The following is a 56,290-nucleotide window of genomic DNA, read 5'->3' as shown; positions in this document are numbered from 1 at the left end:
TGCGTGCTTCGGGCAAAGACGAAGTCATCGCCCTGGTTCCGCCGGTTCGTCACACCCTCGAGCAGGCTCTGGAATTCATCCAGGACGACGAGCTGTGCGAAGTCACGCCGAAGTCGATCCGTCTGCGCAAGAAGATCCTGGACGAAGGCGAGCGTACCCGCGCTGCCAAGAAAGCCAAGAACTGAGTTAGCTCAGGCTGAATGAAAACGCCCCCGGTCCAAAGGCCGGGGGCGTTTTTTTTGTCTGGGCTTTTTGTATCAGCTGTACCGGCCTCATCGCCGGCAAGTCGGCTTCCACAGGTCCTTGCGCAACGATTTTGGGGCGGTGAGGCCAATGATCAGCGCGTGGCCGCCTTGGGCTTGTAAGCGCAATACCCCGGCCGCGGCCCTACCTTCGGGTGGTTCCGGCAAGTATCCGGGCGCTTGTCATAAATGGTGCACAGCCGGCTCTTGCGGTCCAAATACATGCAATCATCGTTGCTCATCCGGGTCAGGGTGAAGATCCCCGACTTCTGGTTGAAGCGTTCGATGATGCCTTCCTTCTGCAGGCGTTTGGCCACGTTCTTCGGCGGTTCGTCCTTTTCGAACTCATCCACCACGCCGATGCGGATCAGGTCTTTGATCTTCACTTCCACAGGCAGGGTGCAGCAGGTCGAATGGCAGCCCCCGCACATGTGGCTGGCATAGCGCTGCCAGGTTTCCAGGCGGTCGACTTCGGCTGCGGCAATCAGGGTCGTTTTCATCGTTATAGGTGGCGGATCACGGTCTTGGGGCGCGCGATCATACCGGAGTTGTTCAATTTGTGAACAACCTTTTGCCGGATTGGCCAAGCCGGCATGAAAACTGCGAACCGAGGCTGTCACTCCCTGTCGAAGGGTCTAGTCTCAACACTCTCCCACCGCTTTTGCCAATTTGCCCGAGGATGCCGCATGTCCCAGGAACCCAAAGCACGTGACGCCGAGGTGGCCGACTTTCGCGCCGCTGTACTGGACAAGCTGACCTACGCGGTCGGCAAGGACCCGGAGCACGCCTTTGACCACGACTGGTTCGAGGCCATTGCCCTGGCTGCCCGTGATCACATGGTCGATCACTGGATGGATCACACCCGTCAGGCCTACCGGCGCAGCCAGAAACGAGTCTATTACCTCTCTCTGGAGTTTCTCATCGGGCGCCTGCTCTACGACAGCCTGAGCAACCTTGGCCTGCTGGACATCGCCCGTGATGCGCTGGAGGGGTTGGACGTGGACCTGGAGCGCATCCGCCTGCTGGAACCGGACGCCGCACTGGGCAATGGTGGCCTGGGCCGTCTGGCCGCCTGTTTCATGGAGAGCATGTCGACGCTGGGCATCGCCGCCCACGGCTACGGCATCCGCTATGAGCACGGGCTGTTCCGCCAGGCCATGGTCGACGGATGGCAGCAGGAACAGACCGAAAACTGGCTGGATTTCGGCAACCCTTGGGAGTTCGAGCGCGCCGAGGTGATCTACCCGATCAGTTTCGGCGGCAGCGTCGAAACGGTGCAAGATACCCATGGTCAGCAACGTCAGGTGTGGTGGCCGGGCGAGACGGTACGGGCGGTCGCCTACGACACGCCGGTGGTCGGCTGGCGGGGCTCCAGCGTCAACACCTTGCGCCTGTGGCGTGCGCGGGCACTGGAAGAGCTGCATCTGGAGCGCTTCAATGCCGGTGACCACCTTGGCGCGGTGGCCGAAGTGGCTCGCGCCGAGAGCATCTCGCGGGTGCTGTACCCGGCCGATAGCACAGAAGCGGGGCAGGAACTGCGCCTGCGCCAGGAATACTTCTTCGTCTCGGCGTCGCTGCAGGACCTGCTGCGACGCCACCTGAACATGCACAAGGACTTGCTCAACCTGCCGGATGCTGCGGCCATCCAGCTCAACGACACGCACCCGTCGATTGCCGTGGCCGAATTGATGCGGCTGTTGGTCGACCAGCATGAAATCCCGTGGGAAAAAGCCTGGGAGCTGACCGTCGGCACCCTGGCCTACACCAACCACACGCTGCTGCCAGAAGCGCTGGAGACGTGGCCGGTGGCCCTGATGGAGCGCATGCTGCCGCGGCACATGCAGATCATCTACCTGATCAATGCCTACCATATCGATGCCCTGCGCGCGAAAGGCCAGCATGACTTCGACGTGCTGCGGGCGGTGTCGCTGATCGAGGAAGACAACGGCCGCCGGGTGCGCATGGGCAACCTTGCGTTCCTCGGCTCGCACAGCGTCAACGGGGTATCGGCGCTGCACAGCAAGCTGATGAAAAGCACGGTGTTCTCCGAGTTGCACAAGCTCTACCCCCAGCGCATCAACAACAAGACCAACGGCATTACCTTCCGCCGCTGGCTGTACCAGTCCAACCCGCAGTTGACGGCGATGCTGGTGGATGCCCTGGGGCCAGAGTTGCTTGACGACCCGCAAGGGCGCCTGGCCAACCTGGTGCCGTTCGCCGACAAGGGCGGCTTCCTCAAGCAGTTCGCCGCGCAGCGCCTGCACAGCAAGCGCGCGTTGGCCAGCATCATCCAGGAGCGGGTGGGCGTTACGGTCAACCCTGAGGCGCTGTTCGATGTGCAGGTCAAGCGCATCCACGAGTACAAGCGCCAGCTGCTCAATCTGCTGCACACCGTGGCGCTGTATCAGGCCATCCGTAACGACCCGGGCACCAACTGGGTGCCGCGGGTGAAGATCTTTGCCGGCAAGGCCGCAGCCAGCTACCACCAGGCCAAGCTGATCATCAAGCTGGCCAATGACATCGCCCGGGTGGTCAACAACGACCCTACCGTGCGCGGCCTGCTAAAGGTGGTGTTCCTGCCCAACTACAACGTCAGCCTGGCCGAGAGCATCATCCCGGCGGCGGACCTGTCGGAGCAGATTTCCACGGCCGGCTACGAGGCGTCGGGCACCAGCAACATGAAGTTCGGGCTCAATGGTGCACTCACCATTGGTACCCTCGATGGCGCCAACGTCGAGATGTGCGAACAGGTGGGTGCCGACAACATGTTCATTTTCGGCCTGACCGCGCAGCAGGTGGAGGCGCGCAAGCGTGACGGTGATTTTGGTGCCGTGGCCGCGATAGCCGCCTCCCACCGCTTGAACGATGTGCTGCAGGCGATCCGCAGTGGCGTGTTCTCCCCCGATGATCCGTCGCGCTATGCCGGGCTGATCGACGGGCTGGTAGCTTACGACCGCTTCCTGGTCTGTGCCGACTTCGATGCTTACTGGGATGCCCAGCGGCGGGTGGAGGAGTTGTGGCATACGCCGCAGGCGTGGTGGCGGATGGCGGTGCTCAACACCGCGCGAATGGGGTGGTTCTCTTCGGACCGGACCATTCGCGAGTATGCGACCGAGATCTGGAAGGTGCTGGATTGAGGCTTGGGGCCGCACAGCGGCCCCACCTGACCATCGGCCTGGTGAGCGCTGAACTACCGACCTGTTGTGCCGTCTGACTGCCCAGGCGTGTCTCTTTACTCGCTAGCATTGAACTCTCCCTGTAAACTGCGGGGGTTTTTCTCCCCCATCCTTTCGGAGCCATACATGTCCCGCGTTACCTTGAGTCGCTATCTGATTGAGCAGACCCGCAGCAACAATACCCCTGCCGATCTGCGCTTCCTGATCGAAGTGGTGGCGCGTGCGTGCAAGGAAATCAGCCATCACGTGTCCAAGGGCGCCCTTGGCGGCGTGCTGGGCAGCATGGGCACTGAAAACGTGCAGGGCGAAGTGCAGAAGAAGCTCGACGTGATTTCCAACGATATCCTGCTCGAGGCCAACGAGTGGGGCGGCCACCTGGCCGGCATGGCGTCCGAGGAAATGGACAACGCCTACCAGATCCCGGGCCGATACCCCAAAGGTGCCTACCTGCTGGTCTTCGACCCGCTGGACGGCTCGTCGAACATCGACGTCAACGTTTCGGTCGGCACCATCTTCTCGGTACTGCGTTGCCCTAACGAATACCTGAGCCAGAACGAAACCCTGAACGAAAACGCCTTCCTGCAGCCAGGTACCGAGCAGGTCGCCGCCGGTTATGCCATCTATGGCCCGCAGACCATGCTGATCCTGACCCTGGGCAACGGCGTCAAGGGCTTCACCCTGGACCGTGAGCTGGGCAGCTTCGTCCTGACCCACGAAAACATCCAGGTCCCGGCAACCACCGCCGAGTTCGCCATCAACATGTCCAACCAGCGCCACTGGGAAGCCCCGGTCCAGCGCTACGTGGGCGAGCTGCTGGCCGGTGAGACCGGGCCGCTGAAAAAGAACTACAACATGCGCTGGATCGCCTCGATGGTGGCCGACGTGCACCGTATCCTGACCCGTGGCGGTCTGTTCATGTACCCGCGCGACGCCCGCGAGCCGAGCAAGCCGGGCAAGCTGCGCCTGATGTACGAAGCCAACCCGATGTCGTTCATCATCGAGCAGGCCGGCGGCGCTTCCACCAACGGTTACGAACGCATCCTCGACATCAAGCCAGAGAGCCTGCACCAGCGTGTATCGGTGATTCTCGGCTCGAAGGAAGAGGTCGAGCGCGTCACCGCCTATCACAAGGAGTAAATCATGCTCGCACCTTGGCAGCCGTTGCTGGAGTGGTGGTTCGGTTGGGGCACCAGTCCCCAGGCCGTGGCTGACGAGAAGAGCACGCTGTGGTTCGGCAAGCATCACGACGCCGAAGCCCAGGCGCTGTTTGGCGAGCTCGTCGAGCATGCCCTGGCGGGCGGGCTCGAGGAGTGGCAGCAAAGCCCTCAGGGCTGGCTCGGCCTGTTGATACTGCTGGACCAGCTGCCGCGCATGATCTACCGCGACACGCCGCGCGCTTTCGAGGGCGACCGGCGTGCCCAGGTGGTGGCCATGCAGGGGCTGCAGAAAGGCTGGGATTACCAGCTGCTGCCGATCCAGCGGGTATTCGTGCTGCTGGTGTTGGAGCATGCCGAGGTGCTGGACTGGCAGAACCTGTGCGTTGAGCGGTACCAGGTGCTGCTGGATGAGCAGCCCGAGGCCAACCGTCGGTTGTTCGAAGGGTTCCTCGACTATGCCGAGCAGCACCAGCGGGTGATTGCCCGGTTCGGGCGCTTCCCGCATCGCAATCTGTTGCTGGAGCGGCCGAGCACCAGTGAAGAGATGGACTTTTTGCTGGAGCCTGGCTCCAGGTTTTGAGTGATGAATGGGGCCGCAAAGCGGCCCCGTTCGTTTCAGATCCTGAAACTCCCTACCAGGTGCTTCAACCGTTCGACCTGGTGTTCAAGGTCGGTGCAGGCACGCAAGGTGCTCTGCAGGTTCTGCACTCCTTCCTGGTTCAGCGTATTGATCTCGGTGATGTCGACATTGATCGACTCGACCACCGCCGTCTGCTCCTCGGTAGCGGTAGCCACTGACTGGTTCATGCCATCGATTTCGCCAATACGCTGGGTCACGCTGCCCAGGCGCTCACCGGCCTGGTTGGCAATCCCGACGCTCTGGTCGCTGTGCTCACGGCTCTGGTTCATGGTGCTGACGGCCATCTGGGCACCGGCCTGCAATTCCTCGATCAGGCGCTGGACCTGCTGCGCCGACTCCTGAGTGCGGTGCGCCAGGTTGCGGACTTCGTCGGCGACCACGGCAAAACCGCGCCCGGCTTCACCGGCACGAGCCGCCTCGATCGCGGCATTCAGGGCCAGCAGGTTGGTCTGCTGGGAAATGCCGCTGATCACATCGAGAATCTGGCCGATGTTGGCGGTGTGGGCATTGAGCGTTTCGATGTTGCCGCATGAATCGCTGATGCGCGCCGACAGCTGGTTCATCACATCGATGGTGCGCCCGACCACCTGCTGGCCATCTTCGGCCAGGCCGCGTGCCTCACTGGAGTGTTGCGAAGCCAGCGCTGCGTTCTGGGCGATCTCCTGGGCTGCGGCACCCAGCTGGTTGATGGCCGCGGCCACGCTGTTGGTGCGGCTGGACTGCTGGTCGGCATTGTGGATCGAGGCATTCGAGGCGCTCACCACCTGCGTGGCCACCGCATTGACTTGGCCAGTGGCCGAGGCCACTTCGCGGATCGACTCGTGAATACGCTCGACGAAACGGTTGAACGACTGGCCAAGGCTGCCGAACTCGTCCTGCGCGTGGATGGCCACGCGCCGGGTCAGGTCACCTTCGCCTTCGGCAATGTCATGCATGGCGCGACCCATCAGGTGCAAGGGCTCCATCAATACGCGGATCAGCAGGCTGAGCAGGGCGATGATGACCAGTATCGCGATCAGCGTCGCGACGATGGCCGAGGTACGCAGCTCGCTGAGCATGGCGAATGCCGCGTCCTGGTCGACCACGAGGGCCACGTACCAGTCCGCTGAAGGCACGCCGTCGACGTGGGTGAAACTGATGAACTGCTTGCGCCCATCCAGCTCGACTTCCTTGAGGCCGCTGCTGATGTGCGGCGTGTTGCCTGGGTAGACATCTGCCAAGGTCTTGAGCGCCAGATCGGCCTTGGGGTGGATCAGGATCTTGCCTTCGCCGTTGACGATGAAGGCGTGGCCGTGGCCATCGAAGTCGAGCGTGTTGATCAGATTGCTGATGGTTTGCAGGTCGGTGTCCACGCCGCTGACGCCAATCAGCCGGCCCCCTTGTTGCACCGGAGTGGCCAGGGTGATGACCAGCTTGCCGGCAGAAGCCGAAATGTACGGTTCGGTCACGATGGTCTGGCTGGCTGCGCTGGCTGCCTTGTACCAGCCGCGTGCACGAGGATCATAGTCGGCGGCGCGGTTGCCGACCGGCACCGACTGCATGCTGCCGTCCTGGCCGCCGAAATAGGTGAGCTGGAAATTGCTGGCGTATACCGGCAGTGCCAGGCTGCGGTCGAGGCTGGCCTTGCCCGGCCCATCGACGGCAATCTGCTGGGCAAGCGAGGCCAGCAACTGCTTGCGGCTGTCGAGCCAGGTGCGGATGTTGCCTGCAGTGAGGCGGCCGAGGTCCTGCAGGTTGGTCTGTGTATCGCTGCGCAGGGACTGGCGCTGGCGGTAGTCGTTGAACAGCACGAAACAGGTAAAGGCGACAGCCACCACCAGGGCGGCGGCCAGCAGGATCTTGTGGCTGAACTTGAGATTCTTGGTCATTTTTTTGTGGTCTGCACAAGGCAAGGCGGAGGAGGGCTGCGATCACGCGTCACAGCGTGCCCGCTGTGTCGACTCGGCACGGCAAAACATTAATCGTTTGCGCAGCGCCTGCCGACCAACGGTGTAGAACGAAAAAGGCCTGCCAGGGAACCAGGGACCGTTTTTCCCGTCGAAGGTCCCTGCAGGCCTCTCGCCTGCATCCACCTTTCAGGAGTGTTCCTTCATGTCGTTGCGTTCCCTCGCCCTGTTGTCCCTGTGCGTCATCCTGACTGCGTGCAGCAAGATCAATCAGGAAAACTATTCCAAGCTCAAGGCCGGCATGAACAAGGCCGAGGTCGAGCAACTGCTCGGCACGCCCACCGAGTGCTCCGGCGCACTGGGCATGAGCAGCTGTACCTGGGGGGACGAAAAGAGCTTCATCAGCGTGCAGTATGCGGCTGACAAAGTACTGATGTATTCAGGGCAGGGCCTCAAATGACGCGTCTGCACCTGCTGCTGGGGTTGTGCCTGGTGATGCTGCTGGGTGGCTGCGCCACGTCGGCCAACGACCCGTTGGCACCCAAGACCGCCGGCGATATCGACCTCAAGCGCTACCAGGGCAAATGGTACGAGCTGGCGCGCTTGCCCATGCCTTACCAGAGCGAATGCGCCCAGTCCGAGGCGCATTACAACCTCAAGCCTGATGGTTCGTACGGGGTGCTGAGCCGCTGCCGCACCATGGGTGACGAATGGCTGCGCGCCGAGGGGCATGCCAACATCCAGCAGCCGGGGCATACCGACAGGTTGTGGGTTGAGTTCGACAACTGGTTCACCCGCCTGGTACCGGGCCTGACCAAGGGCGAATACTGGATCCTGTACGTGGACGACCACTACCGCACGGCCATTGTCGGCAGCCCCGACCGCAAGTACCTGTGGATACTGTCGCGTACGCCGACCCTGCCGGCATGGGAGCGCGAGAGCCTGCTGGCCAAGGCCCGTCAGCAGGGCTACGACACCAGCCGCTTGATCTGGCGCATGGCGGACAAGCAGATCGTGCAGATGCATTGAGACCGTAGGGGGCCGCTTTGCGGCCCTTTTGTCGTCAGCCCAATAACTGTCGCAACACCTCGACATACGCCCGAGCGCTTTCCTCTTCTTGCCCGTGGCGCCCCTGGCGCACCACCCACTGCCCGTTGACCATCACATCGCGTACCTGCCGGTCGCTTCCGGCAAACAGCCAGCGGTTGAGAATTGCATCTTCGTCGGCCGTGGCGATATACGGGTCTTGCCCATCCAGCACCAGCCAGTCGGCACGTTTGCCCACGGCCAGCTCACCCACGGGCTGCCCCAATGCCTGAGCCCCACCCATCAGTGCCGCGTCATACAGGGTGCGGCCAACCATCGGCTGATCTTCGCGATAAAGCCGGTTGCGCCGCTGGTCACGAAGGCGCTGGCCATACTCGAGCCAACGCAGCTCTTCGACCACGCTCAGCGATACATGGCTGTCAGAGCCGATACCTATCCGGCCACCCTGGCTCAGGTAGTCCACTGCCGGGAAAATCCCGTCACCCAGGTTGGCTTCGGTGGTCAGGCACAAACCGGCCACCGCGCCACTGCCGGCCATGGCCGCCACTTCGTCAGCCTGCGCGTGGGTGGCATGCACCAGGCACCAGCGCGCATCCACCTGCACATGCTCATACAGCCACTGCAACGGGCGCAGGCCGCTCCAGGCCAGGCAGTCGTCCACTTCCTTCTGTTGCTCGGCGATATGAATATGGATCGGACATTGCTGATTGCCCGCTGCCAATACCTGGGCAATCTGCGCCGGCGTGACCGCCCGCAGCGAGTGGAAGCACAAACCCACCTGCTGCGCGGGTTGTGCGGCGATTGTCGCAGCGAGTTGTGCGTGCAGTTGCAGGTACTGCTCGGTGGAATTGATGAAGCGCCGCTGCCCCTCGTTGGGTGGCTGGCCACCGAAGCCGGCATGGCTGTACAGCACCGGCAGCAGGGTCAGGCCGATACCGCTGCTGGCCGCCGCCGCGCTGATGCGGCGGGACAGCTCGGCTGGGTCGGCATAGGCCTTGCCCGCCTGGTCATGGTGCACGTAGTGGAACTCGGCCACCGAGGTGTAGCCGGCCTTGAGCATCTCGATGTACAGCTGGCGGGCGATGACCTGCAGTTGTTCCGGGGTGATCTTGCCGACCAGGCGATACATCAGTTCGCGCCAGGTCCAGAAACTGTCGTTGGGGTTGCCCGCCACTTCTGCCAGGCCGGCCATTGCGCGTTGAAAGGCATGCGAGTGCAGGTTGGGCATGCCGGGCAGAAGTGGCCCGGCCAGCCGTTCGGCGCCGTCGGCCGAAGCGCCGGAGTCGATATGGGTCATTGTGCCATCGCTGGCGACCTCGATTCGGACATCGCTGGCCCAACCATCGGGCAGCAGGGCGCATTCGGCGAAGTAGGCGGACATCTGTGAAATCCTGTTATGGCTGACTTGTATATACATATACAGTTGTTTGCCTGCCGGGTAAACTGCGGCAAGCTACCGCCCATTCAATCGCACAAGGATCCAACGCCGTGCCGACACCTCCTGTCTCCGCGCTGGTTGCCCAGATGGGCGAGGGCCCGGCGCCGCTGTACGCGCGGGTCAAACAGATGATCATCCAGCAGATCGACAACGGCAGCTGGCCGCCCCATCACCGGGTCCCTTCGGAGAGCGAACTGGTCAGCCAGCTGGGATTCAGCCGCATGACCATCAACCGCGCCCTGCGTGAGCTCACTGCCGAAGGCCTGCTGGTGCGCATGCAGGGGGTAGGGACATTCGTGGCCGAACCCAAGAGCCGCTCGGCGTTGTTCGAAGTCAACAACATCGCCGACGAGATTGCCGCGCGTGGCCACCAGCATAGCTGCCAGGTGATCACCCTTGCTGAAGAAGCGGCCGGTTCCGAGCGCGCTCTGGCTCTGGACATGCGCGAAGGCCAGCGGGTGTTCCATTCGCTTATCGTGCATTACGAAAACGGCATCCCGGTGCAAATCGAGGACCGCTACGTCAACGCGGCGATCGCGCCCGACTACCTCAAGCAGGATTTCACTCGGCAGACGCCTTACGCCTACTTGTCCCAGGTCGCACCGCTGACCGAGGGTGAGCACGTGGTCGAGGCGATCCTGGCCGAGCCCCACGAGTGCCAACTGCTGCAGATCGAGCGGGGCGAGCCTTGCCTGCTGATTCGCCGCCGTACCTGGTCCGGTCGCCAGCCGGTGACGGCCGCGCGGTTGATCCACCCCGGCTCCCGTCATCGCCTGGAAGGACGTTTCAGTAAATGAACCCGTTGCAGTTGTTGCGTGCGCAGGACTACCCGCGGATGCCGTGGAAGAACGGCGGCGGCTTCACCGAGGAAATCACCCGCGACAGTGGCGAGGGCCTGGAGGGGTTCGGCTGGCGCCTGTCGATTGCGGATATCGAAGCGTCTGGTGGTTTCTCGATGTTTGCGGGCTACCAGCGGATCATCACGGTCTTGCAGGGGGATGGCATGCGCCTGCTGGTCGACGGGCAGGCCAGCCGGCCGCTGTTACCGTTCGACGCCTTCGCTTTCGCTGGCGAGAGCCAGGTCAGTTGCAAGCTGCTGGGTGAGAGGATTCGTGATTTCAACCTGATCTACTCGCCGCAGCGCTATCGCGCGCGCTTGCAGTGGTTCGATGGTACCAGCCGGTTGTTCAGTTCGGCGTCGACTGTGCTGCTGTTTTCGGGCAGTAACCAGGTTGAGGTGCAGTTGGCCGGGCATGGTTTGGAGCGGCTGGGCTTGTATGACTGCCTGCGGCTCGAGGGGAACGACACGCTGCTGGAGTTGCAGGTTCAGGGGCGGTTCTGCCTGATCGAGCTGATTCCAACCTGAGCTGGCTGAGGCTGCTGTGCAGCCCTTTCGCGACACAAGGCCGCTCCTGCACAGATCGCGTTTGCCCAGACGGGCGCAGCTCAGCCTTGTGTCGCGAAAGGGCCGCGCAGCGGCCCCGGTTTTCTCCAGGCTGTTCAAAAGCGGTCCCACTATTTTGGTTGTCCATGCTTGTACATACAAGTAAAGGTGTGTTTGTATATCCAACACGACACACCTGCCCGCGGACGACCGCAGAGGACCCTTCCCGTGACCGACAACAATAAATACCGTGACGTTGAAATCCGTGCCCCACGTGGCAACACGCTGACCGCCAAAAGCTGGCTGACCGAAGCGCCACTGCGCATGCTGATGAACAACCTCGACCCGCAGGTCGCGGAAAACCCCAAGGAACTGGTGGTTTACGGTGGTATCGGTCGCGCCGCCCGCAACTGGGCCTGCTACGACAAGATCGTCGAAACCCTGACCCGCCTGGAAGATGACGAAACCTTGCTGGTGCAGTCGGGCAAACCGGTCGGGGTATTCAAAACCCACAGCAACGCTCCACGCGTTCTGATCGCCAACTCCAACCTGGTGCCGCACTGGGCCAACTGGGAACACTTCAACGAACTGGACGCCAAGGGCCTGGCCATGTACGGCCAGATGACCGCCGGCAGCTGGATCTACATCGGCAGCCAAGGCATCGTCCAAGGCACCTATGAAACCTTCGTCGAGGCCGGCCGCCAGCACTACGGTGGCAGCCTCAAAGGCAAGTGGGTACTGACTGCAGGCCTCGGCGGCATGGGCGGCGCCCAGCCCCTGGCCGCGACCTTGGCCGGCGCCTGCTCGCTGAACATCGAATGCCAGCAGAGCCGTATCGATTTCCGCCTCCAAACCCGCTACGTCGACGAGCAGGCCAAAGACCTCGATGACGCCCTGGCGCGCATCGCCAAGTACACCGCCGAAGGCAAGGCCATCTCCATTGCCCTGCATGGCAACGCCGCAGAAGTCCTGCCGGAGCTGGTCAAGCGTGGCGTGCGCCCGGACATGGTCACCGACCAGACCAGCGCCCACGACCCGCTCAACGGCTACCTGCCGGCCGGCTGGACCTGGGAGCAGTACCGTGACCGCGCGCAGACCGAGCCGGCTGCCGTGGTCAAGGCTGCCAAGCAGTCCATGGCCGTGCACGTACAAGCCATGCTCGACTTCCAGAAGCAGGGCATTCCGACCTTCGACTACGGTAACAACATCCGCCAGATGGCCAAGGAAGAGGGCGTAGCCAACGCGTTCGATTTCCCAGGCTTCGTACCGGCATACATCCGCCCGCTGTTCTGCCGCGGTGTGGGGCCGTTCCGCTGGGCTGCGCTGTCCGGCGAAGCCGAGGATATCTACAAGACCGACGCCAAGGTCAAGGAACTGATCCCCGACGACGCCCACTTGCACCGCTGGCTGGACATGGCCCGTGAGCGCATCAGCTTCCAGGGCCTGCCAGCGCGCATCTGCTGGGTTGGCCTGGGCCTTCGCGCCAAGCTGGGCCTGGCCTTCAACGAAATGGTACGCAGCGGCGAGCTGTCGGCGCCGATCGTCATCGGCCGTGACCACCTGGACTCAGGCTCCGTATCGAGCCCCAACCGTGAAACCGAATCGATGCGTGACGGTTCTGACGCCGTCTCCGACTGGCCGCTGCTCAACGCCTTGCTCAACACTGCCAGCGGCGCTACCTGGGTTTCGCTGCACCACGGTGGGGGGGTAGGCATGGGCTTCTCGCAGCACTCGGGCATGGTCATCGTCTGCGATGGTACCGATGAAGCCGCGGCACGCATCGCCCGCGTGCTGACCAACGACCCGGGCACCGGTGTCATGCGCCACGCCGACGCCGGCTACGACATCGCCGTGGACTGCGCCAAGGAACAAGGCCTCGACCTGCCAATGATCACAGGCTGATCGCTGCACTTTGACCGATACTGAACAACAAGAAAGGGCCTGCGGGCCCTGACAGAATGGAGTAGCGAAGTGACCGAACTGACCCTCAAGCCTGGCACCCTGACCCTGGCCCAGCTGCGCGCAATCCACGCCGCACCCGTGCGCCTGCGCCTGGACGCCAGCGCCGATCAGCCGATCAACGACAGCGTCGCCTGCGTCGAACAGATCCTTGCCGAAGACCGCACCGCCTACGGTATCAACACCGGCTTCGGCCTGCTGGCTTCGACCCGTATTGCCAGCCATGACCTGGAAAACCTGCAGCGCTCGCTGGTGCTGTCCCACGCCGCCGGTATCGGCGCGCCGCTGGACGACGACCTGGTGCGGCTGATCATGGTGCTCAAGATAAACAGCCTCAGCCGTGGTTTCTCCGGCATCCGGCGCAAGGTGATCGATGCGCTGATCGCCTTGGTCAACGCCGAAGTCTATCCGCATATACCACTCAAAGGCTCTGTCGGCGCCTCCGGCGACCTGGCACCGCTGGCGCACATGTCGCTGGTGCTGCTCGGCGAAGGCAAGGCACGGTACAAGGGCCAGTGGCTGTCGGCCACTGAAGCCCTGGCCGTCGCTGGCCTGGAGCCACTGACCCTGGCCGCCAAAGAGGGCCTGGCGCTGCTCAATGGCACCCAGGCGTCCTCGGCTTACGCCTTGCGCGGCCTGTTCTACGCCGAAGACCTGTACGCCGCCGCCATCGCCTGCGGTGGTCTGACCGTGGAAGCGGCACTGGGCTCGCGTGCGCCATTCGATGCACGGGTGCATGCCGTGCGTGGCCAGCGGGGCCAGATCGATACCGCCGCCTGTTTCCGCGACCTGCTGGGTGATACCAGCGAGATTTCCCAATCGCACAAGAACTGCGACAAGGTTCAGGACCCGTACTCGCTGCGTTGCCAGCCGCAGGTCATGGGCGCCTGCCTCACCCAGTTGCGCCAGGCCGCCGAAGTGCTCGGCATCGAGGCCAACGCGGTGTCGGACAACCCGCTGGTGTTCGCTGCCGAGGGCGATGTGATCTCGGGTGGCAACTTCCACGCAGAGCCTGTAGCCATGGCCGCTGACAACCTGGCCCTGGCCATCGCCGAAATCGGTTCGCTGAGCGAGCGCCGCATTTCGCTGATGATGGACAAGCACATGTCGCAGCTGCCGCCGTTCCTGGTGGAAAACGGTGGGGTCAACTCCGGCTTCATGATCGCTCAGGTCACGGCTGCGGCCCTGGCCAGCGAGAACAAGGCCCTGTCGCACCCCCACAGCGTCGACAGCCTGCCCACCTCGGCCAACCAGGAAGACCACGTGTCGATGGCCCCGGCTGCGGGCAAGCGCCTGTGGGAAATGGCCGAGAACACCCGCGGCGTGCTGGCCATCGAATGGCTGGGCGCCTGCCAGGGGTTGGACCTGCGCAAGGGGCTCAAGACCTCGGCCAAGCTGGAGCAGGCGCGCCAAGCGCTGCGCAGCGAAGTGCCGCACTACGACCGTGACCGTTTCTTTGCGCCGGATATCGAAAAGGCCGTCGAGCTGTTGGCCAAGGGCAGCCTGACCGGCCTGCTGCCGGCAGGCGTTCTGCCCAGCCTGTGATGCCCTTGGGGCCGCCATGCGGCCCATTCGATCTCACGACCACAAAAACAAGATCAGGACGTGACATGCAACAAGCTCAAGGTCTCAAGCGTGGGCTATCGGCCCGCCACATCCGTTTCATGGCGCTCGGTTCCGAAATCGGTACCGGGCTTTTCTACGGTTCGGCCTCTGCCATCCAGATGGCCGGGCCGGCCGTGCTGCTGGCCTACCTGATTGGCGGCGCCGCCGTGTTCATGGTCATGCGCGCCCTCGGCGAGATGGCCGTGCACAACCCGGTCGCCGGCTCCTTCGGCCATTACGCCACCACCTACCTCGGCCCCATGGCCGGCTTCATCCTCGGTTGGACCTACGCCTTCGAAATGGTCATCGTCGCCATCGCCGATGTCACCGCCTTTGGTATCTACATGGGCTTCTGGTTTCCTGAAGTGGCCCGCTGGATCTGGGTGCTGGGCATCGTCTTCCTGATCGGTGGCCTGAACCTGTGCAACGTCAAGGTGTTCGGCGAGATGGAGTTCTGGCTGTCGCTGCTCAAGGTCGGTGCCATCGTCGCGATGATCCTCGCCGGCTTTGGCATCATGGCCTTCGGCTTCAGCCAGGTTGGCACCGGGCATGCGGTCGGTTTGAGCAACCTGGTCGAGCACGGCGGCTTCATGCCCAATGGCGTCGGCGGCTTGATCGCGTCCTTCGCGGTGGTCATGTTCGCCTTCGGCGGCATCGAAATCATCGGCGTCACTGCCGGTGAGGCCAAGGACCCGCAACGGGTCATCCCCAGGGCCATCAATGCCGTGCCGTTGCGTATCCTGCTGTTCTACGTACTGACCCTGTTCGTGCTGATGTGCCTTTACCCGTGGCCGCAGATCGGCAGCGAAGGTAGCCCCTTCGTGCAGATATTCAGCAACCTGGGCATCGGATCGGCGGCGGCAGTGCTCAACGTCGTGGTGATTTCCGCTGCGGTTTCTGCCATCAACAGTGACATCTTCGGCGCGGGTCGCATGATGTACGGCCTGGCCCAGCAAGGCCATGCGCCACGCGGCTTCAGCCAGCTGTCCAGGCACGGAGTGCCGTGGATGACCGTGGTGGTGATGGGGGCTGCGCTGTTGATTGGCGTGGTGCTCAACTACCTGATCCCCGAGAACGTGTTTCTGCTGATCGCGTCCATCGCCACGTTCGCCACCGTGTGGGTGTGGTTGATGATCCTGGTTACCCAGGTTGCCATGCGCCGCAGCATGAGCCGCGAGGAAGCGGCCCGGCTCAAGTTCCCGGTACCGTTCTGGCCCTACGGCCCGGCCATGGCCATTGCGTTCATGGTGTTCATCTTTGGCGTGCTCGGTTACTTCCCCGATACACAGGCAGCGTTGCTTGTCGGTGTGATCTGGGTGGTGTTCCTGGTTGCGTCCTACCTGTTGTGGTGCAAGCCGCGAGCAGGGCAGGGCGAGGTGGCCCGGGCAGCGGCCGAGCTGCATCGCTAGTTCAGGAGATTGCATATGAGAACCCTCTGGCAGCACTGCCATGTGGCAACCATGGTGGACGGCCGTTACTCGATCATCGAGGACGCAGCGATCGTTACCAGCGGCGGCGTGATCGAATGGCTCGGCCCACGTAGCGAAATGCGGCCGGTCGAGGCGCAACGTACGGTTGACCTGGGCAATGCCTGGGTCACCCCCGGGCTGATCGACTGCCACACCCACGCCGTGTTCGGTGGCAACCGCAGTGGCGAGTTCGAGCAGCGCCTGCAGGGTGTGAGTTATGCCCAAATCGCTGCGCAAGGCGGGGGCATAGCCAGTACCGTGCGGGCCACCCGTGCGGCCAGCGAGGATGAGCTGTTCGCCAGTGCCCGCCAGCGGGTACAGGCGCTGATGCGCGATGGTGTAACCACAATCGAAATCAAGTCCGGCTACGGCCTGGACCTGGCCAACGAGCGCAAGATGCTGCGTGTGGCCAGGCGCCTGGCCGACGAATTGCCGGTTGCTGTGCGCGCTACCTGCCTGGCCGCCCACGCCTTGCCGCCGGAATATGCCGGTCGCGCCGACGACTACATTGCGCATATCTGCGACCAGATGCTGCCTGCACTCGCCGCCGAGGGGTTGGTGGACGCTGTGGACGCGTTTTGCGAGCACCTGGCGTTTTCCCCGGCGCAGGTCGAGCGGGTGTTCATCAAGGCCCGCGAACTGGGCTTGCCGGTCAAGCTGCACGCCGAGCAGCTCTCGTCGCTGCACGGCTCCAGCCTGGCAGCGCGCTACCAGGCGCTGTCGGCCGACCACCTGGAATTCATGACCGAGGAAGACGCCGTGGCCATGGCCGAGGCTGGCACTGTCGCCGTGCTGCTGCCCGGCGCGTTCTACTTCCTGCGCGAAACCCAACTGCCTCCAATGGACGCCTTGCGCCGCCACGGCGTGAGGATTGCCCTTGCCAGCGACCTCAATCCTGGCACATCGCCAGGTCTGTCGCTGCGGCTGATGCTGAACATGGGGTGCACGCTGTTTCGCATGACGCCGGAAGAAGCCCTGGCTGGCGTTACCATCCATGCCGCCACGGCGCTGGGCATGGGCGACACCCATGGTTCGCTGGAAGTCGGCAAGGTGGCGGACTTTGTCGCCTGGCAGATCGAGCGCCCCGCCGACCTGGCCTATTGGCTGGGCGGCGACCTGCCCAAGCGCGTGGTGCGCAAAGGCCATGAAATATCCCACTGAGCGAGGCGAGATGGACAAGGTACTGAGTTTCCACCAGGGCCGTTTGCCCCTGCTGATCAGCATGCCCCATGCGGGGCTCAAGCTGACCCCGGCCGTGCGCGACGGCCTGGTCGACGAGGCGCGCAGCCTGCCGGACACCGACTGGCATATCCCGCGCCTCTACGATTTCGCCCATGAGCTGGGGGCCAGTGTGGTGGCGGCAGAGTATTCGCGCTTCGTCATCGACCTTAACCGGCCGGATGACGACACGCCTTTGTACGCAGGTGCAACCACGGGCCTGTATCCGGCCACACTGTTCGACGGTGCGCCGCTGTTCAAGCAGGGGCAGGCACCCTCTGCCGACGAACGGGCCACTTACCTGGAGCAGATCTGGCGGCCATACCACGCCACCATCGAGCGCGAACTGGCCCGCCTGCGTGAGCAGTTCGGCTACGCCCTTTTATGGGACGCACACTCGATCCGTTCGCTGATCCCGCACCTGTTCGACGGCAAGCTGCCGGACTTCAACCTGGGGACCTTCAACGGTGCCAGTTGTGATCCTGAGCTGGCGCAGTGGCTGTCGGGCGTGTGTGCCGAGGCGCCGGGCTACAGCCATGTACTCAACGGGCGTTTCAAGGGCGGGCACATCACCCGCCACTATGGCGACCCTGCCCGGCAGATTCATGCTGTGCAGCTGGAGTTGGCGCAAAGCACGTACATGAATGAAACCGAGCCCTTCGCCTATCGTGAGGATCTGGCGCAACCGACCCGTCAGGTGCTTCAGCGCCTGCTGGAACAGGCGCTTGCCTGGGGCGCGCTACGCTACGGCAAGTAGCAAGCCCACCGGGCCTGTTTCAATGCAGGGCTCACGCTGTAGCGGCAGAGCATGCTCAAAGCGCAATTCAGGTTTATGATGCCCAACGGCAGACTAAATCCTCACACGGAGTGCGCAATGCAGACCCTCTACCCGCAGATCAAACCCTACGCCCGGCACGATCTGGCCGTGGAAGCGCCGCATGTGCTGTATGTCGATGAAAGCGGCTCGCCTGAAGGTCTGCCGGTGGTGTTCATCCACGGTGGCCCGGGCGCGGGTTGCGATGCCCAGAGCCGTTGCTATTTCGACCCCAACCTGTACCGCATCATCACGTTCGATCAGCGCGGTTGTGGCCGTTCCACCCCGCACGCAAGCCTGGAGAACAACACCACCTGGCACCTGGTCGAGGATCTGGAGCGCATTCGCGAGCACCTGGGCATCGACAAGTGGGTGCTGTTCGGCGGCTCCTGGGGCTCGACCCTGGCCCTGGCTTATGCCCAGACCCACCCCGAGCGGGTTCACGGCCTGATCCTGCGCGGCATCTTCCTGTGCCGCCCGCAAGAGATCGAGTGGTTCTATCAGGAGGGCGCCAGCCGCCTGTTCCCCGATTACTGGCAGGACTACATCGCGCCGATTCCGCCGGATGAGCGTAATGACCTGGTCAAGGCATTCCACAAGCGCCTGACCGGCAACGATCAGATCGCCCAGATGCATGCCGCCAAGGCCTGGTCCACCTGGGAGGGCCGCACTGCCACCCTGCGCCCCAATCCGCTGGTGATCGACCGCTTCTCCGAGCCGCAGCGGGCCTTGTCCATCGCCCGCATCGAATGCCACTACTTCATGAACAACGCGTTCCTTGCACCCGACCAGTTGATCCGCGACATGCCCAAGATCGCCCACCTGCCGGCCGTGATCGTGCATGGCCGCTATGATGTGATCTGCCCGCTGGATAACGCCTGGGCGTTGCACCAGGCATGGCCCAACAGTGAGCTGAAGGTGATCCGCGACGCGGGCCATGCGGCGTCCGAGCCTGGGATCACCGATGCGCTGGTACGGGCAGCCGATCAGATGGCCCGTCGCCTGCTCGATTTGCCGCTGGAAGAAGCATGAAGGGGCTGCTGCAGCGTGTGCGCGGCGCGCGGGTAGAGGTGGCGGGTGAAATTGTCGGCGCCATCGACCAAGGCTTGTTGGTGCTGGTGGCGGTAGAGCCTGAAGATACCCGCGAACAGGCCGATAAGCTGTTGCACAAGTTGCTCAACTACCGCGTTTTCAGCGATGAGCAGGGCAAGATGAACCTATCCCTCAAGGATGTGGGCGGCGGTTTGCTGCTGGTGTCCCAGTTCACCTTGGCTGCGGACACCCGCAGTGGCATGCGTCCGAGCTTTTCGACGGCTGCGCCGCCAGCGCTCGGTGCCGAACTGTTCGACTATCTTTTGCAGCAAGCCCAGGGCCAGCATGCAGATGTGGCAAGCGGCCGATTCGGTGCTGACATGCAGGTGCACCTGGTCAATGATGGCCCTGTGACTTTTCTGTTACAAATATGAAGGAAAAAACGGCCTTGGTTGCGCGAAACAAGGTGTTTTGTACGATAAATAGTTGATCCAGCCTGATGCGTTGTAACGCATCCTGCTGGATAATCGCGCGCTGTTAGGGCCTGCGTTCGCAGGTTCGTTTTACTCTGACTCGAGCATTGTCTGGAACCGTTTGGGGAATCATTACGCCCTCACGGGGTCCGAACAGTGCTCGCCAACCCGGCATTTGTCGCTGGCCGTTGGTTTCATGATCTGTTTTCGGCGAGGGTTGCTCGTGATTGTTAGTCCCCATAAAGCATCTAGAATCCCCGGCAATCGGCTGCGCAAGGCCCTGATGGCCAGTGCCGCACTGGTCGGCCTGATGAGCGCGGGCCAGCTGTGGGCATTCAATCTTGACGATGTTGCAGCCAAGGCAAAGGATCTCGCCGGCCAGAAGTACGAAGCACCGAAAAGCAATCTGCCGGCAGTCTTCCGCGACATGAAGTTCGCCGACTACCAGAAGATTCGCTTCCTGCAGGAAAAGGCCGAGTGGGCCAAGGACAAGACGCCGTTCAAGCTGTCCTTCTACCACCAGGGCATGCACTTCGACACGCCGGTGAAAATCAACGAAGTCACCGCCACCACCGTCGAGGAAATCAAGTACGACCCGAGCCGTTTCGAGTTCGGCGACGTGCCCCACGACCCGGATACCACCAAGAACCTGGGCTACGCCGGTTTCCGCGTGCTTTACCCGATCAACAAGGCCGACAAGCAGGATGAAATCATGACCCTGCTGGGGGCCAGTTATTTCCGTGTGGTCGGCAAAGGGCATGTGTACGGCCTGTCGGCCCGTGGCCTGGCCATCGACACCGCGCTGCCGTCGGGCGAAGAGTTCCCGCGGTTCACCGAATTCTGGGTCGAGAAACCCAAGCCGGCCGACAAGCACCTGGTGATCTACGCCTTGCTGGATTCGCCGCGCTCCACCGGTGCCTACAAGCTGATCCTGCGCCCGGGCAACGATACCGTGGTCGATGTACAGTCCCGCGTGTTCCTGCGTGACCACGTCAGCCGTCTGGGCATCGCGCCGCTGACCAGCATGTACCTGTTCGGCCCTAACCAGCCCTCCAAGGTCATGAACTATCGCCCGGCCCTGCATGACTCCGAAGGCCTGTCGATCCACGCCGGTAACGGCGAGTGGCTGTGGCGCCCGCTGAACAACCCCAAACACCTGTCGGTGAGCAACTTCAGCGTCGAGAACCCGCGCGGTTTCGGCCTGATGCAGCGTCATCGCGAATTCAAGGATTACGAAGACCTCGACGACAACTACCAGAAGCGTCCGAGCGCCTGGATCGAGCCTAAGGGCGACTGGGGCAAAGGCACCGTCGATCTGGTCGAGATCCCGACTGCCGACGAAACCAACGACAATATCGTTGCCTTCTGGAGCCCGGAAACCCTGCCGGAGCCGGGCAAGCCGTTCGAGTACGACTACCGCATGCACTGGACCATCGACGAGTCGCGTTTCCAGGCCCAGGAGCTGGGTTCGGTTACCCAGACCATGCGTTCCACCGGTGACGTCAAGCAGTCCAACCTGATCCGTCAACCAGACGGTAGCGTAGCGTTCCTGGTCGACTTCGCCGGCCCGGCCTTGGCAGCCCTGCCGGAAGACGCCGCGGTACGCAGCCAGATCAGCGTCGGCGACAACGCAGAAGTGGTCGAGAACAATCTGCGCTATAACCCAGAGACCAAGGGCTGGCGCCTGACTTTGCGGTTGAAGATCAAGGAAGCCAAGAAGGCTACCGAGATGCGGGCCGCACTGGTCAGCGATGTTCCGGTCGAAGCAGCCAAGCCTGCCGAAGAAACCAAACACGACAAGACCGCAGCCAAGCATGGCAAGGCTGAAAAAGCCGCCAAGGCCGAGCAACCTGCCAAGGCCGAACAACCTGCCGCCGATGCGGCATCCACCAACGGGACCCCGGCCACCACCGAAAAAGTGCTGACCGAGACCTGGAGCTATCAGTTGCCTGCCGATGAGTAACTCAAGCGCAAGGCCGGAATCGCTTGGCGAGTACCTGGCCCACCTCCCACTGAGCGATGAGCAGCGCGCGGAACTCGCCAGTTGCACCTCGTTCAGTGAGTTGCACCAACGCCTGGCGGGCAATGCGACCGCCACCACCACTGAGGCCGTGCAGGCCTCGGTGGGCCCGCGCCTGACTGTAGGCAGCGCGGCCGAACTGGAAGATGCCCAGATGCTTGGCGTCGACGGCAGCGGCCGGCTTTGCCTGAAGATTGCACCGCCGATCAAGCGTACCCGGGTCGTGCCCGAGCCATGGCGCACCAATGTGCTGATCCGCATGTGGCGGCGCATGACCGGCCGCCCCAACGCGCCGCAGCCGCCAAAGCGCGAGTTGCCGCTGGCGCGCTGGCGCACGGTCGGCTCGATTCGCCGCTATATCCTGCTGACCCTCATGATCGGCCAGACGCTCGTCGCCGGCTGGTACATGAAGGGCATCCTGCCTTACCAGGGCTGGTCGTTCGTCGACCTCGACGAAGTGGTCAACCAGCCGTTGTGGGATACCGTAGTGCAGGTCTGGCCGTACGCGTTGCAAACGTCCATCCTGATCCTCTTCGGCATCCTCTTCTGCTGGGTGTCGGCGGGCTTCTGGACGGCGCTGATGGGCTTCCTCGAGTTGCTCACCGGCCGCGACAAATACCGTATCTCCGGCAGCAGTGCCGGCAGCGAGCCGATCGCTCCTGAAGCACGTACCGCGCTGGTGATGCCTATTTGCAACGAAGACGTGCCGCGCGTGTTCGCAGGGCTGCGGGCGACCTTCGAGTCGGTCGCCGCCAGCGGCAACCTCGACCGTTTCGATTTCTTCGTGCTCAGCGATACCAACGACACTGACATTGCCGTGGCCGAGCAACAGGCCTGGCTGGACGTGTGCCGCGAGACCAAAGGCTTCGGCCGCATCTTCTACCGCCGCCGCCGCCGCCGCGTGAAGCGCAAGAGCGGCAACCTCGACGACTTCTGCCGTCGCTGGGGTGGCGAATACAAGTACATGGTCGTGCTCGACGCCGACAGCGTCATGAGTGGTGAGTGCCTGAGCAGCCTGGTACGCCTGATGGAGGCCAATCCGGACGCTGGCATCATCCAGACCGCGCCCAAAGCCTCGGGTATGGACACGCTGTATGCGCGCATGCAGCAGTTCGCCACCCGCGTCTACGGCCCGCTGTTCACCGCCGGCCTGCACTTCTGGCAACTGGGCGAGTCGCACTACTGGGGCCACAACGCGATCATTCGCATGAAGCCTTTCATCGAGCACTGCGCCCTGGCGCCGTTGCCTGGCAAGGGCGCTTTCGCCGGCGCGATCCTTTCCCACGACTTCGTCGAAGCGGCGCTGATGCGCCGTGCCGGCTGGGGCGTGTGGATTGCCTATGACCTGCCGGGCAGCTATGAAGAGCTGCCGCCGAACCTGCTCGACGAGCTCAAGCGCGACCGCCGCTGGTGCCACGGCAACCTGATGAACTTCCGCCTGTTCCTGGTCAAGGGCATGCACCCGGTGCACCGTGCGGTGTTCCTCACGGGCGTGATGTCTTACCTGTCGGCGCCGCTGTGGTTCTTCTTCCTGGTGCTGTCGACCGCGCTGCTGGCAACCAACACGCTGATGGAGCCGCAATACTTCATCGAGCCGTACCAGCTCTACCCGCTGTGGCCGCAGTGGCACCCGGAGAAGGCCGTCGCGCTGTTCTCCACCACCATCGTGCTGCTGTTCTTGCCCAAGCTGCTCAGTATCATCCTGATCTGGGCCAAGGGCGCGGTCGAGTTCGGCGGGCGGTTCAAGGTCACCTTGTCGATGCTGATGGAGATGCTGTTCTCCATGCTGCTGGCGCCAGTGCGGATGATCTTCCACACCCGCTTCGTGCTGGCCGCATTCCTCGGCTGGGCTGCGACCTGGAACTCGCCGCAGCGTGACGACGACTCCACCCCGTGGAGCGAGGCGGTACGTCGCCACGGCCCGCAAACCCTGTTGGGTATTGCCTGGGCGGCGCTGGTGGCGTGGCTGAACCCGAGCTTCCTGTGGTGGCTGGCGCCGATCGTTGGTTCGCTGGTGCTGTCGATCCCCGTTTCGGTGATCTCCAGCCGCACACGCCTGGGCCTGGCGGCCAAGGACGAGAAGCTGTTCCTGATCCCTGAGGAGTACGCAACGCCCCAGGAGCTGCTCGCCACCGACCAGTACACCCACGAGAACCGCTGGCACGCCCTGCACGACGGCTTTGTCCGCGCTGTGGTCGACCCTCGGCAGAACGCCTTGGCCTGTGCCATGGCCACTGCCCGTCATGGCCAGGCAGCACCGATCGAGGCGATGCGCGCCGAGCGCCTTGCCAAAGCGATCGAGGTCGGGCCCAAAGGGCTGGACCTGGGTACTCGCCTTGCCTTGCTGAGCGACCCGGTAGCCTTGGCGCGCCTGCATGCGCAGGTATGGGCCGAGCACAATGCCGCCTGGATCGACGTGTGGCGTGCATCGATCAACAACGACCCACATTCGCCGTTGTTGCCGTTGCACCCGGCGGACGAGGCACAACCTAGCCTGGTTGGCGCCTGATCTACCCTAGGGGCCGCTATGCGGCCCTTTCGCCGGCTTGCCGGCGACAGGGTTTTCCAATCTTTCTCATCCCCTCGGATTTTGGCCAACAAAGTCCCCCCCGGCTCTAGGTCCCAGGGCCGCCATGCGTTAGCATCCCTCTCCGATAAGCCATGCCGGCCGGTACGGCCGTGCCAACAATAAGATTCGCTACTTTTCTTGCTAGGGGACTTGGTGATGATGAAGAAATACCTTTCGCGGCTGCTGGTCGGCGTCACGGCGCTGGTCGCGGTGGCCTCGGCCCAGGCCGGTGCCATCGACGACGCGGTCAAGCGCGGTACCTTGCGGGTGGGCATGGACCCGACCTACATGCCGTTCCAGATGACCAACAAGCGCGGCGAAATCATCGGCTTCGAAGTCGATATCCTCAAAGCCATGGCCAAATCCATGGGCGTCAAGCTGGAGACCGTCTCCACCGCCTATGACGGCATCATCCCGGCCCTGCTGACCGACAAGTTCGACATGATCGGCAGCGGCATGACCCTGACCCAGGAACGCAACCTGCGCCTGAACTTCAGCGAACCGTTCATCGTGGTTGGCCAGACCCTGCTGATCCGCAAGGATCTGGCTGGCGAGATCAAGTCGTACAAAGACCTGAACAACGAGAAGTACCGCATCACCTCCAAGCTCGGTACCACCGGCGAGATGGTCGCCAAGAAGCTGATCGCCAAGGCCACGTACCATGGCTACGACAATGAGCAGGAAGCGGTGATGGACGTGGTCAACGGCAAGGCTGATGCCTTTGTCTACGATGCGCCGTACAACGTGGTGGCGGTCGACAAGGCCGGTGCCGGCAAGCTGCTGTTCCTCGACGAGCCCTTCACCTACGAGCCGCTGGCATTCGGCTTGAAGAAGGGCGATTACGACAGCATCAACTTCATCAACAACTTCCTGCACCAGATCAAGCATGACGGGACCTACGATCGTATCCACGACAAGTGGTTCAAGAACAAGGACTGGCTGAAGGAAATGGAATAAGAAGTAGCTTCAAGCCGCAAGCTGCAAGCTGCAAGAGGAGGTGGGCCAATACGCGGTCTGCTTTTCCTTACAGCTTGTGGCTTGCGGCTTGCCGCTTTCTGGAGTAACCCCGTGATCAAACACAAGAAAGCCCAATGGCCCTGGCATGCGCTGACGGCGCTGGTCCTGGTGGGCCTGGCGATCAGCCTGTACCTGGCCACCTCGATGATCTCCTACGAGTGGCGCTGGAACCGCGTACCACAATACTTTGCCTACAAGGCCGAGGACGTGCAGCGTGCCAGCGATTACGGCACGGTGCAGGACATCGTCGTCTCAGGCGATAACGCCCGCGTTACGCTCAAGGATGAGAACGGCGGTGAGCAGGTGCTCGATGTGGCCAAGGACAGCCTGCAACTGAGCCGCGGTGACGATGTGGCCGAAGGTGATCAGGTCGGCGTCACCCGTCACTGGGCTGCTGGCCCACTGGCCTGGGGCCTGTGGACCACATTGTGGATCTCGGTAGTGTCCGGGGCGCTGGGCCTGGTGATCGGCCTGTTTGCCGGGTTGTGCCGGTTGTCTAACAACCCGACCCTGCGCGACCTGTCGACCGTCTATGTCGAACTGGTGCGCGGCACGCCGCTGCTGGTGCAGATATTCATCTTCTACTTCTTCATCGGTACCGTGCTCAACTTGTCCCGTGAGTTCGCCGGGGTGGCGGCGCTGGCGCTGTTCACCGGTGCTTACGTGGCCGAGATCGTGCGGGCCGGCGTGCAGTCGATCGCCAAGGGGCAGAATGAGGCGGCCCGCTCGCTCGGCCTTAACGCCAGCCAGTCGATGCGCCACGTGATCCTGCCGCAGGCGTTCAAACGCGTACTGCCTCCGCTGGCCGGGCAGTTCATCAGCCTGGTCAAGGACACCTCGCTGGTCTCGGTGATCGCCATCACCGAACTGACCAAGAGCGGCCGTGAGGCCATCACCACTTCGTTCTCGACATTCGAGATCTGGTTCTGCGTGGCAGGCCTGTACCTGCTGATCAACCTGCCGCTGTCGCATCTGGCCAGCCGGCTCGAGCGGAGGCTTGCGCAAAGTGATTGAAGTCCGTGACCTTTTGAAAGTGTTCGACACCCGAGGCCAGGTAGTGCGTGCGGTGGACAACGTCACCACCCAGGTGGCCAAGGGTGAAGTGGTGGTGGTGCTTGGCCCGTCGGGGTCCGGCAAGTCGACCTTCCTGCGCTGCCTCAACGGCCTGGAGCATTTCGACGAGGGCCATGTGGCCATCAACGGGCTGCGGTTGGAAGACCCGAAAACCGACATCAACGCCTACCGCCGCGAAGTCGGCATGGTGTTCCAGCATTTCAACCTGTTCCCGCACATGACGGTGCTGGAAAACCTGTGCCTGGCGCAGAAGGTCGTGCGCAAGCGTGGCAAGGCAGAGCGTGAGGCCAAGGCGCGGGCGTTGCTGGAAAAGGTGGGTATCTCGGAGAAGGCCAATGAGTACCCCTCGCGGCTTTCCGGTGGTCAGCAGCAACGGGTGGCGATTGCCCGTGCGCTGGCGATGGAACCCAAGGTGATGCTGTTCGACGAGCCGACCTCCGCGCTCGACCCGGAAATGGTCGGTGAAGTGCTGGACGTGATGAAGACACTGGCCCAGGAAGGCATGACCATGGTCTGCGTGACCCATGAAATGGGTTTTGCCCGCGAAGTGGCCGACCGCGTGCTGTTCTTCGATCACGGCAAGTTGCTGGAGGATTCGGCGCCTGCGGCGTTCTTTGCCTCGCCGAAGGATCCGCGGGCGCAAGCGTTCCTGCGCCAAGTGCTCTGAAAGCAGCTGCAAGCTGCAAGCTAAAGCCGGGCGGTGATGGGCGGTCCATAGCGTTCGGCTTTAGCTTGTGGCTTGAAGCTTTCAGAGGCTGAAACGCCCGACCATACCTCGCAGCTGCTGGCCCAGCTGCTCCAGCTCGCCGCTTGAAGCTGCCGTTTGTTCACTGGCCGCACTGGTCTGGTCCGAGGCATCGCGCACGCTGATCACACTGCGGTTTATCTGTTCGGCCACCACACTCTGTTGCTCGCTGGCCGTGGCAATCTGCTGGTTCATGCCTTGGATGCTCGACACCGTATCGGTGATCTGGCTCAAGGCATCCCCGGCCTTGCGGCTCAGCTCGACACTTTGCTCGGTCAGGCGTTTGCTGTTGTCGAGCAGGCTGGTCACCTCGTCGGTGCCGTTGTGCAAGCTTTCGATCAATTGCTCGATCTCCTCCGTGGACTGCTGTGTACGCTGCGCCAAGCCGCGCACTTCGTCAGCCACCACGGCAAAACCACGGCCCGCCTCACCTGCTCGGGCAGCCTCGATGGCAGCGTTGAGCGCCAACAGGTTGGTTTGCTCGGAGACCGACTTGATCACATCGAGAATGCTGCCAATGCGCTGGCTTTCGCCCGCCAGATGCTGCATAGCTGCCAGGCAATCATCCATCTGCCTGGCCAGTTGCTCGATACGGCCGATGGCTTCAGTCACCACCTGATCGCCCTGCTGGGCCTGCTGGTCGGCGTTGGTTGCCGCCAATGAAGCTTGTTCGGCGTTTTGCGCGACTTCCTGGACCGTGGCGCTCATCTGGTTCATGGCAGTGGCGACCTGATCGGTTTCCTCGCGCTGCTGGCTGATGCGCAGCTTGGTGTCCTCGCTGCTGGCTGCCAGTTGTGTGGCGGCCTGAGACAAATGGCCAACGCCTTGATCGATACCGCCGATCAGCTTGCGCAGGCTCAGGGTCATTTCCTGCATGCTGGCCTGCAGCTGGCCCATTTCGTCACGACGACCCACAGGCTCCACCTGGCTCAGGTCACCCCGGGCGATGCGCGCTGCCACCGCCAGGGTCTGGCGTAGCGGCTGGGTGATCTGCAAGGTGATCAGCCAGCCGGCTGCTACGCCCACCAGCAAGGCCAGCACCGCAACGCTGGTCAACAGCGAGCGGGCGGCCAGTGCTTCGCTGTCGCGCTGCTCGACCTTCCTTTTACCCAGCTCCAGGCTCACAGCACGCAGTTCGTTGCCCATCTGCTCCATGTCGTTCTGCAACTGCTCGACACTCAAGGCGGCGCGTCGGTACTGCTCGAGGCTGGCGCGGTATTTCCCCAGTTCCACGCCAGGCTGTTCCATCACTGCTCGCGAAAGGCCCAAGGGGGCAAGTGCCTGGATCAACTGCCCGAGGCTTTTGTCGGCAGCATCCAGCGCCGCCTCGCCAACCTTGGCGAAGTCCTCCAGCGGCGAGAAGGTGTACGCCGGCACCAGGCTCTGCTGGTTGGCGCCGTCCACATGCCGGGTGAGGCTGTCCATCAGGCCCAGCAGGCCGCTTTGTTGGCTGTCGGCGGGCATCTTCAGCAGGGCCTGGGTTTCCAGTTCGTCGATGACGCCGTTGAGCTTCTGCTCTTGCGCCTGCATTGCCTCGCGCAACCCACGCCGGCTTTCAACGGTGCGCTGCAAGGTGGCGAAATTTTCGTGAAGGCGCTGCAGCAATTGCAGCTTCTGGGCCAGCATCTGGCGTGATTCATCGACACTGCTGCGTTGCTGCAGCGCGGTCAGCATGGCGTCGAGTTGTTGCAGGATGCGGGTGATCTGCGCCTTGCTGGCATCATCGGCCAACACCCTGTAGGTGATGCGCTCGGCGCGCAGGTCCTTGACCAGATCATTGATCTGGCCAATTTCGCTGAGCTGCTCCGAGCGCGTAATGGCGTCGTCCAGGGCGCGCCAGCCGCTGGCGGCAGTGGCCACGGTGAGCAGCAGTACCACGGCAAAACCCAGAGCGAGCTTGGCGCCGACGCTGATGTTGCCAATCCTGCGGTTGAGGTAGCCGAACATGGCAAGTCTCCATCCAGTTGAGTAGGGGAGCCATGCCGGCGTTTTGCTGGCATGACACCCCTGCCCATCGGCGGAAGGCTTGTAGGACTTGACCTGAGAATTGGGTAGGAAATTTCAGCAGTGCGTGTAGGAATTCATACTGGCCCCATTGCTGGCTCGCCAGCGATGGGGCCAGTACGGGCTTACAGCCTGAAGCGCCTTACCAGGTTTTGCAGGTGCGTGCCCAGCCGCGCAAGCTCGACACTGGAGCTGGCCGTCTCCTCACTCGCCGCCGAAGTCTGGTCGGAGATATCCCGCACATTGATCACGCTGCGGTTGATCTCCTCGGCAGTCGCACTCTGCTGTTCGGCGGCCGTGGCGATCTGCTGGTTCATCGCCTGGATCGACGACACGGTTCGGGTGATGGTCTCCAGCGAAGTGCCGGCGCGGCGGGTAAGCTCGACGCTGCTGTCGGTGAGCTGGCGGCTGGCGTCCATCACGCTGGCCACTCGCTGGGTTCCGCTTTGCAAACCGGCAATCAGCTCTTCGATCTCTTCGGTGGACTGCTGGGTACGCTGCGCCAGGCTGCGCACTTCGTCGGCGACCACGGCAAAGCCACGGCCGGCCTCACCGGCCCGCGCCGCTTCGATGGCCGCATTGAGGGCCAGCAGGTTGGTTTGCTGGGCCACCGACTTGATCACATCCAGCACGCTGCCGATCTTGTCGCTTTCGGCCTTGAGCTGGTTCATCGCCTCGCTGGAGTTGACCACTTCACCGGCCAGGCGCTCGATTTGCGCCACCGCTTCGCTGACAACCCGATCACCTTCACGCGCCTGCTGGTCCGCCATGAGGGCCGCCTCTGAGGCTTGCTCAGCATTGCGTGCCACTTCATGCACGGTGGCCGCCATTTCGTTCATGGCAGTGGCCACCTGGTCGGTTTCGACCTTTTGGTTGTTGACCCCGGCGCTGGTCTGCTCGGTTACCGCCGAAAGCTCTTCGGCGGCGCTGGCGATCTGCGTGACACCGTCACCGATACCACCGATCAGTTCGCGCAGGCCTTGGGTCATGCGCTGCATGCTGGCCTGCAACTGCCCCAGCTCGTCGCGGCGGGTTGCCAGAAGGTCCTGGCGCAGGTCGCCGTTGGCCACGCGCTCGGCGGCGGCCAGTGTCTGGCGCAGCGGGACGATGATCTGCCGAGTGATGGCCCAGGCCGCGAGCAGGCCCAGTACCAACGCCAGTGCCGTGGCTGAGGCAAGCAAGGTTTTTGCCTTGCGCGAGCCTGCATCGCGGACTTCGGTCTGTGAAACCGTCATCTTCTGGCTGTTATCCATCAGCACGGTGCCTTGATCAGTCATCACCTGCAGGGCCTGATCACTGGCCGATTGCGCGCTACCGAACTGGTTGACCGCATCGCGATAAGCGGCGAGGGCCGACATCGAGTCATCGAGGCTGGCGGCATATTCGGCGGGCAGCTTGGCCGGTAGCGCCTTGAGGTTGGTCATGGCCTGGTCGATGGCGTTGAGCGCAGTCTGCTGGTAGTTCGCTTCGCCACTGTAGGTGTAGCCGCGCACCTGGAAGCGTGCTTGCTGTAGCAGGGCACTGACCTCTACCGTGCTCTGGTAGGGCGTGATATCGCCGGCTTGCAGCAGGCGCTCCTGCACCCTGCTGATAAGCTCGGCTGCCTTGTCGGCACTGTCACCCAGTGCGCTTCGGCTGGCTTCGCGTCGTTGCCCGGCCTGCTTGAGGTCGGCGAAAGCTTGCTGATATTTGCGCACCGCCTCCTGCTGTTGCTGCAGGCGCTGATGATCGACGGGTTGCTCGATCTGGCCGAGCATGAGGCTGATCTGGCGGTCGAGGCCAGCGAGGGCTTTTTCCAGTTCGCCGATCGCCGCTTCGTTGCGATCGCGCTGGTAATGCTGACGCGCGATGCGCAGTTCCTGGGTGCCCTGGCTGATGACCGAGATATTGCCCAGCTTGTCACCACGGTCGATGATGCTGTTCATGCCTTGCCAGCCAGTGAAGGTGATGGCCAAAGTCAGTAACAGTACCAGGCCAAAGCCCAGCCCCAGTTTGCGATTGACGCTCACATTTCCCAGCGTTTCGGTAACCCATCGGAACATGTTCGACTCCCCGGTAAACTTGGCAGCACGGATTATTGTTGTGTTGCCTAGGCATCGGCCTGCGCCGGGGAAACTTGATGGGAAAATCCTGACCCGTTTGTCAGAAAATCCTTGAAAGCAAGGCTGTTACGGCGGTTTCCACACGCAGGATGCGGTCACCCAACTGCACTGGCGCGAGCCCTGCTTTGCCCAGCAGCTCGACTTCGTAGGGGATCCAGCCGCCCTCGGGGCCAATGGCCAGTGTCACCGGGCCTTCGACGGCGCGCGGGCACGCGGGGTAGGGGCCGGGGTGGCCAACCAGGCCCAGGGTGCCGTCGGCGATGGCAGGCAGGCGGTCTTCGACGAACGGTTTGAAGCGTTTTTCGATGACCACCTCGGGCAGCACCGTGTCGCGGGCCTGTTCCAGGCCCAGTATCAGGTTGTCGCGGATGCTCTCGGGGTTGAGGAACGGCGTCTGCCAGAAGCTTTTCTCGACCTTGTAGCTGTTGACCAGGATCAACCGCTGTACACCCAGCGTGGCGACGGTCTGGAATAGCCTGCGCAGCATTTTTGGCCGCGGCACGGCCAGCACCAGGGTCAGCGGCAGCTTGGCCGGCGGCGGCAGGTCGAAGCCGACTTCAAGCTCGGCTTCGTGCTGTGCCAGGCGTACCACGGTGGCAGTGCCCATCAGGCCATTGATGCGGCCCACGCGCAGGCTGTCGCCCACCACCACGCGGTGAATCTCCTGCATATGGGTGAAGCGCCTATCGGCAAGGACGACGCGGTCGGCCGACACGAAGTCGGCCTCTTCAAGAAGCAACAGATTCACGGCTGGGTCGCTGGTGGCTGGTCGTTGGGGTCGTTTGCCGTGTCATCTTCGGCGTGGCTGCGCTTGCGGATCAGGCTGCCACACAGCACGCCGATCTCGAACAGCAGCCACATGGGCACGGCGAGCAAGGTCTGCGAGAAGATGTCGGGCGGGGTCAGGATCATGCCGACCACGAAGCAGCCGATGATCACGTAGGGGCGGATTTTCTTCAGGTATTGCACGTCGACCACGCCGATCCACACCAGCAGCACCACCGCTACCGGGATCTCGAAGGCAACACCGAAGGCGAAGAACAGCGTCATGACGAAGTCCAGATAACTGGAAATGTCGGTCATCATCGACACGCCTTCCGGCGTGGCGCTGGCGAAGAAGCCGAAGATCAGCGGGAACACCAGGAAGTAGGCGAAGGCCATGCCGGCATAGAACAGGAAGATGCTCGACACCAGCAGCGGAATGGCGATGCGCTTTTCGTGGCGATACAGGCCAGGCGCGATAAAACCCCAGATCTGCTGCAGGATGAACGGGATCGCCAGGAACAGCGAAACGATCATGGTCAGCTTGAACGGCGTCAGGAACGGCGAGGCCACGTCGGTGGCGATCATCGTGGCGTTGGCCGGCAGGTGTTCGCGCAGTGGCGCCGAGACCAGGGTGTAGATCTGCTGGGCGAAGGAGAACAGCCCGGCAAAAATCAGGAAGATGGCAGCCACGCAGCGCAGCAGGCGGGTGCGCAGTTCGGTCAGGTGCGAGACCAGCGGCATGGGCTGGTCGTCTTGCGGTTTTTCGCTCATGGGGCTCGCGGCGGTTGAGGCTGTTCGGGCTGCTCAGGTGCAGGCGCCGGCGCTACCGGTGCCGATGTTGGCGTGGCGGCGGGCTGCTCGGTGGCCACAGCGGCGGGTGGCTGGGCAGGCGGCGTCAGCGGGTTGAGGATGCGCTTGGCTTCCTGTTCCATGTGCAGGATGTGCTCGTTGTGCAACTGTCGGCGGATGTCATCGGCACCGATTTCGCGCTCGACTTCCATCTTGATCGAATTGAAGCTGCGCTTGAGCCGGCCGATCCACAGCCCTGCAGTGCGCGCGGCGCCGGGCAGGCGCTCGGGGCCGAGCACCAGCAGCGCGACGAGGCCGACGAGCAGTAACTCGCTGAAACTCATGCCGAACATGGTTCAGTCTTTCCGCTGCGGCTCTTGGACCGGCTGGGCCTGGCCCTCGATGGTGTGGCCCTGTGGCTGTTGTGCGGTGTTCTGCACCGGCGGTACGGGCTGGGCAGGCGGTGGGGTCTGCTCGGCGGGTTTGCTTTCTTCTTCGTTCATGGCTTTGCGGAAGCCCTTGATCGATTCGCCAAGGTCACTGCCGAAGTTCTTCAGCTTCTTGGTGCCGAACACCAGGACGACGACGACCAGCAGGACGATCCAGTGTTTCCAGTCAAAAATACCCATGGTGCTCTCCTAGAATGCTGTTTGGTCAGGCCGAGGGCTCGCGAGCGGCCTTTTCATCGTGCCCGGACAGGCCGAAGCGGCGTTCCAGTTCATCGAGCACGGCTTGTGGGTGCTGGCCCAGTGCACTGAGCATGACCAGGCTATGAAACCACAGGTCGGCGGTTTCATAGATGACATCACTGCAATCCTTGCTGACCTCTGCGTCCTTGGCAGCAATGATGGTCTCGACGGACTCTTCGCCGAGCTTTTCGAGGATCTTGTTCAGGCCCTTGTGGTACAGGCTGGCCACGTAGGAGCTGTCGGGGGCCGCGTGCTTGCGTTCTTCGAGCACTTCGGCCAGGCGGTTGAGGGTGTCGCTCATGTCAGTGTCCTGCGTTGTAGATGGCATGCGGGTCTTTCAACACCGGATCGACGGTTTTCCACTGGCCGTCTTCGAAGACGCGGTAGAAGCAGCTTTCACGGCCGGTATGGCAGGCGATATGGCCCAGTTGCTCGACCATCAGGATGATCACGTCGGCATCACAGTCCAGGCGCATTTCGTGCAGCTTCTGCACATGCCCCGATTCCTCGCCCTTGCGCCACAGCTTGCCACGCGAGCGCGACCAGTAGATGGCGCGTTGCTCGGCGGCAGTGAGGGCCAGCGATTCGCGGTTCATCCAGGCCATCATCAGCACGCGTCCGGTCTTGTGGTCCTGGGCGATCGCCGGTACCAGGCCGTCGCTGTTCCACTTGATCTCGTCCAGCCACTCTTTCATCGTCGACTCCAAAACCGGGCCCGCCCCTGTACCGGGCCCTTTGCGCTAGTGTGCCAGCCAGCAGCGCGGCTGGCTATTGGCGCACGATCAGGTAAAGGCCTGCGGCCAGCATCAGCCAAGCCGGCCAGGCGGCCGGGGCGGCGAGGCTGGCGGCCTCGGCGGCGCCGGCGGCCAGCACCGCACCGCCACCCAGCAGGCCGGCACCGAGCAGGCGCAGTGCCCAGCGGTCGCCCTGGCGGCGCCGCTCCCGCAGTTGCGGGTCGTGCAGGTGCGGCTGGGAAAGACGTTCGAGCAGGTCGCGGGTCATGCCGGCCAGGTGCGGCAGCTGTTCGGCCTGGCTGTACAGGTTGCCGAACATGGCCTTGGGGCTGTAGCGCTCGCGCATCCAGCGTTCCAGGAACGGTTTGGCGGTACTCCACAGGTCAAGGTCGGGGTACAGCTGGCGGCCCAGGCCCTCGATGTTGAGCAGGGTCTTCTGCAGCAGCACCAACTGCGGCTGGACTTCCATGTTGAAGCGCCGGGCAGTCTGGAACAGGCGCATCAGCACTTGGCCGAAGGAAATGTCCTTGAGCGGTTTTTCGAAGATCGGCTCGCACACGGTACGGATGGCCGCTTCGAATTCATTGACCTTGGTGTGCGCCGGTACCCACCCCGAGTCGATGTGCAGCTCGGCGACACGGCGGTAGTCGCGCTTGAAGAAGGCGATCAGGTTGCGTGCCAGGTAGTCCTGGTCTTCGGCGGTGAGGCTGCCGACGATGCCGCAGTCGATGGCGATGTATTGCGGGCTCCACGGCTTGACCGTGCTGACGAAGATATTGCCGGGGTGCATGTCGGCATGGAAGAAACTGTGGCGGAACACCTGGGTGAAAAACACCTCCACACCGCGCTCGGCCAGCAGTTTCATGTCGGTGCGCTGGTCGGCCAGGGTGGCCATGTCGGTCACCGGCACGCCGTAGATGCGCTCCATCACCAGCACCTTGGGGCGGCACAGGTCCCAGTAGACCTGGGGCACGTACATCAGCTCCGAGCCTTCGAAGTTGCGCCGCAGCTGGCTGGCGTTGGCCGCCTCGCGGAGCAGGTCGAGTTCGTCGTAGATGGTTTTTTCGTAGTCGCCGACGATTTCCACCGGGTGCAGGCGGCGGGCATCGGCCGAAGCCCGCTCGGCGCCTTTTGCGATCAGGAACAGCCAGGCAAGGTCCTGGGCGATCACTGGCTTGAGGCCCGGGCGTACTACCTTGACCACCACTTCCTCGCCGGTCTTCAGGCGCGCGGCATGCACCTGGGCCACCGAGGCCGAGGCCAGCGGCTCGACGTCGAAGCGGCTGAACACTTCACCCACCTTGGCGCCAAGCTGGCTTTCGATCAGCGCCACGGCCTGTTTCGGGTCGAACGGCGGTACGCGGTCCTGCAGCAGCATCAGTTCGTCGGCGATGTCGGTGGGCAGCAGGTCGCGGCGGGTGGACAGCAACTGGCCGAATTTGATGAAGATCGGCCCCAGGTCCTGAAGCGCCAGGCGCAGGCGGGCTCCCCGGCTGAGTTCGGAGGGTGTGCGAGGCAACCAGCGCCATGGCATCAGCAGGCGCAGGCTGCGCAGCCACCACGGCAGCGGCAGGTCGAAGAGCAGGTCATCGAGGCGGTAGCGGATCACCACGCGCTGGATGCGAAAGAGACGACGGACGGCGAGCAGCTTCATGCGTTATCGCTGGTATCAAGGGATCGGGAGAGGCGCTGCAGGCGCGCCTCGAGGCGTTCTAAATCGACCTTCAGGGTATCGAGCTCGCTGAAGGCGGCTTCGGCTTCGCGCTTGCCTACCAGGGTGCGCGACTCTTCGGCCAGGTACTCGGACAGGTTCTGGCTGAAGCGTGCCAGGCCTTGGCGGGTCCAGCGTGCACGCAGGCGCACGTGGCCGGCGAGCAGCGAGGTGGCGACCGGGCCGAGCCAGCGTTGCAGTTCGTGTTCCCAGTCCAGCTCCAGGTCTTGCAGCACACCGAACAGGTCGAGCAGCACGGCACTGTCGCCATGCAGCTCGACCTGAGGGCTATGCAGCACGGCCGTCTTGTCCTTGGCCACGGCCAGTTGCAGCAGGCTACCGGCTGGCGCGCGCAGGCTGCAGTCGACCTCGCCTTGCCAGTGGGCGGCAAGCATCAGGCCCTCTTCATCGGGCAGGATGAACACTTGCAGGGCCGGCTGGCGACAATCGATTTCGATGACCTTGCCTTCCAGCGCGCCCAGCCGCGGCAATGCCGTGCTGTCCATGCGCAGGACGCGGTTCAGGCCATGTTCGACGCTGGCGAGCAGCCCTGCCAGCAACATCAGGGCTTGATTCCCCGGTGCACGGCGACGATGCCGCTGGTCATGTTGTGGTAGGTGACCCGGTCGAAACCGGCATCGACCATCATGGCCTTGAGGGTTTCCTGGTCGGGGTGCATGCGGATCGATTCGGCGAGGTAGCGGTAGCTCTCGGAGTCATTGGTGATCAGCTTGCCGGCCAGGGGCATGAAGGCGAACGAGTAGGCGTCGTAGGCCTTGGACATCAGCTTGTTGGTCGGCTTGGAGAACTCCAGGATCAACAGGCGTCCGCCCGGCTTGAGCACGCGCAGCATCGAGCGGATGGCTTCGTCCTTGTGGGTGACGTTGCGCAGGCCGAAGGCGATGGTCACACAGTCGAAGTGGTTGTCCGGGAATGGCAGTTTCTCGGCGTCGGCCTGGACGAATTCGATGTTGCCGGCAACACCACGATCGAGCAGGCGGTCGCGGCCGACCTTGAGCATCGAGTCGTTGATGTCGGCGAGCACCACTTGGCCGGTAGGGCCGACCAGGCGCGAGAACTTGGCTGCCAGATCACCCGTGCCGCCGGCGATGTCCAGCACCCGATTGCCGCTACGCACACCCGACAGCTCGATGGTGAAGCGCTTCCACAGGCGGTGCATGCCGCCGGAAAGCACGTCGTTCATCAGGTCGTACTTGGCAGCCACCGAGTGGAACACTTCGGCGACTTTCTTCGCCTTCTGGCTCTCGGGCACATCCTGGTAACCGAAATGGGTGGTGGGTTCGGCGTGTTCGCCTTTGCGCTGGTCGTTCATATCGCTTCACCGGAAAAAATTATCGCCATTCTAGGGCGAACGGGCGCATTTGTCTTGGCGGGGTGTACCGTGCGGCAGGGGCGGGCATAATGCCGATTATGTCTTCATATCCAGGAACACCCGCATGACCCAGATCAGCGTCGAACGCAAACACTCCCTCGGTCGCGAGGCCGCCCGTGCCAAAGCCCAAGCGCTGGTGGACAAACTGAGCCAGGAATACGACCTCAAGGCCACCTGGAACGGTGACCGTGTGGACGTCGCCCGCAGCGGCGCCAACGGCAGCGTACATATTGGCGAGGACAGCATCCGTGTCGAATTGAAGCTGGGCATGATGCTGTCGATGATGAGCGGCACCATCAAGAGTGAGATCGAGCGGGCGCTGGACAAGGCTCTGGTCTGAAAGCTGCAGCTGCTCTTAGGGTGAAGATTCTAATTTCACTCATTACCTTATGCTCAAGCCCAGCCTCCATGGGCGGTTTCTCCCTCCACTCATGAGCATGAGGTATAGAGCATGGCCAAAGTGAATGTGAAGAAAAAGGATGACGCCCAAAGCACGCTGGGCGAGGTGCGCGGCTACGCGCGCAAGATCTGGCTGGCAGGCATCGGCGCTTACGCCCGTGTTGGCCAGGAGGGTTCGGACTACTTTCAGGAACTGGTAAAAGCCGGTGAAGGGGTCGAGAAACGTGGCAAGAAGCGCATCGACAAAGAACTCGATGCCGCCAACACCCAGATCGACGAAGCGAGCGAAGAAGTCAGCCGCGTACGTGGCAAGGTCGAAGTTCAACTCGACAAGATCGAGAAGGCTTTCGACGCGCGGGTCGGTCGCGCCTTGAATCGCCTCGGCATTCCGTCTAAACATGACGTTGAGGCGTTGTCCATCAAGCTTGAACAGCTGCATGAGCTGCTCGAGCGCGTCGCGCACAAACCATAAGGAGAGCAGGATGGCTGGCAAGAAGAATTCCGACAAAGACGGCAGCTCCTGGGTCGGCGGGGTCGAGAAGTACTCCCGCAAGATCTGGCTGGCAGGGCTGGGTATCTATTCGAAGATCGACCAGGACGGCCCGAAGCTGTTCGACTCGCTGGTGAAAGATGGCGAGAAGGCCGAAAAGCAGGCGAAGAAAACCGCCGAGGATGTCGCCGATAACGCCAAGGCCTCGACCACTTCGCGTGTGTCCGGCGTGAAAGATCGCGCACTGGGCAAGTGGAGCGAGCTCGAAGAAGCCTTCGACAAACGCCTGAACAGCGCCATTTCGCGCCTCGGTGTGCCAAGCCGGAACGAGATCAAGGCCCTGCACCAGCAGGTCGATAGCCTGACCAAGCAGATCGAGAAGCTGACCGGCGCCTCGGTCACACCGGTCTCCTCGCGCGCTGCTGCAGCCAAACCGGCAGCCAGCAAGACTGCGGCCAAACCGCTGGCCAAGGCAGCAGCGAAGCCTGCGGCGAAAACCGTGGCGGCAAAACCTGCGGCCAAGACTGCTGCGGCCAAGCCAGCAGCGAAGCCTGCAGCCAAGCCGGTTGCCGCCAAGCCTGCAGCCAAACCCGCTGCAGCGAAGAAGCCTGGCGTGAAAAAAGCGCCGGCCAAACCCGCCGCCGCCAAACCGGCAGCCCCAGCGGCCAGCGCCACACCGGCCGCTACCGCAGCGCCGTCGCCAAGCGCGGCACCGGCCAGCAGCACGCCGTCGGCACCGGTGAGCGCTGAAGCCTGACACCGGGTTGCCCTCATCGCCGGCAAGCCGGCCCACAGGTACCCCGCTGGTTTCAATGCCAGCAGGGTAGGTGTGGGGCCGGCTTGCCGGCGATGGGGCCAGCTGAGCACCTTGTAAGCTATCTATCCCTCCAGATACCGCACCGCCAACTGCTCCGCCGCCTCCCGCGCAGGCGCCTGCAGATGCGGCGCCACCAGCATCATCACCTGGTACACCACGATCCCTACATCCCCCTCGCGCCCCAGTACCCGCTGGTAATCCAGCGAAAACATGAGCGTCAGGGTGATCTGCTCCACCAGTTGCCCCAGTGCCTGCGTCTCACTGACCACCTGGCCCTGGCCCTTGAGGCTGGCCAGCAATGCCGCCAGTGTGCGCTTGAACGCATTGATCAGGCTGCGCATGCCCCGCGCCAGCTTGGGCAGGCGACCGGTCAGGTTCGACAGGTCCTGGAACAGGAAGCGGTACTGGGCCATGCGTTCGACAATCAGGTGCAGAAACAGCCAGTAGTCCTCGGCATCCAGGCGCACTTCCAGCGGCGGGTCCAGCAGCGGCACAAGCGCTTCTTCGAAGCGCTCGAACAGGCCGATTATCAAAGGCTCTTTGCCGTGGAAGTGGTAATACAGGTTGCCAGGGCTGATCCCTAGCTCGTTGGCAATTTCAAGGGTCGAAACGTTGGGCTCGCCCTGCTGGTTGAACAGCTGCAGGGCGCATTCGAGAATACGGTCGCGGGTCTTCATCCAGTCGTTGTGCTCATCGGGTCAGGACATAGGTGCCTGGCGCGGGGCCCAGCGGTGGGTAGGTTGCGTTGCCCAGCTCCACCCGCGGCGCCTTGAGCGGACCGGAACGTGGGATTATCCACTCCAGCCACAGGGGCCACCAGCTGCCGTCGTTGCGCTTGGCATCGTGGAACCAGGCCCGCGGGTCGCTCGATAGCCTGGGGTTGTCCAGGTAGTAGGCCTTGGGGTTGCCGGGCGGGTTGATGATGCTCTGGATGTGCCCGCTGTTGGCCAGCACGAACCGTCGCTCGCCGCCCAGCAGCAAGGCCGAACGGTACACGGCATCCCATGGGGTGATGTGGTCATTGCTGCCGGCCACGGTAAAGCTGTCGAGGTTGACCTGCTTGAGGTCGATGGGCGTGCCGCAGACTTCCAGCCCGGCGGGGTGGGTGAGCGGGTTGAGCTTGAAGAAGTCCAGCAGTTCGCCATGCAGGGCAGCGGGCAGTCGCGTGCTGTCGGCGTTCCAGTAGAGAATGTCGAAAGCAGGGGGCGTTTTGCCCAGCAGGTAATTGTTGACCCAGTAGTTCCAGATCAGGTCGTTGGGCCGCATCCAGGCGAAGATCCGCGCCACTTCGCTGCCGTCCAGTACCCCGCGCTGGTAAGAGCGGCGCTTGGCCGCTTCGATGGTCTGCTCGTCGGCGAACAGGCTGGCGGGGCTGTCGAACTTGCTGTCGAGCAAGCTGACCAGGTAGGTGGCGCTGCGCACCCGGCGCAGTTGGTGCTTGGCTTGCAGGTGGCCCTGCAGCGCGGCCATGGTCAGGCCGCCGGCGCAGGCCCCCATCAGGTTGGGGTCGCGGTTGCCGCTGATGCTGCGGCAGGCGTTGAGCGCCTCTTCAAGTGCCTCAACGTAGCTGGACAGGCCCCATTCGCGGTGGCGCGGGTCGGGGTTGCGCCAGCTGACCATGAACACCTGCAATCCGTTCTTGAGCATGTACTGGACGAAGCTGTTGTTCGCCTGCATGTCGAAGATATAGAACTTGTTGATCTGGGGCGGCACCACCAGCAAGGGCCGAGCGTGCTGTTTTTCACTCATTGGCTTGTACTGGATCAGCTCCAGCATCTCGTTGCGAAACACCACAGCGCCCGGCGTGGCGGCCAGGTTGCCGCCCACCTCGAAGGCGCGCTCGTCCACCTGGCGCGGCAGGCCGTCGTTGTGGCGCAGGTCATCGAGCAGGTGGGCCACGCCGCGCACCAGGCTCTGTCCGCCGGTATTGAGCAGTTCCTTGACCGCCAACGGATTGAGCAACGAGTTGCTCGGTGCCAGGGCGTCGTTGATCTGGTTGAACAAGAAATGCGCGCGGGCCCGGTCATCGTCGTCCAGGTGGCTTTCATCGATCCACAGGCGGGTCTGCTTCTGCCAGGCCAGATAGGCCTGCAGGCCACGGCGGTAAAACGGGTTCTGGCTCCATGTAGGATCGCTGAAGCGCGCGTCCCGCGGGCTTGGCGAATAGGGTGTGTCGCCGAGCATCACGCGCCCCAGCTGGCCGCTCAGGGCGAGCAGGTGGCGTGCGGTATGCAACGGGTTGAGCAAGCCATGGCGGCCAACATTGCGCAGCGTGGAAATCAGGTCGCGGCCGCGCAGGCCGACGATCGCGTTCTGTGCGTTCATGCTCATGGCGGGGAGCGTTGTCGTTCCTTTGGCCGGTTTGTCTTTCATGGCAGCACTCCTTCGTCAGGCCACGGTCGGGACAGAACAACAGCAAACAGCACCCTAGCCGCCGGAGGCCGGGCGGGGGTGCATGACCGCGCGCTGACGTTCTTGCTCGAGGAACTTCATGATGATCGGGGCGACGGCTTCGGCCCGGGTGATCAGGAACAAATGACCGTCGTCGATAATATGTAGCTGGGCATTGGGAATTCGCCAGGCCAGCAAGCGCATGTTGATCAGTGGGATCAGCGGATCGTCGTCGCCGGCCAGCACCAAGGTGGGCTGCTGGATCTTGTGCAGCCAGTGGATGCTGGTCCAGCCCAGCCCGGCGAACAACTGCCAGTAGTAGCCCAGCTTGCCGCCGGAGCGCACCTTGGAGGCATGGTGCATGGCAAGGTCAGGGTTGCGGCGAAAGGCGCCGCCATAGATCAGCGGAGCGATGCGGATCACATGTGAGGGCTGGATGTAACGCCGAGGGCTGGCCATGTTCCACAGTACTTTCGGCTTGCCCGGCACCATCACTGCACCGGCGGCGGTAGCGGCCAGCACCAATTTCTTGCAGCGTTCCGGATAGTCATGGGCGAACTGCTGGGCCAGGGCGCCACCCCAGGACACCCCGATCACGTTGACCTGGCCGTAGTCCAGGTAGTCGAGCATGCGTGCGGTCAGCTTGGCCAGGCCGGGGAAGCGATAGGGGTGGCGGGGGGTGGAGGAGCCACCCACGCCTGGCACGTCGAAGGCAATGACTTCGAGGTCCGGGTCCAGCGCTTCGATGAACGGGAACACCAGCTCCAGGTTGGCGCCGATACCATTGAAGATCAGCAGCGGCGTCAGGTGCGGCTTGCCTGGGCGCACGGCAGTGCGGATGGACTGGTCGTCCAGCTCGACGGTCCGGAATATGTAGTGTGACGACATGCGCATGACTCTGTGGTGAATGAAGCACCGTGGCCTGCCGGTGGGCAGCCACGGCGTTACAACTCAACGTTCGTGAACGTAAGTTCCCGGTGCGGCTTCACCTGCGGCATAGGCACGGTTGCCCAGGCGGGCCGGCGCCTTTTTCAGGTCGCCGGCGCGCTCGCTCAGCCATGCCTGCCAATACAGCCACCAGGAGTCGGCATGCTTGTCTGCGTTCTCTTGCCAGGCCAATGCGTCGCCGGGGCGGTCCGCGCCGGTCAGGAAACGCGCCTTGGGGTTGCCCGGCGGGTTGAGGATGCTCTGGATGTGGCCGCTGTTGGACAGGACAAACTCGATCTTGCCGCCAAACAGGTGCGCCGAGCGGTAGCAAGACTGCCACGGGGTAATATGGTCGGCGGTGCCGGCCACACTGAAGATGTCGCACTTGACCTTTTTCAGGTCGATGGCGGTCCCGCACACTTCCAGTGCATCGGCGCGGGTCAACGGGTTGTTCTTGAACATCTCGATCAGGTCGCCGTGGAAGGCCGCCGGCAGGCGCGTGGTGTCGTTGTTCCAGAACAGGATGTCGAATACGGGCGGCTCGTTGCCGAGCAGGTAGTTGTTGACCCAGTAGTTCCAGATCAGGTCGTTGGGGCGCATCCAGGCGAACACTTTGGCCATGTCGCTGCCTTCGAGCACGCCGGCCTGGTAGGAGTGGCGCTTGGCCGACTCCAGAGTCTGCTCGTCGACGAACAATGCCACCTGGGTATCCAGGGTGGTGTCCAGCACGCTGACCAGCAGGGTCAGCGCATTCACCTTCTTCTCGCCCAGCGCGGCGTAGTGGCCAACCAGTGCGGTGCAGGTGATGCCGCCGGAGCAGGCACCGAGCATGTTCAGGTCCTTGCTGCCGGTAATCGCCAGGACCGCGTCGACCGCTTCCTTGAGTGCGTCGATGTAGGTCGACAGGCCCCACTCCCGCTGGGCTTTGGTCGGGTTGCGCCAACTGATGATGAAGGTCTGCTGATGCGAGCGCAGGCAGAAGCGCGCCAAGCTTTTCTCAGGGCTCAGGTCGAAGACGTAGAACTTGTTGATCTGTGGCGGCACCACCAGCAAAGGGCGGGCGTGCACCTGCTCGGTGATGGGGCTGTACTGGATCAGCTCCAGCACGTCATTGCGGTACACCACGGCGCCTTCGCTGGTACCGAGGTTCTTGCCCACTTCAAAGGCGTCCATGTTGACCTGGCTGGGCATGCCACCGTTGTTGACCACGTCCTTGGCCAGGTTGGACAGGCCGTCGAGCAGGCTCTTGCCGCCGGTTTCGAAGAAGCGTTTGACCGCCGCCGGGTTGGACAGGGTATTGGTCGGCGCCATGGCTTCGGTCATCAGGTTGATGACGAATTGCCCGCGGCTGATGTCCTGGGGCGACAGGTCGCTGTTGCCGATCCAGTCCTGCAGCTTCTTGCGCCAGGCCAGATAGGTTTGCAGGTAGCGGCGGTACAGCGGGTTCTTGCTCCAGGCCGGGTCCTGGAAGCGACGGTCGTCGCCCTCGGGGGCCAGGCTGGACTTGCCCAGCAGCACGTTTTTCAGCTCCAGGCCGAAATGTGCCACGTGTTTGGCGCTGTGCAGCGGCTGGCGCACGGCCTGGCGCAGCACGGTACGCGCAGAGCTCAGCAGGTCCTTGCGGCGGATGCCGATGACCGGGTTCAGGCCCAGGGTGTTGTCCGAGGCTTGCCGCTGCAACTCATCGTTGTTCTTGTTACTCATCTACGACGCTCCGTTGTCCTGAGACGAGTACCGGTTTGCTGTGGCGCATGCACAGTCGACAGCCCGGTACTGCTACTCGGGTGACCAGTGATAAGGAACAGCGGTGCTGCGGGCCGGATGCAATCGGCGATGAGCTGCGGGGGAATCTGCGTGTGAAGACAGCCTGCTTTCGCTCGCGACCTCTACATACCGGCCATGCCCTGACTGCCTTCAAAGCAATGCAGGGAACTTGCCAGCTCCATTGGTTACCCGACTTTCATGTAATGCGCAAGACAGCCCTTGAATGAGCTGTCTGTAGGGCATTCAAGCAGATGAGATTAGAAAATGCGCTCTAAAGCGTGGAAGGCTTGAGCTAGAGCATCAGTTTGACCACTGTTTCGGCAGGATCGCGGGATTTGCCGGCCTTGTGCAACTCATCGAGGTACTCGGCCCAGAGTTGTTCCTGACGCAGGCACAGCTGCTCCAGGTATTCCCAGGTGAACAGCCCGCTGTCATGGCCGTCGTCGAAGGTCAGTTTCAGTGCATATTGGCCAGCGGGCTCAAGGCCGCTGAGGCCGACATTGATCTTGCCGAATTGCAGGATGGGGTTGCCGTGGCCCTGGACCTCGGCGGAGGGGGAGTGCACGCGCAGGAATTCGGCGGGCAGGTGGTAGGCCTCGTCGGGACCGTAGGTGAGGCTGAGTGTCCTGGAGGCTTTGTGCAGGTTGATGGCGGTTGGCATGCGGGCCATGGTTTGAATCTCTTCTGAGCGACAAGCTTCAAGCTTCAAGCTTCAAGCTTCAAGCTGCAAGAAGTGATATTAGAGCCACCATGGAAAGATCATGTGAGCGCAGTGCTGCAAGCGACGCCAAACAGCTTGTCGCTTGCAGCTTGCAGCTCGCCGCTTAAAGGATGTAGCGCGACAGGTCTTCGTTCTGGGCCAGCTCACCCAGATGGCCGTTCACGTACGCTGCGTCGATCTGGATCGGTGCTTCATCATGTGCACTGGCCAGGTCGCCGGCACTGAACGACACCTCTTCGAGCAGGCGCTCGAGCAGGGTGTGCAGGCGGCGGGCACCGATGTTCTCGGTCTTCTCGTTGACCTGGAAGGCGATCTCGGCCAGGCGCTTGATACCGTCTGCCTTGAACTCGATGTTCAGGCCTTCGGTCTTGAGCAGCTCGCGGTACTGCTCGGTCAGCGAAGCGTGCGGCTCTTGCAGGATGCGCTCGAAGTCTTCCGGGGTCAGCGCCTTGAGTTCCACGCGGATCGGCAGGCGGCCTTGCAGTTCAGGGACCAGGTCGCTCGGCTTGCTCAGGTGGAACGCGCCGGAGGCGATGAACAGGATGTGGTCGGTCTTGACCATGCCCAGCTTGGTGTTGACGGTGCAGCCTTCGATCAGTGGCAGCAGGTCGCGCTGCACGCCTTCACGGGACACATCAGCGCCGCCGACGTTGCCACGCTTGGCCACCTTGTCGATTTCGTCGATGAACACGATGCCGTGCTGTTCGACCGCTTCCAGGGCCTTTGCCTTCAAGTCATCATCGTTGACCAGGCGGCTCGCTTCTTCGTCGCGAACCATCTTCAGCGCTTCTTTGACCTTGAGCTTGCGCGCCTTGCGCTTGCCCTTGCCCATATTGGCGAACAGGCTCTGCAGCTGGTTGGTCATCTCTTCCATGCCGGGCGGCGCGGCGATTTCGACGCCGACGGCGTCGGCCACCTCGATTTCGATTTCCTTGTCGTCCAGTTGGCCTTCACGCAGGCGCTTGCGGAACAGCTGGCGGGTATTGGAGTCGCTGCTGGTCTGCGCGGCTTCCTCGCTGAAGCTGGTGACCCGGGCCTGCGGCAGCAGGGCGTCGAGAATACGGTCTTCGGCGGCATCTTCGGCGCGGTGGCGCACGCGGATGATCTCTTGCTCGCGCAGCATCTTCATCGCGGCGTCGGCCAGGTCGCGGATGATCGACTCGACATCGCGGCCAACGTAGCCCACCTCGGTGAACTTGGTCGCTTCGACCTTGAGGAATGGTGCGTTGGCCAGCTTGGCCAGGCGGCGGGCAATTTCGGTCTTGCCGACGCCGGTGGGGCCGATCATCAGAATGTTTTTAGGCGTCACCTCGGCGCGCAGCTCGGCTGGCAGCTGCATCCGCCGCCAGCGGTTGCGCAGGGCGATGGCCACGGCGCGCTTGGCGTCGTCCTGGCCGATGATGTGGCGGTTGAGTTCGTGGACGATCTCGCGGGGGGTCATGGACATGATGAAAATGGTCCTCGAGCAGAATGAGTCAGCGTGGAAAAGCCCCGTCACCGGGACGGGGCGCCAGAACAGCTGATCACTCGGCCAGGTCCTGCTCCTCGATGGTCAGGTTGTGGTTGGTGAACACGCAGATGTCACCGGCGATGTTCAGTGCGGTCTCGGCGATTTCGCGGGCCGAGAGGTCAGTCTTGTTCAGCAGGGCGCGGGCCGCGGCCTGGGCGTAGGCGCCGCCGGAGCCCATGGCGATCAGGCCGTCTTCTGGCTCGACCACGTCACCGTTGCCGGTGATGATCAGCGATGCGTCCTTGTTGGCCACGGCCAGCATGGCCTCCAGGCGGCTCAGGGAGCGGTCGGTACGCCATTCTTTGGCCAGCTCGACGGCGGCCCGCACCAAATGGCCGGAGTGTTTCTGCAGTTGAGCTTCGAAGCGCTCGAACAGGGTGAACGCGTCGGCGGTGGCGCCGGCGAAACCGGCGATGACCTCACCGTTGTACAGGCGACGTACCTTTTTGGCGTTGCCTTTCATGACGGTGTTGCCGAGAGATACCTGGCCGTCGCCGCCCATGACGACTTTGCCGTGACGGCGGACAGAAACGATGGTGGTCAAGGGGAGAGTCTCCACGCAGCGGGGCAAAATTGCCTGATGCAGACTCATATGGGGGTGGGGGGAAGGATTTCAACCGAGGGGGATGAATGGTTGCTATCAGCCTGTGCGGGGCGCGGTTGCTGTAGGAGCGGCCTTGTGTCGCGAAAGGGCCGCAAAGCGGCCCCAAGATCCCGGCACTATTCGGAAATTCCCGGGGGTGCTTCCCTGGGGGTGCTTCGCACCCCTTTCGCGACACAAGGCCGCTCCTACAGCGAGCGGTGTGCTTACTTAGCCCTCGTGGCAGACGTGCCCGTCGACCACGGTGTAACGCACCGCGCCGGGCAGGCAGTGGCCGATGAACGGGCAGTTGTCGCCGCGCGAGTACCACTGCTCGCCGGCAACCGTCGAGGCCTTGGCATCGAACAGCACCAGGTCCGCCGAGCCACCGACCTTCAGTTCACCCGCCGGCAGGCGCATGGCGGCCGCCGGGCCGCTGGTCAGGCGGGCGAGCAGGGTCGGCAGGTCGAGCAGGCCGTCTTCCACCAGCGTCATGGCCAATGGCAGCAGCAGTTCGACGCTGCTGATACCGGGCTCGGTGGCACCGAACGGGGCCAGCTTGGCATCGCGCTCGTGCGGCTGGTGATGGCTGGAGATCGCCTGGATCACGCCCGATCTGACCGCTTCGCGCAGGCCATCGCGGTCGGCGGCGCTACGCAGTGGCGGCTGCACGTGGTAGAGGCTTGAGAACTCCCGCAGCGACTCGTCGGTGAGGATCAGCTGGTACAACGCCACATCGGCGGTCACTGGCAGGCCGAGTTGTTGGGCCTGGGCGATCAGCCGCGCGCCACGGGCGCTGGTGATCTGGGTGAAGTGCGCACGTACGCCGGCCTGCTCGACCAGCAGCAGGTTGCGCGCCAGGGCAACGGTCTCGGCGGTTTCCGGAATGCCGGGCAGGCCGAGGAAACTGGCCATCGCGCCTTCATGGGCCAGGCCGCCCTGGGCCAGGTCGCGGTCCTGGGAGTGGAAGACCACGGTCAGGTCGAAGGTGGCAGCGTATTCCAGGGCACGGGCCAGGGTACGGTTGTTGGGGATTTCTTTCAGGCCGTTACCGAAGGCTACGCAACCGGTGTCACGCAGGGCGACCAGTTCGGCCAGTTGCTCGCCTTCCAGGCCCTTGGTCAGGGCGCCGATGGGGTAGACCTTGCTGTTGCCGGCTTCGCGCGCGCGGTCGAGGATCAGCTCGGCCACTGCCGAGGTATCGAGCACCGGCTTGGTCTGCGGTGGGCAGCACAGGCTGGTGACGCCTCCGGCCACGGCGGCGCGGGTTTCACTGGCAATGGTGCCCTTGCGGCTGTAACCCGGCTCGCGCAGCGATACACCGAGGTCGACCAGGCCTGGTGCGGCGATCAGGCCATCTGCCTGGATTGTACGGCTGGCGCTGAAGCCGGCCGGGGCCGCGCCGATGGCGGCAATGCGGCCACCGTCCAGGTGCAGGTCGGTGACGTGGTCCAGGCCACTCTTGGGGTCGATGACCCGGGCGCCAAGAATGCTGAGGGTCACTGGGCGTTCTCCTGGTCGAGTTGACGTTGCGTGTTCTGCCCGCTCATGGCCATGGACAGCACCGCCATGCGCACGGCGATGCCGTAGGTGACCTGGTTGAGGATCACCGAATGCTTACCGTCGGCCACCGCCGACTCGATCTCCACGCCGCGGTTGATCGGCCCCGGGTGCATGACGATGGCGTCCGGCTTGGCGCCAGCAAGGCGCGCGGTGGTCAGGCCGAACAGGCGGTAGAACTCACCCTCGCTGGGCAGCAGGCCGCCGGCCATGCGTTCACGCTGCAGGCGCAGCATGATCACCACATCGACGTCCTTCAGCCCTTCGGTGAGGTCGGTGTAGACCTTCACGCCGTACTGCTCGATACCGATCGGGATCAGGGTTTTCGGGCCGATCACGCGGATGTCCGGGCAGCCCAGCGCCTTGAGCGCGAGCATGTCGGAGCGGGCCACACGCGAGTGCAGGATATCGCCGACGATCGCCACGGACAGGTTCTCGAAGCTGCCTTTGTGGCGGCGGATGGTCAGCATGTCGAGCATGCCTTGGGTCGGGTGCGCATGGCGGCCGTCACCGCCGTTGATCACCGCGACATCCGGGCATACATGCTCGGCGATGAAGTGCGCGGCACCCGAGTCGGAGTGGCGCACGACGAACATGTCGGCGGCCATGGCTTCGAGGTTGCGCAGGGTGTCGAACAGGGTTTCGCCCTTGCTGGTCGAGGAGGTCGATACATTCAGGCTGATCACGTCGGCCGACAGGCGCTGGGCGGCCAGTTCGAAGGTGGTACGGGTGCGGGTCGAGTTCTCGAAGAACACGTTGCACACGGTCTTGCCGCGCAGCAACGGGACTTTCTTGACGGCCCGTGCGCCGACTTCGAGGAACGAGTCGGCGGTGTCGAGGATCTCGGTGAGCAGTTCGCGGGGCAAACCGTCGAGCGAGAGAAAGTGGCGCAGCTGGCCCTGATCATTGAGCTGCAGCGGGCGCTTGGCGTCGATTGGCGTCATCGCGAGTGGACTCTTAAAGGGCGGAAGCGGTGGCGAGGTCCTGGCGCTCGAGTGCGAGCGGTGCGGGGCCGGTCAATTTTACCCGTTCATGGGCCGCCAGCGACAGGGTGGCACCCAGCACGTTGGGGCGGATCGGCAGTTCGCCGGCGTCCAGGTCAAGCAGGCAGACCAGGGTCACGCTGGCCGGGCGGCCGTAATCGAACAGTTCGTTGAGCGCGGCGCGAATGGTGCGGCCGCTCATCAGCACGTCGTCGATCAGCACCAGGTGCTGGCCTTCGACCTCGAACGGCAGCTCTGACGGGCGCACTTGAGGGTGCAGGCCGTTCTGGCTGAAATCGTCGCGGTAGAACGACACGTCCAGGGTGCCCAGCGGGCTGGCATCGGCCAGTTCCTGCTGCAGGGCCTGGGCTACCCAGACGCCGCCGGTGCGGATGCCGATGTAACGCGGCTCGGTGATGCCGCGGCGGGCGAGATGGGCGCGAAGGTCGACAGCCATCTGCCGGATCAGATCGGCGGGATTGGGTAGGCTCATTGCGTGTCTCCTGGAGGGCGCCGGGTTGGCCCGACGGCAAAGCGGAAAATTAGGTATTGGCCTCCAGCCAGCCTTGCAGCAGCAGGGCCGCGGCGATGGCATCGACCGGGTTGTCACGGTAACTGCCGCGCTGGCCGCCGCGGGCCATGCGCTCGCCCTTGGCCTCGAAAGTGGTCAGGCGTTCGTCGTGGGTGTGCACCGGCAGGTTGAAACGGCCGTTGAGGCGGCGGGCGAACTTTTCGGCGCGGGCGCTCATTTCGCTTGGCGTGCCGTCCATGTTCAATGGCAGGCCGACAACGATGGCATCGGGCTTCCACTCATTGATCAGTTTTTCCACCTGGGCCCAGTCCGGCACGCCATTCTGCGCTTTGAGCGTGCACAGTTCACGTGCCTGGCCGGTCACTACCTGGCCGACGGCCACACCGATCTGTTTGCTGCCGTAGTCGAAGCCCAGCAGCAGGCGCAGCTCGGCCATCAGGCGTGGCCCGCCTGGCTGGTCAGCAGGCTGAGGTTGATGCCCAGGCTGGCGGCTGCGGCCCCCAGGCGCTGTTCACTGGCCAGGCCAAAAATGATGTCCGCATCGAACGGGCAGTTCAGCCAGGCGTTATCGGCGAGTTCCGCCTCCAGTTGCCCGGCTTCCCAGCCGGCATAGCCCAGGGTGATCAGGCTCTTTTGTGGCCCTACGCCCTCGGCGATGGCGAACAGCACATCCTGCGAGGTGGACAGCGACAGGCCTTGCAGCTCGACAGTGGCCTGGTAGCTGCATTCGCTGCTGTGCAGTACGAAGCCGCGGTCGGTCTGCACCGGGCCGCCCTGGTAGATCGGCACCTGCAGGGTGCTGGCCGGCGGTTCCTCGTCCGGGCGCAACTGCTCGAGAATGTCCGCCAGGTTCAGCTCCTGAGGTCGATTGACCACCAGGCCCATGGCGCCATTGGCGTTGTGCTCGACGATGTACGTGAGGGTCTGGGCAAAGTTCGGATCGGCCATGTGCGGCATGGCGATCAGGAACTGATGCTTTAGGTAGCTCGGGGCGAGGTTTTTCATGGGGGATAGTGTGGCGCCAGGTGGCGAGGCTGACAAGGCATTCGAGCTTGCAGCTTGCAGCTCAGTTACTGGAAAGCCGATCCCCACGGGCAAACCGCCAGGTACGGATGATTTCCAGCCGGTCGTATTCCGCCAGGTCGCCGGTAAACGGCGCAAACGGCGCCGCCAGCCGCACGATGCGTTGGGCGGCCTGGTCCAGCACCGGCTGCCCGGACGACTCGAGCACCAGCACCTCATAGAGCGAGCCATCACGGTTGATCGACACCATCATCCGCAGGTTGCCGTAAATCTGCTGGCGGCGTGCTTCGTCGGGGTAATTGAGGTTGCCCACTCGCTCGACCTTCTTGCGCCACTCCTCCTTGTACCAGGCGCCCTTGTCGCGCATGGTCGAGGCAGCGTTCAGGCGGTGGATGCGCGGGCGCTTGGCGTACATCTGCTGTTCGTTGGACAGCTCGGCCTCGAGGCTGGCGATCTGGCTCGACAGCTGCGAACTGTCGAAATCTGGCGTTGCGGCCGGTTTGGGCTGCGGCTTGCTTTCCTTTGGCTTGGGCTCGACCTTCTGCGCCTTGGGGGCTTGGGTGGCCACGGCGGATTTTTGCGGCGCAGGCGGCGGTTTCACCTCAGGTTTTGCCGCCGGCGGCGGGGTGACCTTGTTGATCTTGCTGTCCTGGAACGGCGCGATCTCGGTGGTGGTGGGTACCGCCTTCTTCTCCAGGGTGCCGCTGCCTTGCTGGTTGGCCTGGGCCTGGAAATCGGCCTTCTCGGGCGGCTTCTCGCTTTTGAAGGTGGCCAGGGTGATGTCCATGGTCTGGCGGATTTCAGCCGGCTTGACCACGGTAAAGCCCACGCCGAGGATCAGCGCCAGGTGCACCAGGGCAGCCAGGAACAGGGTAAAACCAAGCCGGTCCACCGGGCGAACGCGGGGTGGAAGCAGGTCGGCGGGGATGTCGGCGGGCAGCGTCATCAGGTATCCACAGTCAGCTACAAGCTACAAGCCGCAAGCTGCAAGTAAGGGCAGGTTGGTGCAGGCCGGCTTTTTTTGCGGCTTGCAGCTTGAAGCTTGCGGCTGCGCATCATACCCCACTCTGCGCTTTTGCTCCGCGTCGGCGGTCAGCGCGCCTTCAACTGGCGATCAATGGCATCCATCAGCTTGCCACCGATATCGGTGTTGTAGGCCGCGTCGATCTCGCGGATGCAGGTCGGGCTGGTGACGTTGATCTCGGTGAGGTAGTCGCCGATCACGTCAAGGCCGACAAACAGCAGGCCTTTTGCACGCAGGGTCGGGCCGACCTGGGCAGCAATCCAGCGGTCACGCTCGCTCAGAGGGCGTGCTTCGCCACGCCCGCCTGCGGCCAGGTTGCCGCGTGTTTCACCGCTGGCCGGGATGCGCGCCAGGCAGTAGTCGACCGGTTCGCCGTCGATCATCAGGATCCGCTTGTCGCCGTCCTTGATGGCCGGCAGGTAGGCCTGGGCCATGATTTGCTGAGCGCCCAGCGCGGTCAGGGTTTCGAGAATGACCGACAGGTTGGGGTCACCAGCCCGGTGGCGGAAGATCGAGGTGCCGCCCATGCCGTCCAGGGGCTTGAGGATCACGTCGCCATGCTGGGCGGCGAAGGCGCGAATGATGTCCGGGCGGCGGCTCACCAGGGTAGGCGGCGTGCATTGCGGGAACAGGGTGGCGAACAGTTTTTCGTTACAGTCGCGCAGGCTCTGTGGGCGGTTGACCACCAGCACGCCTTCGGCTTCGGCCTGCTCCAGCAGGTAGGTGCTGTAGACGAACTCCATGTCGAACGGCGGGTCCTTGCGCATCAGGATCACGTCCAGTTCGGCCAGCGGGCTGTCCTGCTCTTCGCCCAGCTCGAACCAGCGCGCCGGGTCGGCGAACACGTTGAGTGGGCGCATCCGCGCGCGGGCCTTGCCTTCGGCCTGGTACAAGTCGCGCTGTTCCATGTAGAACAGGCTCCAGCCACGGGCCTGAGCGGCCAGCAGCATGGCCAGCGAGCTGTCCTTCTTGTAGGAGATGGACGCGATGGGGTCCATGACAATGCCGAGGCGAACGCTCATGGGGGTGGTTCCTCTTGGCGGCGGGTAGCCGCGACGAATCGAAAGAAAAGTGGCTCAGGGTGGCGCCGCGAACGCCGCGGGTCAAGGGGCGCGGTAGATGGAATGGCCACCCGGAGTGTGCTAAAAATGAGCTGCAAGCCTTAAGCTACAAGCCTCAAGAAAAGCCAGCCATGTGCCAGTCCGCCTTTTCTTGCAGCTTGACGCTTGCATCTTGCAGCTCAATTTTTTCTGGTAGGCATCTATGGAACAACCCCTGAAGGTGATGGTGATCGACGATTCACGCACGATCCGCCGCACTGCGCAGATGTTGCTCGGTGAAGCAGGCTGCGAGGTGATCACCGCCAGCGACGGTTTCGATGCCCTGGCCAAGATCGTTGACCACCAGCCACAGATCATCTTCGTCGACGTGCTCATGCCGCGCCTGGATGGCTATCAGACTTGCGCCGTGATCAAGCACAACAGTGCCTTCAAGGACATCCCGGTCATCCTGCTGTCGTCGCGTGACGGCCTGTTCGACAAGGCGCGCGGGCGGGTAGTCGGCTCCGATCAGTTCCTGACCAAACCATTCAGCAAGGAAGAACTGCTCGACGCGATCAGGGCCCACGTGCCCGGGTTCGCCGCGCACGAACAACACGCACCCTGACCACGCCCGAGGTGGCGTGGCTTTTATTTTCCTGATGGGGAAACAGCATGGCCCGAGTTCTGATTGTCGACGATTCGCCGACAGAGATGTACAGATTGACCGAGTGGCTCGAAAAGCATGGCCACCAAGTGCTCAAGGCCAACAACGGCGCTGACGCTGTGGCCCTGGCCCGCCAGGAAAAGCCCGACGCGGTGCTGATGGACATCGTCATGCCCGGCATGAACGGCTTCCAGGCCACCCGGCAATTGAGCAAGGACCCGGAAACCAGCGCAATTCCTGTGCTCATCGTTACCACCAAGGACCAGGAAACCGACCGTATCTGGGCGCAGCGCCAGGGTGCGCGCGGCTTCGTCACCAAGCCGGTGGAAGAACACGCCCTGATCGCCAAGCTCAACGAAGTGCTGGGCGCTTGACCACCCGCCCCCAAGGCGCGTCGCTGACCGCCTTCGAGCTGTTGCTGGACATCGACCGGCGATGCCGACTGCTGGTTGCCGACCAGCCGCCGCAGGACACGCGCCTGCAGCAATGGAGCGGTATCGGTTTTCGCGTTGCCGGGCAGTGGTTCGTCGCGCCGATGGGCGAGGTGGCCGAAGTGTCGCGCGAGCCACGCAGCAGTCGGGTGCCGGGCGTACAGCCTTGGGTTTGCGGGGTAGCCAACCTGCGCGGCAGGTTGTTGCCGGTGATGGACCTGAGCAGCTTTTTCGGCCTCGGTCCCGCGGCAACGGGCAAGCAGCGGCGCGTGCTGGTGCTGGACCATGAGGACCTGTTCGTCGGCCTGCTGGTGGACGAAGTGCTCGGCCTGCAGCATTTTGCCCTGGATACCCTGGAACTTGCGCCGCCACAGCCGCTGATTCGCGCCGCTGCACGGTTCGTTCAGGGGCATTTCCCGCGTGAGCGCAACTGGGCCATCTTCAGCCCCTTCGCCCTGGCCCAGGCGCCGGGCTTTCTCGACGTGGCGCTATAGGACATTCGAACGTGAACAAGCCGGCCACCAATGTCGCCCCTACCAGCATGACCCCGCGCACACGCAGCATCGCTCAGATCACTGTGCTGTTCGTGGTGCTGATCCTGTCGATCATCCTGCTGTTCGCCAATTTTGCGTACCTCAACACCCAGTCCAATCACGACAAACAGTACATCGGCCATGCCGGCGAGCTGCGCGTGCTGTCGCAGCGCATCGCCAAGAATGCCACCGAGGCTGCAACCGGCAAGGCGCTGGCTTTCAAGCTGCTTTCGGATGCGCGCAACGATTTCGAGCAGCGCTGGAGCTACCTGCGCGAAGGTGACAAGTCCACTGGCCTGCCAGCGGCGCCCGCCGCCGTGAAGGATGAAATGGAAGCGGTGCGCCAGGACTGGGAAAACCTGCGCAAGGACACCGATATCATCCTGGCCAGCGAGCAGACCGTGCTATCGCTGCATCAGGTGGCGGCGACCTTGGCCGAAACCGTACCGCAGCTACAGGTCGAGTACGAGAAGGTTGTGGAGGTCTTGCTGCAGAGTGGGGCTCCGGCCAGCCAGGTGGTGGTGGCCCAGCGCCAGTTGCTGCTCGCAGAACGCATTCTGGGATCGGTCAACACGGTGCTGGCTGGCGACGACGCAGCCGCCCAGGCCGCCGATGCCTTCGGCCGCGATGCCAGCCGGTTTGGTCAGGTGCTCGAAGGCATGCTGGCGGGCAACCCGGCGATTCAGGTGACACGCGTCGAGGATGCCGACGCACGTGCGCGCCTGGCCGAGATCGCCGAACTGTTCCAGTTCGTCGCCGGTTCAGTCGATGAAATCCTTGAAACCTCGCCCGAGCTGTTCCGCGTTCGCGAAGCGGCCGGGAACATTTTCAGCCTCTCGCAAACATTGCTCGACGAAGCCTCGCACCTTGCCAACGGCTTCGAGAACCTGGCAGCCGGGCGTACCCTCGATACTGTGGGCGGGTATGTCCTGGGGCTGCTGGCGCTGGCCTCGATCATCCTGATCGGCCTGGTGATGGTGCGGGCAACTCATCGTCAACTGCAGGAAACCGCCGAGAAAAATGAGCGCAATCAGCAGGCGATCATGCGCCTGCTCGATGAGATCGAGGAGCTCGCCGACGGTGACCTGACCGTGACCGTGTCGGTGACCGAGGACTTCACCGGTGCCATCGCCGACTCGATCAATTATTCCGTCGACCAATTGCGCGACCTGGTGGCCACCATCAACCACAGCGCCGAGCAAGTGGCTGCCGCAGTGCAGGACACGCAAAACACTGCCCGCCAGCTGGCCAAAGCTTCAGAGCACCAGGCCGAACAGATCAGCGAGGCCTCCGAGGCGGTGGGTGACATGGTCGAATCGATCGACCGGGTTTCCGCGCATGCCTACGAGTCGGCCAAGGTGGCCGAGCGTTCGGTGGCGATCGCCAACAAGGGCAACGAGGTGGTGCATAACACCATCAACGGCATGGACAACATCCGTGAGCAGATTCAGGACACCGCCAAGCGGATCAAGCGTCTGGGTGAGTCTTCCCAGGAAATCGGCGACATCGTCAGCCTGATCGACGACATTGCCGATCAGACCAACATTCTCGCATTGAATGCCGCCATCCAGGCCTCGCTGGCGGGAGAGGCCGGCCGAGGGTTTGCCGTGGTGGCCGATGAAGTCCAGCGCCTGGCTGAGCGTTCGTCCTCGGCGACACGGCAGATCGAGGCACTGGTGCGCACCATTCAGGCCGATACCAACGAGGCAGTGATATCCATGGAACAGACCACCGCCGAGGTAGTGCGCG

The 56,290-nt window shown here is 63.2% G+C and carries 55 protein-coding genes and 1 pseudogene (2 of these 56 only partly in view); 27 read left to right on the top strand and 29 right to left on the bottom strand.

Annotated features, from left to right (window positions below; all coding sequences use genetic code 11):
- Positions 1-185 carry the end of a translational GTPase TypA gene (gene typA / locus ACEWE8_RS05415; RefSeq protein ID WP_046784993.1) on the top strand. It extends 1,636 nt beyond the left edge of the window, so 185 of the gene's 1,821 nt are visible here — the last part of the coding sequence; its start codon lies beyond the left edge, outside the window; its stop codon occupies positions 183-185.
- Positions 186-337: 152 nt separating this feature from the next.
- On the opposite strand, the gene ACEWE8_RS05410 is transcribed toward typA, so the two are convergent.
- Positions 338-742 carry a YkgJ family cysteine cluster protein gene (locus ACEWE8_RS05410; RefSeq protein ID WP_046784994.1) on the bottom strand — a complete coding sequence of 135 codons (405 nt, stop codon included), beginning with the start codon at positions 740-742 and terminating at the stop codon, positions 338-340.
- Positions 743-928: 186 nt separating this feature from the next.
- On the opposite strand from ACEWE8_RS05410, the gene ACEWE8_RS05405 reads away from it, so the two are divergent.
- The 3 genes from ACEWE8_RS05405 (at position 929) to ACEWE8_RS05395 (ending at position 5,155) form a co-directional block, all read left to right on the top strand.
- Positions 929-3,379, top strand: coding sequence for a glycogen/starch/alpha-glucan phosphorylase (locus ACEWE8_RS05405; protein ID WP_177010380.1), 2,451 nt, complete (start codon positions 929-931; stop codon positions 3,377-3,379).
- Positions 3,380-3,544: 165 nt separating this feature from the next.
- A complete protein-coding gene (locus ACEWE8_RS05400) occupies positions 3,545-4,555 on the top strand; it encodes a class 1 fructose-bisphosphatase (protein ID WP_012312365.1) in 1,011 nt (336 codons plus the stop codon).
- Positions 4,556-4,558: 3 nt separating this feature from the next.
- A complete protein-coding gene (locus ACEWE8_RS05395; protein ID WP_012312366.1) occupies positions 4,559-5,155 on the top strand; it encodes a DUF924 family protein in 597 nt (198 codons plus the stop codon).
- Positions 5,156-5,190: 35 nt separating this feature from the next.
- On the opposite strand, the gene ACEWE8_RS05390 is transcribed toward ACEWE8_RS05395, so the two are convergent.
- Together ACEWE8_RS05390 and ACEWE8_RS05385 are read right to left on the bottom strand one after the other, a co-directional pair.
- The gene (locus tag ACEWE8_RS05390; RefSeq protein ID WP_371926628.1) at positions 5,191-5,916 is read right to left on the bottom strand and encodes a methyl-accepting chemotaxis protein; all 726 of its coding nucleotides are present in this window, start codon (positions 5,914-5,916) and stop codon (positions 5,191-5,193) included.
- 129 nt (positions 5,917-6,045) lie between these two features.
- Positions 6,046-7,083 (bottom strand): annotated as a pseudogene (locus tag ACEWE8_RS05385) (cache domain-containing protein); the annotation flags it as partial.
- Positions 7,084-7,306: 223 nt separating this feature from the next.
- Here ACEWE8_RS05385 and bamE point away from each other — a divergent pair.
- Both bamE and ACEWE8_RS05375 read left to right on the top strand, forming a co-directional pair.
- Complete coding sequence (gene bamE / locus ACEWE8_RS05380; RefSeq protein ID WP_012312368.1) at positions 7,307-7,561, top strand: outer membrane protein assembly factor BamE; 255 nt, start codon at positions 7,307-7,309, stop codon at positions 7,559-7,561.
- Entirely contained in the window at positions 7,558-8,130 is a 573-nt protein-coding gene (locus ACEWE8_RS05375) for a lipocalin family protein (RefSeq protein ID WP_046784997.1), read from the top strand. Before bamE ends, ACEWE8_RS05375 begins: the two co-directional genes overlap by 4 nt.
- Before the next feature lie 34 nt (positions 8,131-8,164).
- On the opposite strand, the gene ACEWE8_RS05370 is transcribed toward ACEWE8_RS05375, so the two are convergent.
- Positions 8,165-9,529, bottom strand: a complete 1,365-nt coding sequence (locus ACEWE8_RS05370) for a formimidoylglutamate deiminase (RefSeq protein WP_046784998.1) — start codon at positions 9,527-9,529, stop codon at positions 8,165-8,167.
- 143 nt (positions 9,530-9,672) lie between these two features.
- Here ACEWE8_RS05370 and hutC point away from each other — a divergent pair, with 143 nt between their 5' ends.
- The 14 genes from hutC (at position 9,673) to ACEWE8_RS05300 (ending at position 26,887) form a co-directional block, all read left to right on the top strand.
- Positions 9,673-10,383, top strand: a complete 711-nt coding sequence (hutC, locus tag ACEWE8_RS05365) for a histidine utilization repressor (protein ID WP_174141112.1) — start codon at positions 9,673-9,675, stop codon at positions 10,381-10,383.
- A complete protein-coding gene (locus ACEWE8_RS05360) occupies positions 10,380-10,952 on the top strand; it encodes a HutD family protein (protein ID WP_046784999.1) in 573 nt (190 codons plus the stop codon). Before hutC ends, ACEWE8_RS05360 begins: the two co-directional genes overlap by 4 nt.
- Before the next feature lie 246 nt (positions 10,953-11,198).
- Positions 11,199-12,872, top strand: a complete 1,674-nt coding sequence (gene hutU / locus ACEWE8_RS05355) for a urocanate hydratase (protein ID WP_046785000.1) — start codon at positions 11,199-11,201, stop codon at positions 12,870-12,872.
- A 69-nt stretch (positions 12,873-12,941) separates the two neighbouring features.
- Positions 12,942-14,474, top strand: a complete 1,533-nt coding sequence (gene hutH / locus ACEWE8_RS05350) for a histidine ammonia-lyase (protein ID WP_046785001.1) — start codon at positions 12,942-12,944, stop codon at positions 14,472-14,474.
- 65 nt (positions 14,475-14,539) lie between these two features.
- Positions 14,540-15,943 (top strand): amino acid permease, encoded by a 1,404-nt coding sequence (locus ACEWE8_RS05345; protein WP_046785002.1) that lies wholly within the window; start codon positions 14,540-14,542, stop codon positions 15,941-15,943.
- Between the two features lie 15 nt (positions 15,944-15,958).
- Positions 15,959-17,164 carry an imidazolonepropionase gene (gene hutI, locus ACEWE8_RS05340; protein ID WP_046785003.1) on the top strand — a complete coding sequence of 402 codons (1,206 nt, stop codon included), beginning with the start codon at positions 15,959-15,961 and terminating at the stop codon, positions 17,162-17,164.
- Between the two features lie 10 nt (positions 17,165-17,174).
- Complete coding sequence (gene hutG, locus ACEWE8_RS05335) at positions 17,175-17,978, top strand: N-formylglutamate deformylase (RefSeq protein WP_046785004.1); 804 nt, start codon at positions 17,175-17,177, stop codon at positions 17,976-17,978.
- Positions 17,979-18,095: 117 nt separating this feature from the next.
- Positions 18,096-19,067, top strand: a complete 972-nt coding sequence (pip, locus tag ACEWE8_RS05330; RefSeq protein ID WP_012312379.1) for a prolyl aminopeptidase — start codon at positions 18,096-18,098, stop codon at positions 19,065-19,067.
- On the top strand, positions 19,064-19,501 hold the full coding sequence (gene dtd / locus ACEWE8_RS05325; RefSeq protein ID WP_012312380.1) for a D-aminoacyl-tRNA deacylase: 438 nt from the start codon (positions 19,064-19,066) through the stop codon (positions 19,499-19,501). The genes pip and dtd overlap by 4 nt, the downstream gene beginning before the upstream one ends.
- 322 nt (positions 19,502-19,823) lie before the next feature.
- Complete coding sequence (locus ACEWE8_RS05320) at positions 19,824-21,503, top strand: glucan biosynthesis protein G (RefSeq protein WP_046785005.1); 1,680 nt, start codon at positions 19,824-19,826, stop codon at positions 21,501-21,503.
- Positions 21,496-24,069, top strand: coding sequence for a glucans biosynthesis glucosyltransferase MdoH (gene mdoH / locus ACEWE8_RS05315; RefSeq protein ID WP_046785006.1), 2,574 nt, complete (start codon positions 21,496-21,498; stop codon positions 24,067-24,069). The genes ACEWE8_RS05320 and mdoH overlap by 8 nt, the downstream gene beginning before the upstream one ends.
- A gap of 219 nt (positions 24,070-24,288) precedes the next feature.
- A complete protein-coding gene (locus ACEWE8_RS05310; RefSeq protein ID WP_046785173.1) occupies positions 24,289-25,086 on the top strand; it encodes a transporter substrate-binding domain-containing protein in 798 nt (265 codons plus the stop codon).
- A gap of 111 nt (positions 25,087-25,197) precedes the next feature.
- Complete coding sequence (locus ACEWE8_RS05305) at positions 25,198-26,160, top strand: amino acid ABC transporter permease (RefSeq protein ID WP_012312384.1); 963 nt, start codon at positions 25,198-25,200, stop codon at positions 26,158-26,160.
- Complete coding sequence (locus tag ACEWE8_RS05300; protein ID WP_012312385.1) at positions 26,153-26,887, top strand: amino acid ABC transporter ATP-binding protein; 735 nt, start codon at positions 26,153-26,155, stop codon at positions 26,885-26,887. Before ACEWE8_RS05305 ends, ACEWE8_RS05300 begins: the two co-directional genes overlap by 8 nt.
- Before the next feature lie 81 nt (positions 26,888-26,968).
- Here ACEWE8_RS05300 and ACEWE8_RS05295 read toward each other — a convergent pair whose 3' ends face one another.
- From ACEWE8_RS05295 to ubiE, 11 genes are all read right to left on the bottom strand, one after another.
- Positions 26,969-28,912 carry a methyl-accepting chemotaxis protein gene (locus ACEWE8_RS05295; protein WP_323613794.1) on the bottom strand — a complete coding sequence of 648 codons (1,944 nt, stop codon included), beginning with the start codon at positions 28,910-28,912 and terminating at the stop codon, positions 26,969-26,971.
- 182 nt (positions 28,913-29,094) lie between these two features.
- Positions 29,095-31,011: a methyl-accepting chemotaxis protein gene (locus ACEWE8_RS05290; protein ID WP_046785007.1), complete on the bottom strand. Its 1,917-nt coding sequence runs from the start codon at positions 31,009-31,011 to the stop codon at positions 29,095-29,097.
- 100 nt (positions 31,012-31,111) lie between these two features.
- Positions 31,112-31,819 carry a 16S rRNA (uracil(1498)-N(3))-methyltransferase gene (locus ACEWE8_RS05285; protein ID WP_046785008.1) on the bottom strand — a complete coding sequence of 236 codons (708 nt, stop codon included), beginning with the start codon at positions 31,817-31,819 and terminating at the stop codon, positions 31,112-31,114.
- Entirely contained in the window at positions 31,816-32,607 is a 792-nt protein-coding gene (tatC, locus tag ACEWE8_RS05280; RefSeq protein WP_012312389.1) for a twin-arginine translocase subunit TatC, read from the bottom strand. The genes ACEWE8_RS05285 and tatC overlap by 4 nt, the downstream gene beginning before the upstream one ends.
- Positions 32,604-32,978: a Sec-independent protein translocase protein TatB gene (gene tatB, locus ACEWE8_RS05275; RefSeq protein ID WP_046785009.1), complete on the bottom strand. Its 375-nt coding sequence runs from the start codon at positions 32,976-32,978 to the stop codon at positions 32,604-32,606. Before tatB ends, tatC begins: the two co-directional genes overlap by 4 nt.
- A 3-nt stretch (positions 32,979-32,981) precedes the next feature.
- Positions 32,982-33,254: a twin-arginine translocase TatA/TatE family subunit gene (locus ACEWE8_RS05270; protein ID WP_012312391.1), complete on the bottom strand. Its 273-nt coding sequence runs from the start codon at positions 33,252-33,254 to the stop codon at positions 32,982-32,984.
- A gap of 25 nt (positions 33,255-33,279) precedes the next feature.
- Positions 33,280-33,615, bottom strand: coding sequence for a phosphoribosyl-ATP diphosphatase (locus ACEWE8_RS05265; RefSeq protein ID WP_046785010.1), 336 nt, complete (start codon positions 33,613-33,615; stop codon positions 33,280-33,282).
- A gap of 1 nt (position 33,616) precedes the next feature.
- On the bottom strand, positions 33,617-34,009 hold the full coding sequence (gene hisI, locus ACEWE8_RS05260) for a phosphoribosyl-AMP cyclohydrolase (RefSeq protein ID WP_046785011.1): 393 nt from the start codon (positions 34,007-34,009) through the stop codon (positions 33,617-33,619).
- A 73-nt stretch (positions 34,010-34,082) separates the two neighbouring features.
- On the bottom strand, positions 34,083-35,702 hold the full coding sequence (gene ubiB / locus ACEWE8_RS05255; protein ID WP_046785012.1) for a ubiquinone biosynthesis regulatory protein kinase UbiB: 1,620 nt from the start codon (positions 35,700-35,702) through the stop codon (positions 34,083-34,085).
- Positions 35,699-36,322 (bottom strand): SCP2 domain-containing protein, encoded by a 624-nt coding sequence (locus ACEWE8_RS05250; protein ID WP_046785013.1) that lies wholly within the window; start codon positions 36,320-36,322, stop codon positions 35,699-35,701. The genes ubiB and ACEWE8_RS05250 overlap by 4 nt, the downstream gene beginning before the upstream one ends.
- The gene (ubiE, locus tag ACEWE8_RS05245; RefSeq protein ID WP_012312396.1) at positions 36,322-37,092 is read right to left on the bottom strand and encodes a bifunctional demethylmenaquinone methyltransferase/2-methoxy-6-polyprenyl-1,4-benzoquinol methylase UbiE; all 771 of its coding nucleotides are present in this window, start codon (positions 37,090-37,092) and stop codon (positions 36,322-36,324) included. Before ubiE ends, ACEWE8_RS05250 begins: the two co-directional genes overlap by 1 nt.
- Before the next feature lie 124 nt (positions 37,093-37,216).
- Between ubiE and ACEWE8_RS05240 the strand changes: the two genes are divergently transcribed.
- The 3 genes from ACEWE8_RS05240 (at position 37,217) to ACEWE8_RS05230 (ending at position 38,798) form a co-directional block, all read left to right on the top strand.
- Positions 37,217-37,492 (top strand): polyhydroxyalkanoic acid system family protein, encoded by a 276-nt coding sequence (locus ACEWE8_RS05240; RefSeq protein WP_046785014.1) that lies wholly within the window; start codon positions 37,217-37,219, stop codon positions 37,490-37,492.
- A gap of 111 nt (positions 37,493-37,603) precedes the next feature.
- The gene (locus ACEWE8_RS05235; RefSeq protein ID WP_046785015.1) at positions 37,604-38,023 is read left to right on the top strand and encodes a phasin family protein; all 420 of its coding nucleotides are present in this window, start codon (positions 37,604-37,606) and stop codon (positions 38,021-38,023) included.
- Positions 38,024-38,033: 10 nt separating this feature from the next.
- On the top strand, positions 38,034-38,798 hold the full coding sequence (locus tag ACEWE8_RS05230) for a phasin family protein (RefSeq protein WP_046785016.1): 765 nt from the start codon (positions 38,034-38,036) through the stop codon (positions 38,796-38,798).
- Between the two features lie 122 nt (positions 38,799-38,920).
- On the opposite strand, the gene ACEWE8_RS05225 is transcribed toward ACEWE8_RS05230, so the two are convergent.
- The 14 genes from ACEWE8_RS05225 to gshB form a co-directional block, all read right to left on the bottom strand.
- A complete protein-coding gene (locus ACEWE8_RS05225) occupies positions 38,921-39,535 on the bottom strand; it encodes a TetR/AcrR family transcriptional regulator (protein WP_046785017.1) in 615 nt (204 codons plus the stop codon).
- A gap of 13 nt (positions 39,536-39,548) precedes the next feature.
- Entirely contained in the window at positions 39,549-41,231 is a 1,683-nt protein-coding gene (gene phaC / locus ACEWE8_RS05220) for a class II poly(R)-hydroxyalkanoic acid synthase (RefSeq protein ID WP_046785018.1), read from the bottom strand.
- A 54-nt stretch (positions 41,232-41,285) separates the two neighbouring features.
- Positions 41,286-42,137: a poly(3-hydroxyalkanoate) depolymerase gene (gene phaZ, locus ACEWE8_RS05215; RefSeq protein ID WP_046785019.1), complete on the bottom strand. Its 852-nt coding sequence runs from the start codon at positions 42,135-42,137 to the stop codon at positions 41,286-41,288.
- 63 nt (positions 42,138-42,200) lie between these two features.
- Positions 42,201-43,880, bottom strand: coding sequence for a class II poly(R)-hydroxyalkanoic acid synthase (gene phaC, locus ACEWE8_RS05210; RefSeq protein ID WP_395589228.1), 1,680 nt, complete (start codon positions 43,878-43,880; stop codon positions 42,201-42,203).
- 352 nt (positions 43,881-44,232) lie between these two features.
- On the bottom strand, positions 44,233-44,610 hold the full coding sequence (locus tag ACEWE8_RS05205; RefSeq protein WP_046785021.1) for a gamma-butyrobetaine hydroxylase-like domain-containing protein: 378 nt from the start codon (positions 44,608-44,610) through the stop codon (positions 44,233-44,235).
- Between the two features lie 154 nt (positions 44,611-44,764).
- Positions 44,765-46,108: an ATP-dependent protease ATPase subunit HslU gene (gene hslU, locus ACEWE8_RS05200; protein WP_046785022.1), complete on the bottom strand. Its 1,344-nt coding sequence runs from the start codon at positions 46,106-46,108 to the stop codon at positions 44,765-44,767.
- Between the two features lie 76 nt (positions 46,109-46,184).
- On the bottom strand, positions 46,185-46,715 hold the full coding sequence (gene hslV, locus ACEWE8_RS05195) for an ATP-dependent protease subunit HslV (RefSeq protein WP_012312406.1): 531 nt from the start codon (positions 46,713-46,715) through the stop codon (positions 46,185-46,187).
- A 267-nt stretch (positions 46,716-46,982) separates the two neighbouring features.
- The gene (locus ACEWE8_RS05190; protein WP_046785023.1) at positions 46,983-48,254 is read right to left on the bottom strand and encodes a dihydroorotase; all 1,272 of its coding nucleotides are present in this window, start codon (positions 48,252-48,254) and stop codon (positions 46,983-46,985) included.
- On the bottom strand, positions 48,251-49,255 hold the full coding sequence (locus ACEWE8_RS05185; protein ID WP_012312408.1) for an aspartate carbamoyltransferase catalytic subunit: 1,005 nt from the start codon (positions 49,253-49,255) through the stop codon (positions 48,251-48,253). The genes ACEWE8_RS05190 and ACEWE8_RS05185 overlap by 4 nt, the downstream gene beginning before the upstream one ends.
- Before the next feature lie 13 nt (positions 49,256-49,268).
- On the bottom strand, positions 49,269-49,787 hold the full coding sequence (pyrR, locus tag ACEWE8_RS05180; RefSeq protein WP_046785024.1) for a bifunctional pyr operon transcriptional regulator/uracil phosphoribosyltransferase PyrR: 519 nt from the start codon (positions 49,785-49,787) through the stop codon (positions 49,269-49,271).
- A 49-nt stretch (positions 49,788-49,836) separates the two neighbouring features.
- Positions 49,837-50,262, bottom strand: coding sequence for a Holliday junction resolvase RuvX (gene ruvX, locus ACEWE8_RS05175; RefSeq protein WP_012312410.1), 426 nt, complete (start codon positions 50,260-50,262; stop codon positions 49,837-49,839).
- Complete coding sequence (locus ACEWE8_RS05170) at positions 50,262-50,831, bottom strand: YqgE/AlgH family protein (RefSeq protein WP_046785025.1); 570 nt, start codon at positions 50,829-50,831, stop codon at positions 50,262-50,264. The genes ruvX and ACEWE8_RS05170 overlap by 1 nt, the downstream gene beginning before the upstream one ends.
- A gap of 61 nt (positions 50,832-50,892) precedes the next feature.
- Positions 50,893-51,795, bottom strand: a complete 903-nt coding sequence (locus ACEWE8_RS05165) for an energy transducer TonB (RefSeq protein ID WP_046785026.1) — start codon at positions 51,793-51,795, stop codon at positions 50,893-50,895.
- Between the two features lie 146 nt (positions 51,796-51,941).
- A complete protein-coding gene (gshB, locus tag ACEWE8_RS05160) occupies positions 51,942-52,895 on the bottom strand; it encodes a glutathione synthase (RefSeq protein ID WP_039602037.1) in 954 nt (317 codons plus the stop codon).
- Positions 52,896-53,136: 241 nt separating this feature from the next.
- Here gshB and ACEWE8_RS05155 point away from each other — a divergent pair, with 241 nt between their 5' ends.
- The 4 genes in view from ACEWE8_RS05155 to ACEWE8_RS05140 are tightly spaced (at most 47 nt apart) and all read left to right on the top strand, a layout consistent with a single transcriptional unit that may run on beyond the window.
- Entirely contained in the window at positions 53,137-53,538 is a 402-nt protein-coding gene (locus ACEWE8_RS05155; RefSeq protein ID WP_039602038.1) for a PleD family two-component system response regulator, read from the top strand.
- 47 nt (positions 53,539-53,585) lie between these two features.
- The gene (gene pilH / locus ACEWE8_RS05150) at positions 53,586-53,951 is read left to right on the top strand and encodes a twitching motility response regulator PilH (protein ID WP_012312415.1); all 366 of its coding nucleotides are present in this window, start codon (positions 53,586-53,588) and stop codon (positions 53,949-53,951) included.
- Complete coding sequence (locus ACEWE8_RS05145) at positions 53,948-54,502, top strand: chemotaxis protein CheW (RefSeq protein ID WP_046785027.1); 555 nt, start codon at positions 53,948-53,950, stop codon at positions 54,500-54,502. The genes pilH and ACEWE8_RS05145 overlap by 4 nt, the downstream gene beginning before the upstream one ends.
- Positions 54,503-54,549: 47 nt before the next feature.
- Positions 54,550-56,290: the 5' portion of a methyl-accepting chemotaxis protein gene (locus tag ACEWE8_RS05140; protein WP_218176341.1), read on the top strand. It continues 284 nt past the right edge of the window; only the first 1,741 of its 2,025 coding nucleotides appear in the window; it begins with the start codon at positions 54,550-54,552; the stop codon falls past the right edge of the window.

It is taken from the genome of Pseudomonas sp. TR47 (genome assembly GCF_044143025.1).
GTDB classification, from domain to species: Bacteria; Pseudomonadota; Gammaproteobacteria; order Pseudomonadales; family Pseudomonadaceae; genus Aquipseudomonas; species Aquipseudomonas putida_E.
Note: the sequence above shows the minus strand (reverse complement) of the source record. Positions and strands in the feature narration are given on the sequence as shown.

Coding starts and splice junctions, on each gene's coding strand:
- ACEWE8_RS05410 (WP_046784994.1), bottom strand. CDS start 742: ATGAAAACGACCCTGATTGCCGCAGCCGAAGTCGACCGCCTGGAAACC.
- ACEWE8_RS05405 (WP_177010380.1), top strand. CDS start 929: ATGTCCCAGGAACCCAAAGCACGTGACGCCGAGGTGGCCGACTTTCGC.
- ACEWE8_RS05400 (WP_012312365.1), top strand. CDS start 3,545: ATGTCCCGCGTTACCTTGAGTCGCTATCTGATTGAGCAGACCCGCAGC.
- ACEWE8_RS05395 (WP_012312366.1), top strand. CDS start 4,559: ATGCTCGCACCTTGGCAGCCGTTGCTGGAGTGGTGGTTCGGTTGGGGC.
- bamE (WP_012312368.1), top strand. CDS start 7,307: ATGTCGTTGCGTTCCCTCGCCCTGTTGTCCCTGTGCGTCATCCTGACT.
- ACEWE8_RS05375 (WP_046784997.1), top strand. CDS start 7,558: ATGACGCGTCTGCACCTGCTGCTGGGGTTGTGCCTGGTGATGCTGCTG.
- ACEWE8_RS05370 (WP_046784998.1), bottom strand. CDS start 9,529: ATGTCCGCCTACTTCGCCGAATGCGCCCTGCTGCCCGATGGTTGGGCC.
- hutC (WP_174141112.1), top strand. CDS start 9,673: ATGGGCGAGGGCCCGGCGCCGCTGTACGCGCGGGTCAAACAGATGATC.
- ACEWE8_RS05360 (WP_046784999.1), top strand. CDS start 10,380: ATGAACCCGTTGCAGTTGTTGCGTGCGCAGGACTACCCGCGGATGCCG.
- ACEWE8_RS05345 (WP_046785002.1), top strand. CDS start 14,540: ATGCAACAAGCTCAAGGTCTCAAGCGTGGGCTATCGGCCCGCCACATC.
- hutI (WP_046785003.1), top strand. CDS start 15,959: ATGAGAACCCTCTGGCAGCACTGCCATGTGGCAACCATGGTGGACGGC.
- hutG (WP_046785004.1), top strand. CDS start 17,175: ATGGACAAGGTACTGAGTTTCCACCAGGGCCGTTTGCCCCTGCTGATC.
- pip (WP_012312379.1), top strand. CDS start 18,096: ATGCAGACCCTCTACCCGCAGATCAAACCCTACGCCCGGCACGATCTG.
- dtd (WP_012312380.1), top strand. CDS start 19,064: ATGAAGGGGCTGCTGCAGCGTGTGCGCGGCGCGCGGGTAGAGGTGGCG.
- ACEWE8_RS05320 (WP_046785005.1), top strand. CDS start 19,824: ATGGCCAGTGCCGCACTGGTCGGCCTGATGAGCGCGGGCCAGCTGTGG.
- mdoH (WP_046785006.1), top strand. CDS start 21,496: ATGAGTAACTCAAGCGCAAGGCCGGAATCGCTTGGCGAGTACCTGGCC.
- ACEWE8_RS05310 (WP_046785173.1), top strand. CDS start 24,289: ATGAAGAAATACCTTTCGCGGCTGCTGGTCGGCGTCACGGCGCTGGTC.
- ACEWE8_RS05295 (WP_323613794.1), bottom strand. CDS start 28,912: ATGTTCGGCTACCTCAACCGCAGGATTGGCAACATCAGCGTCGGCGCC.
- ACEWE8_RS05290 (WP_046785007.1), bottom strand. CDS start 31,011: ATGTTCCGATGGGTTACCGAAACGCTGGGAAATGTGAGCGTCAATCGC.
- tatC (WP_012312389.1), bottom strand. CDS start 32,607: ATGAGCGAAAAACCGCAAGACGACCAGCCCATGCCGCTGGTCTCGCAC.
- tatB (WP_046785009.1), bottom strand. CDS start 32,978: ATGTTCGGCATGAGTTTCAGCGAGTTACTGCTCGTCGGCCTCGTCGCG.
- ACEWE8_RS05270 (WP_012312391.1), bottom strand. CDS start 33,254: ATGGGTATTTTTGACTGGAAACACTGGATCGTCCTGCTGGTCGTCGTC.
- ACEWE8_RS05265 (WP_046785010.1), bottom strand. CDS start 33,615: ATGAGCGACACCCTCAACCGCCTGGCCGAAGTGCTCGAAGAACGCAAG.
- hisI (WP_046785011.1), bottom strand. CDS start 34,009: ATGAAAGAGTGGCTGGACGAGATCAAGTGGAACAGCGACGGCCTGGTA.
- ubiB (WP_046785012.1), bottom strand. CDS start 35,702: ATGAAGCTGCTCGCCGTCCGTCGTCTCTTTCGCATCCAGCGCGTGGTG.
- ACEWE8_RS05250 (WP_046785013.1), bottom strand. CDS start 36,322: ATGTTGCTGGCAGGGCTGCTCGCCAGCGTCGAACATGGCCTGAACCGC.
- ubiE (WP_012312396.1), bottom strand. CDS start 37,092: ATGAACGACCAGCGCAAAGGCGAACACGCCGAACCCACCACCCATTTC.
- ACEWE8_RS05240 (WP_046785014.1), top strand. CDS start 37,217: ATGACCCAGATCAGCGTCGAACGCAAACACTCCCTCGGTCGCGAGGCC.
- ACEWE8_RS05235 (WP_046785015.1), top strand. CDS start 37,604: ATGGCCAAAGTGAATGTGAAGAAAAAGGATGACGCCCAAAGCACGCTG.
- ACEWE8_RS05230 (WP_046785016.1), top strand. CDS start 38,034: ATGGCTGGCAAGAAGAATTCCGACAAAGACGGCAGCTCCTGGGTCGGC.
- ACEWE8_RS05225 (WP_046785017.1), bottom strand. CDS start 39,535: ATGAAGACCCGCGACCGTATTCTCGAATGCGCCCTGCAGCTGTTCAAC.
- phaC (WP_046785018.1), bottom strand. CDS start 41,231: ATGAAAGACAAACCGGCCAAAGGAACGACAACGCTCCCCGCCATGAGC.
- phaZ (WP_046785019.1), bottom strand. CDS start 42,137: ATGTCGTCACACTACATATTCCGGACCGTCGAGCTGGACGACCAGTCC.
- phaC (WP_395589228.1), bottom strand. CDS start 43,880: ATGAGTAACAAGAACAACGATGAGTTGCAGCGGCAAGCCTCGGACAAC.
- ACEWE8_RS05205 (WP_046785021.1), bottom strand. CDS start 44,610: ATGGCCCGCATGCCAACCGCCATCAACCTGCACAAAGCCTCCAGGACA.
- hslU (WP_046785022.1), bottom strand. CDS start 46,108: ATGTCCATGACCCCCCGCGAGATCGTCCACGAACTCAACCGCCACATC.
- ACEWE8_RS05185 (WP_012312408.1), bottom strand. CDS start 49,255: ATGACGCCAATCGACGCCAAGCGCCCGCTGCAGCTCAATGATCAGGGC.
- pyrR (WP_046785024.1), bottom strand. CDS start 49,787: ATGAGCCTACCCAATCCCGCCGATCTGATCCGGCAGATGGCTGTCGAC.
- ruvX (WP_012312410.1), bottom strand. CDS start 50,262: ATGGCCGAGCTGCGCCTGCTGCTGGGCTTCGACTACGGCAGCAAACAG.
- ACEWE8_RS05170 (WP_046785025.1), bottom strand. CDS start 50,831: ATGAAAAACCTCGCCCCGAGCTACCTAAAGCATCAGTTCCTGATCGCC.
- ACEWE8_RS05165 (WP_046785026.1), bottom strand. CDS start 51,795: ATGACGCTGCCCGCCGACATCCCCGCCGACCTGCTTCCACCCCGCGTT.
- gshB (WP_039602037.1), bottom strand. CDS start 52,895: ATGAGCGTTCGCCTCGGCATTGTCATGGACCCCATCGCGTCCATCTCC.
- ACEWE8_RS05155 (WP_039602038.1), top strand. CDS start 53,137: ATGGAACAACCCCTGAAGGTGATGGTGATCGACGATTCACGCACGATC.
- pilH (WP_012312415.1), top strand. CDS start 53,586: ATGGCCCGAGTTCTGATTGTCGACGATTCGCCGACAGAGATGTACAGA.